At 64.3% G+C, this 54442-nt stretch carries 55 protein-coding genes and 1 pseudogene (1 of these 56 cut by a window edge); 25 read left to right on the forward strand and 31 right to left on the reverse strand.

All coding sequences use genetic code 11. From position 1 onward, the window contains the following. Positions 1 to 132 (forward strand): annotated as a pseudogene (locus AC4FWB_RS24260) (IS481 family transposase); the annotation flags it as partial. Between the two features lie 87 nt (positions 133 to 219). Here the strand turns inward: AC4FWB_RS24260 and AC4FWB_RS24265 are convergent. From AC4FWB_RS24265 to AC4FWB_RS24275, 3 genes are all read right to left on the reverse strand, one after another. Further along, positions 220 to 834, reverse strand: coding sequence for a TetR/AcrR family transcriptional regulator (locus AC4FWB_RS24265; protein ID WP_491028765.1), 615 nt, complete (start codon positions 832 to 834; stop codon positions 220 to 222). 3 nt (positions 835 to 837) lie between these two features. Continuing rightward, positions 838 to 1257: an ester cyclase gene (locus AC4FWB_RS24270; protein WP_491028766.1), complete on the reverse strand. Its 420-nt coding sequence runs from the start codon at positions 1255 to 1257 to the stop codon at positions 838 to 840. 78 nt (positions 1258 to 1335) lie between these two features. After that, positions 1336 to 1746, reverse strand: coding sequence for a hypothetical protein (locus tag AC4FWB_RS24275; protein WP_491028767.1), 411 nt, complete (start codon positions 1744 to 1746; stop codon positions 1336 to 1338). Positions 1747 to 1855: 109 nt separating this feature from the next. Here AC4FWB_RS24275 and AC4FWB_RS24280 point away from each other — a divergent pair, with 109 nt between their 5' ends. Both AC4FWB_RS24280 and AC4FWB_RS24285 read left to right on the forward strand, forming a co-directional pair. Then, positions 1856 to 1987: a hypothetical protein gene (locus tag AC4FWB_RS24280; RefSeq protein WP_491028768.1), complete on the forward strand. Its 132-nt coding sequence runs from the start codon at positions 1856 to 1858 to the stop codon at positions 1985 to 1987. Positions 1988 to 2142: 155 nt separating this feature from the next. Next, positions 2143 to 3672 carry a YifB family Mg chelatase-like AAA ATPase gene (locus AC4FWB_RS24285; protein WP_491028769.1) on the forward strand — a complete coding sequence of 510 codons (1530 nt, stop codon included), beginning with the start codon at positions 2143 to 2145 and terminating at the stop codon, positions 3670 to 3672. Between the two features lie 70 nt (positions 3673 to 3742). On the opposite strand, the gene AC4FWB_RS24290 is transcribed toward AC4FWB_RS24285, so the two are convergent. After that, complete coding sequence (locus AC4FWB_RS24290; RefSeq protein ID WP_491028770.1) at positions 3743 to 4330, reverse strand: TetR/AcrR family transcriptional regulator; 588 nt, start codon at positions 4328 to 4330, stop codon at positions 3743 to 3745. A 32-nt stretch (positions 4331 to 4362) separates the two neighbouring features. Then, complete coding sequence (locus AC4FWB_RS24295; RefSeq protein ID WP_491028870.1) at positions 4363 to 4941, reverse strand: DUF308 domain-containing protein; 579 nt, start codon at positions 4939 to 4941, stop codon at positions 4363 to 4365. A 200-nt stretch (positions 4942 to 5141) separates the two neighbouring features. On the opposite strand from AC4FWB_RS24295, the gene AC4FWB_RS24300 reads away from it, so the two are divergent. Then, on the forward strand, positions 5142 to 5657 hold the full coding sequence (locus AC4FWB_RS24300) for a GNAT family N-acetyltransferase (RefSeq protein ID WP_491028771.1): 516 nt from the start codon (positions 5142 to 5144) through the stop codon (positions 5655 to 5657). 79 nt (positions 5658 to 5736) lie between these two features. On the opposite strand, the gene AC4FWB_RS24305 is transcribed toward AC4FWB_RS24300, so the two are convergent. From AC4FWB_RS24305 to AC4FWB_RS24340, 8 genes are all read right to left on the reverse strand, one after another. Continuing rightward, positions 5737 to 7902, reverse strand: coding sequence for a malate synthase G (locus tag AC4FWB_RS24305; protein ID WP_491028772.1), 2166 nt, complete (start codon positions 7900 to 7902; stop codon positions 5737 to 5739). A 255-nt stretch (positions 7903 to 8157) separates the two neighbouring features. Next, on the reverse strand, positions 8158 to 10194 hold the full coding sequence (locus tag AC4FWB_RS24310; RefSeq protein ID WP_491028773.1) for a hydantoinase/oxoprolinase N-terminal domain-containing protein: 2037 nt from the start codon (positions 10192 to 10194) through the stop codon (positions 8158 to 8160). Between the two features lie 402 nt (positions 10195 to 10596). Then, the gene (locus AC4FWB_RS24315; protein ID WP_491028774.1) at positions 10597 to 11223 is read right to left on the reverse strand and encodes a CDGSH iron-sulfur domain-containing protein; all 627 of its coding nucleotides are present in this window, start codon (positions 11221 to 11223) and stop codon (positions 10597 to 10599) included. 162 nt (positions 11224 to 11385) lie between these two features. Further along, the gene (locus AC4FWB_RS24320; protein ID WP_491028775.1) at positions 11386 to 11757 is read right to left on the reverse strand and encodes an endonuclease domain-containing protein; all 372 of its coding nucleotides are present in this window, start codon (positions 11755 to 11757) and stop codon (positions 11386 to 11388) included. A 129-nt stretch (positions 11758 to 11886) separates the two neighbouring features. Further along, positions 11887 to 12258: a hypothetical protein gene (locus AC4FWB_RS24325; RefSeq protein WP_491028776.1), complete on the reverse strand. Its 372-nt coding sequence runs from the start codon at positions 12256 to 12258 to the stop codon at positions 11887 to 11889. A gap of 157 nt (positions 12259 to 12415) precedes the next feature. After that, on the reverse strand, positions 12416 to 12763 hold the full coding sequence (locus AC4FWB_RS24330; RefSeq protein WP_491028777.1) for a hypothetical protein: 348 nt from the start codon (positions 12761 to 12763) through the stop codon (positions 12416 to 12418). A gap of 248 nt (positions 12764 to 13011) precedes the next feature. Next, a complete protein-coding gene (locus AC4FWB_RS24335) occupies positions 13012 to 13518 on the reverse strand; it encodes a hypothetical protein (protein WP_491028778.1) in 507 nt (168 codons plus the stop codon). Positions 13519 to 13522: 4 nt separating this feature from the next. After that, complete coding sequence (locus tag AC4FWB_RS24340) at positions 13523 to 14035, reverse strand: hypothetical protein (protein ID WP_491028779.1); 513 nt, start codon at positions 14033 to 14035, stop codon at positions 13523 to 13525. A 304-nt stretch (positions 14036 to 14339) separates the two neighbouring features. Here AC4FWB_RS24340 and AC4FWB_RS24345 point away from each other — a divergent pair, with 304 nt between their 5' ends. Continuing rightward, positions 14340 to 16247, forward strand: a complete 1908-nt coding sequence (locus AC4FWB_RS24345) for an NACHT domain-containing protein (RefSeq protein ID WP_491028780.1) — start codon at positions 14340 to 14342, stop codon at positions 16245 to 16247. 31 nt (positions 16248 to 16278) lie between these two features. Here the strand turns inward: AC4FWB_RS24345 and lepA are convergent, their stop codons facing one another. Next, on the reverse strand, positions 16279 to 18084 hold the full coding sequence (gene lepA, locus AC4FWB_RS24350) for a translation elongation factor 4 (protein WP_491028781.1): 1806 nt from the start codon (positions 18082 to 18084) through the stop codon (positions 16279 to 16281). A gap of 357 nt (positions 18085 to 18441) precedes the next feature. On the opposite strand from lepA, the gene AC4FWB_RS24355 reads away from it, so the two are divergent. The 5 genes from AC4FWB_RS24355 (at position 18442) to msrA (ending at position 22316) form a co-directional block, all read left to right on the forward strand. Next, entirely contained in the window at positions 18442 to 19533 is a 1092-nt protein-coding gene (locus AC4FWB_RS24355; RefSeq protein WP_491028782.1) for a TadE/TadG family type IV pilus assembly protein, read from the forward strand. A 107-nt stretch (positions 19534 to 19640) separates the two neighbouring features. Continuing rightward, positions 19641 to 20012 carry an endonuclease domain-containing protein gene (locus tag AC4FWB_RS24360; protein WP_491028783.1) on the forward strand — a complete coding sequence of 124 codons (372 nt, stop codon included), beginning with the start codon at positions 19641 to 19643 and terminating at the stop codon, positions 20010 to 20012. A gap of 181 nt (positions 20013 to 20193) precedes the next feature. Further along, the gene (locus AC4FWB_RS24365; RefSeq protein WP_491028784.1) at positions 20194 to 20892 is read left to right on the forward strand and encodes a DUF1223 domain-containing protein; all 699 of its coding nucleotides are present in this window, start codon (positions 20194 to 20196) and stop codon (positions 20890 to 20892) included. 85 nt (positions 20893 to 20977) lie between these two features. Beyond that, a complete protein-coding gene (locus AC4FWB_RS24370; RefSeq protein ID WP_491028785.1) occupies positions 20978 to 21301 on the forward strand; it encodes a hypothetical protein in 324 nt (107 codons plus the stop codon). 280 nt (positions 21302 to 21581) lie between these two features. Then, complete coding sequence (gene msrA, locus AC4FWB_RS24375; protein ID WP_491028786.1) at positions 21582 to 22316, forward strand: peptide-methionine (S)-S-oxide reductase MsrA; 735 nt, start codon at positions 21582 to 21584, stop codon at positions 22314 to 22316. Between the two features lie 239 nt (positions 22317 to 22555). Here msrA and AC4FWB_RS24380 read toward each other — a convergent pair whose 3' ends face one another. Both AC4FWB_RS24380 and AC4FWB_RS24385 read right to left on the reverse strand, forming a co-directional pair. Beyond that, positions 22556 to 23560 carry a cytochrome d ubiquinol oxidase subunit II gene (locus AC4FWB_RS24380; RefSeq protein WP_491028787.1) on the reverse strand — a complete coding sequence of 335 codons (1005 nt, stop codon included), beginning with the start codon at positions 23558 to 23560 and terminating at the stop codon, positions 22556 to 22558. 325 nt (positions 23561 to 23885) lie between these two features. After that, positions 23886 to 25247: a cytochrome ubiquinol oxidase subunit I gene (locus AC4FWB_RS24385; protein WP_491028788.1), complete on the reverse strand. Its 1362-nt coding sequence runs from the start codon at positions 25245 to 25247 to the stop codon at positions 23886 to 23888. Between the two features lie 344 nt (positions 25248 to 25591). On the opposite strand from AC4FWB_RS24385, the gene AC4FWB_RS24390 reads away from it, so the two are divergent. Then, complete coding sequence (locus tag AC4FWB_RS24390) at positions 25592 to 26518, forward strand: ABC transporter ATP-binding protein (RefSeq protein ID WP_491028789.1); 927 nt, start codon at positions 25592 to 25594, stop codon at positions 26516 to 26518. A 14-nt stretch (positions 26519 to 26532) separates the two neighbouring features. Continuing rightward, positions 26533 to 27294 (forward strand): ABC transporter permease, encoded by a 762-nt coding sequence (locus AC4FWB_RS24395; protein ID WP_491028871.1) that lies wholly within the window; start codon positions 26533 to 26535, stop codon positions 27292 to 27294. Positions 27295 to 27461: 167 nt separating this feature from the next. On the opposite strand, the gene AC4FWB_RS24400 is transcribed toward AC4FWB_RS24395, so the two are convergent. Next, positions 27462 to 28499 carry a phosphatidylglycerol lysyltransferase domain-containing protein gene (locus AC4FWB_RS24400; RefSeq protein WP_491028790.1) on the reverse strand — a complete coding sequence of 346 codons (1038 nt, stop codon included), beginning with the start codon at positions 28497 to 28499 and terminating at the stop codon, positions 27462 to 27464. Between the two features lie 248 nt (positions 28500 to 28747). On the opposite strand from AC4FWB_RS24400, the gene AC4FWB_RS24405 reads away from it, so the two are divergent. After that, positions 28748 to 29239 carry a MarR family winged helix-turn-helix transcriptional regulator gene (locus tag AC4FWB_RS24405; RefSeq protein ID WP_491028791.1) on the forward strand — a complete coding sequence of 164 codons (492 nt, stop codon included), beginning with the start codon at positions 28748 to 28750 and terminating at the stop codon, positions 29237 to 29239. Next, positions 29236 to 29910: a GNAT family N-acetyltransferase gene (locus AC4FWB_RS24410; RefSeq protein WP_491028792.1), complete on the forward strand. Its 675-nt coding sequence runs from the start codon at positions 29236 to 29238 to the stop codon at positions 29908 to 29910. Before AC4FWB_RS24405 ends, AC4FWB_RS24410 begins: the two co-directional genes overlap by 4 nt. 51 nt (positions 29911 to 29961) lie before the next feature. Here the strand turns inward: AC4FWB_RS24410 and AC4FWB_RS24415 are convergent, their stop codons facing one another. Further along, positions 29962 to 31959, reverse strand: coding sequence for a PhoX family protein (locus tag AC4FWB_RS24415; RefSeq protein ID WP_491028793.1), 1998 nt, complete (start codon positions 31957 to 31959; stop codon positions 29962 to 29964). A gap of 253 nt (positions 31960 to 32212) precedes the next feature. Here AC4FWB_RS24415 and AC4FWB_RS24420 point away from each other — a divergent pair, with 253 nt between their 5' ends. After that, positions 32213 to 32551 carry a hypothetical protein gene (locus AC4FWB_RS24420; protein ID WP_491028794.1) on the forward strand — a complete coding sequence of 113 codons (339 nt, stop codon included), beginning with the start codon at positions 32213 to 32215 and terminating at the stop codon, positions 32549 to 32551. A gap of 18 nt (positions 32552 to 32569) precedes the next feature. Further along, the gene (locus AC4FWB_RS24425; protein WP_491028795.1) at positions 32570 to 33271 is read left to right on the forward strand and encodes a phosphatase PAP2 family protein; all 702 of its coding nucleotides are present in this window, start codon (positions 32570 to 32572) and stop codon (positions 33269 to 33271) included. A 10-nt stretch (positions 33272 to 33281) separates the two neighbouring features. On the opposite strand, the gene AC4FWB_RS24430 is transcribed toward AC4FWB_RS24425, so the two are convergent. Together AC4FWB_RS24430 and AC4FWB_RS24435 are read right to left on the reverse strand one after the other, a co-directional pair. Beyond that, a complete protein-coding gene (locus tag AC4FWB_RS24430) occupies positions 33282 to 34208 on the reverse strand; it encodes a DMT family transporter (RefSeq protein WP_491028796.1) in 927 nt (308 codons plus the stop codon). 102 nt (positions 34209 to 34310) lie between these two features. After that, on the reverse strand, positions 34311 to 35171 hold the full coding sequence (locus AC4FWB_RS24435; protein WP_491028797.1) for an SMP-30/gluconolactonase/LRE family protein: 861 nt from the start codon (positions 35169 to 35171) through the stop codon (positions 34311 to 34313). Between the two features lie 113 nt (positions 35172 to 35284). Here AC4FWB_RS24435 and AC4FWB_RS24440 point away from each other — a divergent pair, with 113 nt between their 5' ends. Next, positions 35285 to 36079 (forward strand): helix-turn-helix domain-containing protein, encoded by a 795-nt coding sequence (locus AC4FWB_RS24440; protein ID WP_491028798.1) that lies wholly within the window; start codon positions 35285 to 35287, stop codon positions 36077 to 36079. Between the two features lie 188 nt (positions 36080 to 36267). On the opposite strand, the gene AC4FWB_RS24445 is transcribed toward AC4FWB_RS24440, so the two are convergent. Both AC4FWB_RS24445 and AC4FWB_RS24450 read right to left on the reverse strand, forming a co-directional pair. Continuing rightward, a complete protein-coding gene (locus AC4FWB_RS24445; RefSeq protein ID WP_491028799.1) occupies positions 36268 to 37206 on the reverse strand; it encodes a CHAD domain-containing protein in 939 nt (312 codons plus the stop codon). Continuing rightward, positions 37203 to 37676 (reverse strand): CYTH domain-containing protein, encoded by a 474-nt coding sequence (locus tag AC4FWB_RS24450; protein WP_491028800.1) that lies wholly within the window; start codon positions 37674 to 37676, stop codon positions 37203 to 37205. The genes AC4FWB_RS24445 and AC4FWB_RS24450 overlap by 4 nt, the downstream gene beginning before the upstream one ends. A gap of 90 nt (positions 37677 to 37766) precedes the next feature. On the opposite strand from AC4FWB_RS24450, the gene AC4FWB_RS24455 reads away from it, so the two are divergent. The 4 genes from AC4FWB_RS24455 to AC4FWB_RS24470 are packed head-to-tail and all read left to right on the forward strand — an operon-like array spanning position 37767 to position 41483. Next, a complete protein-coding gene (locus tag AC4FWB_RS24455) occupies positions 37767 to 38471 on the forward strand; it encodes a CerR family C-terminal domain-containing protein (RefSeq protein ID WP_491028801.1) in 705 nt (234 codons plus the stop codon). After that, positions 38468 to 39421 (forward strand): HlyD family secretion protein, encoded by a 954-nt coding sequence (locus AC4FWB_RS24460; RefSeq protein WP_491028802.1) that lies wholly within the window; start codon positions 38468 to 38470, stop codon positions 39419 to 39421. The genes AC4FWB_RS24455 and AC4FWB_RS24460 overlap by 4 nt, the downstream gene beginning before the upstream one ends. Continuing rightward, a complete protein-coding gene (locus tag AC4FWB_RS24465; protein WP_491028803.1) occupies positions 39418 to 40338 on the forward strand; it encodes an ABC transporter ATP-binding protein in 921 nt (306 codons plus the stop codon). The genes AC4FWB_RS24460 and AC4FWB_RS24465 overlap by 4 nt, the downstream gene beginning before the upstream one ends. An 8-nt stretch (positions 40339 to 40346) precedes the next feature. Beyond that, positions 40347 to 41483 carry an ABC transporter permease gene (locus AC4FWB_RS24470; protein ID WP_491028872.1) on the forward strand — a complete coding sequence of 379 codons (1137 nt, stop codon included), beginning with the start codon at positions 40347 to 40349 and terminating at the stop codon, positions 41481 to 41483. A 252-nt stretch (positions 41484 to 41735) separates the two neighbouring features. Here AC4FWB_RS24470 and AC4FWB_RS24475 read toward each other — a convergent pair whose 3' ends face one another. Further along, on the reverse strand, positions 41736 to 42713 hold the full coding sequence (locus AC4FWB_RS24475; RefSeq protein ID WP_491028804.1) for a threonine/serine dehydratase family protein: 978 nt from the start codon (positions 42711 to 42713) through the stop codon (positions 41736 to 41738). A gap of 317 nt (positions 42714 to 43030) precedes the next feature. Next, on the reverse strand, positions 43031 to 43354 hold the full coding sequence (locus AC4FWB_RS24480; protein WP_491028805.1) for a hypothetical protein: 324 nt from the start codon (positions 43352 to 43354) through the stop codon (positions 43031 to 43033). A gap of 168 nt (positions 43355 to 43522) precedes the next feature. Between AC4FWB_RS24480 and mbfA the strand changes: the two genes are divergently transcribed. After that, entirely contained in the window at positions 43523 to 44506 is a 984-nt protein-coding gene (mbfA, locus tag AC4FWB_RS24485) for an iron exporter MbfA (RefSeq protein ID WP_491028806.1), read from the forward strand. A 163-nt stretch (positions 44507 to 44669) separates the two neighbouring features. Here the strand turns inward: mbfA and AC4FWB_RS24490 are convergent, their stop codons facing one another. Both AC4FWB_RS24490 and AC4FWB_RS24495 read right to left on the reverse strand, forming a co-directional pair. Next, positions 44670 to 45014, reverse strand: a complete 345-nt coding sequence (locus tag AC4FWB_RS24490; RefSeq protein WP_491028807.1) for an antibiotic biosynthesis monooxygenase family protein — start codon at positions 45012 to 45014, stop codon at positions 44670 to 44672. Beyond that, a complete protein-coding gene (locus AC4FWB_RS24495; protein WP_491028808.1) occupies positions 45011 to 45379 on the reverse strand; it encodes an NIPSNAP family protein in 369 nt (122 codons plus the stop codon). The genes AC4FWB_RS24490 and AC4FWB_RS24495 overlap by 4 nt, the downstream gene beginning before the upstream one ends. Before the next feature lie 169 nt (positions 45380 to 45548). Between AC4FWB_RS24495 and AC4FWB_RS24500 the strand changes: the two genes are divergently transcribed. Continuing rightward, entirely contained in the window at positions 45549 to 46223 is a 675-nt protein-coding gene (locus AC4FWB_RS24500; protein ID WP_491028809.1) for an ArsR/SmtB family transcription factor, read from the forward strand. A 236-nt stretch (positions 46224 to 46459) separates the two neighbouring features. Here AC4FWB_RS24500 and ligD read toward each other — a convergent pair whose 3' ends face one another. After that, complete coding sequence (gene ligD, locus AC4FWB_RS24505) at positions 46460 to 48982, reverse strand: DNA ligase D (RefSeq protein ID WP_491028810.1); 2523 nt, start codon at positions 48980 to 48982, stop codon at positions 46460 to 46462. Between the two features lie 12 nt (positions 48983 to 48994). Continuing rightward, entirely contained in the window at positions 48995 to 49876 is an 882-nt protein-coding gene (ku, locus tag AC4FWB_RS24510) for a non-homologous end joining protein Ku (protein WP_491028811.1), read from the reverse strand. 344 nt (positions 49877 to 50220) lie between these two features. On the opposite strand from ku, the gene AC4FWB_RS24515 reads away from it, so the two are divergent. Further along, on the forward strand, positions 50221 to 50367 hold the full coding sequence (locus AC4FWB_RS24515; protein ID WP_292303380.1) for a hypothetical protein: 147 nt from the start codon (positions 50221 to 50223) through the stop codon (positions 50365 to 50367). Between the two features lie 179 nt (positions 50368 to 50546). Beyond that, positions 50547 to 50996, forward strand: a complete 450-nt coding sequence (locus AC4FWB_RS24520) for a thiol-disulfide oxidoreductase DCC family protein (RefSeq protein WP_491028812.1) — start codon at positions 50547 to 50549, stop codon at positions 50994 to 50996. A gap of 24 nt (positions 50997 to 51020) precedes the next feature. Here AC4FWB_RS24520 and AC4FWB_RS24525 read toward each other — a convergent pair whose 3' ends face one another. From AC4FWB_RS24525 to AC4FWB_RS24535, 3 genes are all read right to left on the reverse strand, one after another. Then, positions 51021 to 51383 carry a DUF1850 domain-containing protein gene (locus AC4FWB_RS24525; protein ID WP_491028813.1) on the reverse strand — a complete coding sequence of 121 codons (363 nt, stop codon included), beginning with the start codon at positions 51381 to 51383 and terminating at the stop codon, positions 51021 to 51023. Further along, entirely contained in the window at positions 51380 to 53476 is a 2097-nt protein-coding gene (locus tag AC4FWB_RS24530; RefSeq protein ID WP_491028814.1) for a TRAP transporter permease, read from the reverse strand. Before AC4FWB_RS24530 ends, AC4FWB_RS24525 begins: the two co-directional genes overlap by 4 nt. A 166-nt stretch (positions 53477 to 53642) precedes the next feature. Next, positions 53643 to 54442, reverse strand: the 3' portion of a protein-coding gene (locus AC4FWB_RS24535; RefSeq protein WP_491028815.1) for a TAXI family TRAP transporter solute-binding subunit. The gene runs 160 nt beyond the window's last position; only the last 800 of its 960 coding nucleotides appear in the window; the start codon falls outside the window, past its right edge — the gene reads right to left on this strand; the stop codon is at positions 53643 to 53645.

Raw genomic sequence — 54442 nt, forward strand, 5'->3', positions numbered from 1 at the left:
CACCGAGCTGCCGAGTTGCCCGTTTGGATGCATCGCTACAATTGGCATCGCCCGCATGGCGGCCTAAAATCCAAAACACCCATCAGTCGCCTCGCATTGTCCGAGGACAACCTGTTGAGGCTCCACATCTAGGTGTGCAGTCCTGGACTGTAATGGTGTATCAACTCGGCCCCAAGATCGTCGCCAGGCGGCGCCCCTGTGTTCCCGCAATGCAGCCGGTCAGTCATGTTGTTTCCGCGCTGCCGTGACCAGCGTCCTGATGGCCCAGCGTTTTACTTCACGAGCTTCGGCATCATCGAGCTGCAAAACATCCTTGCACACCACCATGGCCTCGGGCCCCAGGATGAGGGCAAGCGCCTTCGCGAGCCTGTCAAGGTCTTCCGGATCGTACCAATCACGTGCCGGCTCGAGCGCCGCTTCGATCAGCGGTGAGCGTCGGTTCTGGCGTGCCGGGAGATCACTATCCTCGACAGCTCTGGCCCGCCGCTCGATTGACTGCGCCAGCATTGCGCGGAGCGGGGCCTCATTTGCGAGGATCATGTCATGCAGCGCCCGGTCGGCGCGCTCAACGCGCGCCACCGGGTCGGTCGAGGATTCATTCTCGAACAGTTCTTCCGGCCCGGGCACGGCAATGTCGATGGAGGCCTCCAGGAGCAGCGCATCGATGCTCGGGAAATAGCGGTAGGCGGTGGCCCGTGAGACCAGCGCTTCTGCCGCGACATCTTCCAGCACCGGCTGGCGGCCCTGTTTCATCAGCCGCGTCGCGGCCTCAAGCAGGTCCTTGCGGGTCCGCCGTCGCTGGTTCGGCCGTCCAGCCTTACCCACTTCGCTCATTGGTCAGTCCTGTGGCAGTTGCCGGATGATTGCTGCAAGGTCGAGCCAGACGTTTTCTCGCTTGATGTTGCCCTGGTCACTGAACTCGATGACATGAAGCAGTCGGAACTCCAAAGGGCGATCGCGGCCCTCAAGGCCAAACGGCCGGCCTGGCGCGCGGCCCCGCCACAACGACTCATCCACGAGGAAATTATCGCCGTAAAGCCTCCGGACGCATTTGACCGAGCTGTCCGCGAGATCAGAGAACGTCGCCTCGTAGAAGTCGCGGGCCGCGTCGCGCCCGTGGGAGGGCCCGAAAGGCCAGCCGACGACGTCATGCTCGACGTCATCCGTCAGCGTTTGCAGCACGCCTTCGATATTGTCGCTGGCCTCAAAGCCGAAATGCTCGTCAATCTTCCGATCCATGTCCTTAGGGGTAAGCATCTTTCTGATAACCATTATTTGAGTTGAGAATGATGAGGGATGCCCGCGGCTTGGCGCCGCGGCGGCGGAAATGCGGCCTCACTTCATGGCGAGCTTGTCGGCCGCCTGACGGGCTTCCGGCGACAGGAAGTACATGTGAATGTCATAGTGCGGAATTTCATAGCCATGATGGCCGTTGGGTTCGAACCCGATGTCGATGTGATCGACGGCAGGCTGCCGCTTGCCGTCAAACCAGGGCACCAGCTTGTTGTGCGAGACGCCTTCGGCGAAGTCCTTCTGCGAGATCATGTATTCCATGCAGGTGATGTGGCCGTCGACCACACAGTAGATGGGTCCGAAGGGCAGATTGGCTGGGTTGGCCCAATGTTCGCCCATGCCGGGCACATATGGCGAAACCTGCACCACGCCGGCCGGCAAGGCCTCGGTTCTCGGTAGTCGGCCAAGCTCGGCCTTCAAAGATCCGGCGGACGCGGCGTTCGCGATGCCCACGGCAAGCCCAAGCGGCAGCGCAGCGGCAAGGATTTTCCGAGCGACCCGCGGTGAGCGTGTCCGGCGATGACGCTCAGGGCCAAGGGATTGGGAGAAACGGGAAGGGAACATGGTGTGGTCCTTTGAAACGGTTGAACGCGTTCTTCATAATGAGACAAAAATCTCACTACAAGAAAAATCTTATAAAGAGAGTTCTTTTTTAGCATTGGGCTTTAATCCAGCATTGGCCGCAGCGGCTTGACAGCGATCCGCCGCCAAGGCCTCGCAGACTCGTTCCCTTATCGATGTTCTCGTAATGTTCTTGCCCAAAGCGAAAATCTGTGGTTGTCTAGCCTGACCTCGCTCGCGGCCTGATCGCAAAGCCGCGCGCGAGCCGATATCCGGGGGCTTGAGACAATGGTGGCGCGGGTTCGCACGGTGGCTTTCCAGGGCATCGAGGCCGTGCCGGTCGATGTCCAGGTGATGATCGCGCCGGGGAAAGTGGGCATGCAGATCGTCGGCCTGCCGGACAAGGCGGTGGCCGAAAGCCGCGAACGCGTGCAGGCCGCGCTCCATGCGTCCGGCCTGTCGATGCCGTCGAAGAAAGTCACGGTCAATCTTGCGCCGGCGGATCTGCCCAAGGAAGGCAGCCACTACGACCTGCCGATCGCGCTTGGGCTGATGGCGGCGCTTGGCGCCATTCCGGGCGACATGCTGGCCGGCTATGTCGTGCTCGGCGAGTTGTCGCTCGACGGCACCATAGCGGCGGTGGCCGGCGCGCTGCCGGCCGCGATCGGCGCCAATGCCGAGGGCAAGGGCCTGATCTGCCCCTTCGCCTGCGGGCCGGAGGCGGCCTGGGCCGGCAAGGATTTCGACATATTGGCGCCGCGCAGCCTGATCGCGGTCGCCAACCATTTTCGCGGCACGCAGGTGCTGTCGCGGCCGGAGGCCGGCATCCAGCTTGCGGCGCGCGACCTGCCGGACCTCGCCGACATCAAGGGCCAGGAAAGCGCCAAGCGGGCGCTGGAGGTGGCGGCGGCCGGCGGCCACAACCTGCTGATGGTCGGGCCGCCTGGCTCCGGCAAGTCGATGCTGGCGCAGCGGCTGCCCTCGGTCCTGCCGCCGCTGGCGCCAAAGGAGCTTCTGGAAGTCTCGATGATCGCTTCCGTGGCCGGCGAACTCGGCGAAGGCAAGCTCACCGACCGGCGGCCGTTCCGCGCCCCGCACCATTCGGCCTCGATGGCGGCGATGGTGGGCGGCGGCTTGCGCGTGCGGCCGGGCGAAGTGTCGCTCGCCCATCACGGCGTGCTCTTCCTCGACGAGTTGCCGGAATTCACGCCGCAGACGCTCGATGCGCTGCGCCAGCCGCTGGAGACCGGCGACTGCGTGATCGCGCGCGCCAACCACCGCGTCACCTATCCGGCGCGCATCCAGCTGGTGGCGGCGATGAATCCGTGCCGGTGCGGCATGTCGGGCGAGCCCGGCTATCGCTGCCTGCGCGGCGAGCGCTGCCGCACCGAATACCAGGCCCGCATTTCCGGCCCGCTGCTCGACCGCATCGACCTCAGGATCGAAGTGCCGGCGGTCTCGGCCGCCGACCTGATCCGGCCGGACCGCGCCGAGAAGAGCGCGGCCGTAGCGCAGCGCGTGGCCCGCGCCCGCGCCATCCAGCGCGAACGGCTGGAGAAGCTGGGCGCCTCCGCCACAACCAACGCGCATTGCCCACCGGCGATCATCGAGGAGATCGCGAAGCCCGACGCCGCCGGGCTGACGCTGCTCAAGGACGCCAGCGAGAAGCTCGCCTTTTCGGCGCGGGCCTATCACCGCGTGCTGAAGGTCGCGCGCACGCTGGCCGATCTCGACGCCAGCGAAACGGTCGGCCGCATCCATCTCGCCGAAGCGATTTCGTATCGGATGAGCGCCGAGCGGATGGCGCAGGCAGCGTAATCATAAGGGGGATTTGCAAGAACGCGGCGCCCGTTTCCCCAAACAACTCCTGGCCGGCCCTTCTCCGACGTCAATCGGCCGCGGGGATCAACTTCTGCAACGTCGGCGCCAGGATCACGGCGAAGGTCGAAGCATCACCGTAGGCTCGCGCAGAAAGCATTGCCCCGTGCACGGTCGCCATGAAGGCTTCCGCCTCGACACGCGGCGCGGCCGATATTGTCAGCGTCCCTTGCCCGGCGCCCCGCTCAATGACACCGGTCAGCCAACTTGAGAGAAATTGAAAATACGCCCGGACCTCCACGACCACCTCGGGCGGAAGGGCCGGAAGCTCGCTGGCGAGCAAGGCGCAGACGCAGAACGGCCTGCTCGCATCCTCAATGCAGCGAGCCCAGAAGCCGGCGTAGGTTCGAAGCAACTCGGGCGGCTCGGGGACATTGCGCTCAAGTTCCGCCATGCCTGTCACAGCGTTCTCGAGGTAACGCCTGACCAGGGTTTGCACCAGGTCGACCTTGCTGCGGAAATGGTGGTGGATGCTGGCTTTACGGATACCGATCACCTCGGCGATATCCGCGTAGCTGAACCCGTTGTAACCGCCAGCCACGATGAAGGTTCGCGCGGCAGCCAGGATATCATCGGCAGTGTTCGAAGGCTTGTCCATAACATGCTTCCACCAAGGAACCGGCAGGCATCTTAATTTGCGGCCTGCGGCGATTTCCGAAGGACATCGCCGACCGAAAGCCACACGGCAGACACGAGGAAGTAAAAGGCGCCGAAAGCGGCATAAGGCGCAACGTTGACGATGCCAATAGCCTCCGTGCCACCCGCCGTCTTTACGAAGAAGAGGCCGGCCAGAGCCGACTGGGCGCCGCTCAGGATCATCGCCCACTGGGCGCCGTTGGTTTTCCAGCGACGCAGCGCTGTCAGAAGCTGAAACACGCCGGAGACGGCGGCCCAGACGCCATAGACCGCGAGCACCGTGTTCATGCTGCGGCCAAGCGCGATGGCGACAGCAATCGTGGCAATGATGCTGACGGCGAAATTGAGCAGCTGCGACTTGTTGCGACTGAGCCCACCTGTGCGCTGCGCGTCGACATAGTTCGCGACCGCGTCCCAGGCCGGGTAGGCGATCAGCATAACGGCGGCGAGCGGTGGAATGTTTCTCGCGACGGCGACGGCCACCGCGACCCAGGCAGCCGATACGGCAAACCGCAGATAATAATAGTTTTTGAGCCAGCTATTGGGAGACTGAGCACGGTTTTGACCATTCATTTTTGCAGACATGACAACGATCTCTCTGTGGGCCTTTATTTGCGAAATTCGCCTACCTACTAGAAGGTAGATTGCGGCTCGTCAAGCCATTTATGCGGGACCTCATAAGATGTCCGCTCCTGCAAATGCTCTCGACGATGCACCTTCGCGCCCACGGATCGCGCGTGGTATGGTGACGCGGATCCGCGCGGGGGCGAGGGATGATTTCAGTTTTGCCGACGCGCAGCGCCGAGGACTTCGAGACCCTGGCAGGGCTCTGCCGCAAGCTCGCGCAATGGGATGTCGACGCGTCCGCGCCGCATGGCGTCTCGGCGGAGGATGTGAGGGCGCTCTTCCATCCGGAAACAAGCGGCCATCTGCTGGCGACGCAGTTCGGCGCGCCGGATGCAGTGGCCTTCATTGCGCGATCTGAGGGCCTGCCGGCGGGCTGCCTCGCTTTCGATCCATTCGGCGACGGCGCGATGGAACTTCACAGGTTCTTCGTCGACGCAGCCTTCCGTGGACAAGGCATAGGCCGGGCGCTGATGAGCGCCACACTGGCGGAGATCGAGAAGGGTCCGGCCCGCACGGTGCTGATCCATACGACCTTCTACATGGAAAATGCTATTGCCGTGTACGAGGCATTCGGCTTCAAGCCTTGCGCGCCTTTCCGCGAAACCCCGCCGCATGTCAGGCACACGGACGTCTTCCTGTCGCGCACGATGCGAAGCGTGTGAGGCCGCCGTAACCGGCGACCGCAGCGAATCCAGGTGCGGAGCGACCTAGGAACCAGCCGTCGCCGCGGGGCAACCTGCTTCAACCCCTCGCCTTCAGCTCCAACCTTCGCGCATGCAGCACCGGTTCGGTGTAGCCGTTGGGCTGAACCGTGCCCTTGAACACCAGGTCGCAGGCGGCCTGGAAGGCGATTGAAGCGGCGAAGTCCGGCGCCATCGGCCGGTAGAGCGGGTCGCCGACATTCTGGCGGTCGACGATCGCCGCCATGCGCTGCAGCGAATCCCTGACCTGGATTTCCGAGCAGACCTTGTGGCGCAGCCAGTTGGCGATGTGCTGCGAGGAGATGCGCAGCGTTGCGCGGTCCTCCATCAGGCCGACATCGGTGATGTCGGGCACTTTCGAGCAGCCGACGCCCTGGTCGATCCAGCGCACCACGTAACCCAGGATGCCTTGCGCGTTGTTGTCGAGCTCGCGCTGGATCTCGTCCGGCGTCCAGTTCGGCCGCACTGCGACCGGCACGGACAGGATGTCGTCGAGCCTGGCCTTCGGCCGGCTCTTCAGCGCCGCCTGCACGGCGTGCACATCGACCTTGTGATAATGCGTGGCGTGCAGCGTCGCCGCCGTCGGCGACGGCACCCAGGCAGTGTTGGCGCCGGCCTTGGGATGCGCGATCTTTTGTTCGAGCATCGCCGCCATCAGGTCCGGCATCGCCCACATGCCCTTGCCGATCTGGGCATGACCGGCGAGCCCGCATTCGAGCCCCGTGTCGACGTTCCACGCCTCATAGGCGGAAATCCAGGCGGCCTGCTTCATGTCGCCTTTGCGGATCATCGGGCCGGCTTCCATCGAGGTGTGGATCTCGTCGCCGGTGCGATCGAGGAAGCCGGTGTTGATGAACACCACGCGTTCCTTGGCGGCGCGGATCGCTTCCTTGAGGTTGACGGTGGTGCGCCGCTCCTCGTCCATGATGCCCATCTTGATAGTGTTTTTGGCCATGCCGAGCAGGGCCTCGACGCGGCCAAAAATCTCGACGGCGAAGGCGACCTCCTCAGGCCCGTGCATCTTGGGTTTTACGACGTACATCGAGCCCGCGCGGGAGTTCGCACGCCGCCCGTTGGCGCCGACATCGTGCAGCGCGATCAGCGCGGTCAGCGCGGCATCCATGATGCCTTCCGGCACCTCATGGCCGTCGCGGTCGATAATCGCCGGATTGGTCATCAGGTGGCCGACGTTGCGCACCAGCATCAGCGAGCGGCCGGGCAAGAGCAACTGGCCGCCATTCGGCGCGGTGTAGCGGCGGTCCGGGTTGAGCTTGCGGACAAAACTCTTGCCGCCCTTGGTGATCTCCTCCGCCAGGTCGCCCTTCATCAGGCCGAGCCAGTTGCGGTAGACGACGACCTTGTCCTCGGCATCCACGGCGGCAACCGAATCCTCGCAGTCCTGGATGGTGGTCAGAGCGGCCTCAAGCATGACGTCGGCGATGCCGGCCGGATCGGTCTTGCCGATCCCGCTGGCGCGATCGATTACGATCTCGATATGCAGACCGTTCCTGACCAGCAGCACGGCTTCCGGCGTGGCGGCATCGCCGCGATAGCCGGCGAACTGTTTTGGATCGGCAAGCGTGGTGGCGCCGGCGCCCTCGCCGACCTTCAGCGCGCCGTTCGCCACCGAGAGCCCGTTGATGCCGGCCCATTTGCCGGTGGTCAGCGGCACGGACTGGTCGAGGAAATCCCTGGCCCAGGCGATCACCTTGGCGCCGCGCGTGGGATTGAAACCCTTGCCCTTCTCGGCGCCGCCCGCCTCGGGAATGGCGTCGGTGCCGTAGAGCGCGTCATAGAGCGAGCCCCAGCGCGCATTGGCGGCGTTCAGCGCATAGCGCGCATTCATCACCGGCACGACGAGCTGCGGCCCGGCGACGACGGCGATCTCGGGGTCGACATTTTCGGTGCCGACGCTGAAGGTCGGACCTTCCGGCACGAGATAGCCGATTTCCTTCAGGAAGGTTTTGTAACCCTCCATGTCGACCGGCGCGCCGTTCTGGCGATACCAGTCGTCGAGCTTTTCCTGCATGGCATCGCGTTTGGCGAGCAGGGCGCGGTTCTTCGGCGCGAGATCATGGACGATCGCCGAGAAGCCCTCCCAGAATTTTTCCGGTTCGATGCCGGTGCCGACTGCTGCCTCCTCGGCCACGAAGTCATGGAGCTCCCGGGCAATCCGCAACCCGGCGATCTCGATGCGGTCGATCATCAGCACGTCTCCAGATGGGTGGCTTTGCCGGGCCTTTGGCATGTTTGGGGGATATGGGTCAATTCGGCTTAGGGTTAAGGGGCGGCGGCGCGGCCTTTCCTTCTCCCCTTGTGGGAGAAGGTGGATCGGCGCGCAAGCGCCGAGACGGATGAGGGGTGTTCCAGCGGAGTGAGGCGCTGGCGTTCCCTGGAGCACCCCTCATCCGTCGCCTTCGGCGACACCTTCTCCCACAAGGGGAGAAGGGGAGGCTCTCCTTCACACCGCAATCCGCGGCCTTCCCGAGGCCACCGCCACGACATGCGCTTCGATGAACATGCGCTGTCCCTCGATGGTCGAGACCTTGAACTCGGTGGAAACGTCGATCTCGGCGCTGTCGGTGCCGGCATTCTTCGCGCGCTCGGCGGCGATCGCGCGCACATCGGCTTCGGCCGCGGCGATCGCCTTCGCCTCGTCGGTGAAGTCGCGCACCGTCTGGCCCGACGCGAGCCGGAAGAGACCTTCCTTAGGCTGGCTGACGCGGGCTTCTGCCGCAACGCGCACCTGGCCGACCACGGCGCCCAGCGCGTTGGCGACGTCGGTGTCCTCCGGCACGATGCAGCCATTGCCGACCAGCGGAGGCAGGCCGGCATAATGCAGCGGCGCCGAGGCGCCGAGGCCGATCACCGGGCGGTCGAGCGCGACGCTGAAGCGGGCGATGCCGGGATGCGCGTCGACCGCGCGCTGCACCAGCGCATGCGCGACGGTTGCAGCGCCGTCCAGTCCGTCCTCGGCGAAGGCGGTTTCGAGGATATATTCGGCCGACCAGCGTGTCAGCGTGACGAGCACGCGCTCGGCGAGCGCTTCCGGCGTCGCCGCGATCGTCTGGCCGCGGCCGTCGCGGCGGCGGGAGAAGAGCTCGGCGCCGAGGCGCGCGGCGGCGGGATCCCAATTGGCCTGCTTGCCCAGCACATGGGCGGCGTCGGAGGGCGTGAAGCCGCAAATGTGCACGAGCCCCCGCGCGACCAGCCGGTTGAGCGTGGCATTCTGGGCGTTGGAGGTGAGCAGCCTGTCGAGCGCCAGCGGCACAGCGCCGATCGCCTCGTAGAGTTTTGCCTCCGGCGCGGTGAGGCCGGCGGCAAGGCGATCCGGCACGCCGGTGCGCACGGCGAAGCGCCCGTCCATGCGGCCGGGATTCGGCGCGCGCAGCTGCCGTTCCAGCTCGGCGGTGACCGCTTCGCCATGCGCCATGCCTGCCAGCGCCAGCGGCACCAGGCGTCGTGGCCCCAGCAGGATTTTCGGGGTCAGCGCGCCGTCTTCCAGCGCGACTTCGGAGTCGCCGCCGAGGCCGAAGGTGCGCATGGCGACCGCTTCCACCATGGTGCGGAAGCCGCCGACGGTGGCGCCTTCCGGATCGAGCCGCGGCCGGCCTTGATCGAGCACGGCGACATCCGTCGTGGTGCCGCCGATGTCCGACACCATGGCGTCGTCGAGGCCGGTCATGTGGCGCGCGCCGACCAGGCTGGCGGCCGGACCGGACAAAATGGTCTCGATCGGCCGCTGGCGGGCGAAAGCCGCCGACACCAGCGCGCCGTCGCCGCGCACCACCATCAGCGGGGCCGCGATGCCGCGCCTGGCCAGAAAACCTTCGGTCGCCGCGACCAGCCGGTCGATCATCGAGATCAGCCGGGCGTTGAGCAGCGTGGTAAGCGCGCGGCGCGGGCCGCCGAGCTTGGCCGAGAGTTCATGGCTGGCGGTGACGGGAAGGCCGGTCCTCTCGCGGATCAGGTCGCGAGCGGCGAGCTCATGCGCCGGGTTGCGGGTGGCGAAATAGGCGCAGACGGCAAAGCCCGACACCGAGCCGCCAAGTTCGGGGAGCGCCGCCTCGAGACCGGAAAGGTCGAGTTTTGCGGCGTTGCCATGCACGTCATGGCCGCCCGGGCAGAACACCACCGGATCGGTGCCCAGCGCCGTCTTCAGCCCGTCGCGGGCAAGGTCGGCCTCGGAAAAGCCGATCATGACCAGCGCCACGCGGCCTCCCTGGCCCTCGACCAGCGCGTTGGTGGCAAGGGTGGTCGACATCGACACCAGCTTGATCGCGGCCGGATTGGTGCCGGATTTCTCCAGCACCGCGTCGACCGCGCCGGAAATGCCGACGGCGAGATCGTGGCGCGTGGTGAGCGCCTTGGCCTTGGCCAGCACCTTGCCTTTGTTTGGCTGATCCAGGGGGCCGCCGTCCTCCGACCACAGCACGGCATCGGTGTAGGTGCCGCCGGTGTCGATGCCGAGGAAGAGAGGGTGAGGTTTGGCGATCATTTTGGGCTGGCAAGTCCGGGGAAACGGGTTTGGTGCCTGCCCATAGCCGATACGGGCGAATGGATAAAGGCAAGAGAGGTGGGCCAGCGGAGGTTAGCCAATCTCCCCCCTCGTGGGGGAGATGTCGCCGAAGGCGACAGAGGGGGTCGCTGCGCGTCGAGCGCGACGTCATTTGAGCCAACTGCCTTTGGATTGAAAGAGGCGTCGGCGCCCCACGCGAGACGACCCCCTCTGCCCTGCCGGCCATCTCCCCCTCAAGGGGGGAGATCAGATGTTCCCGCCGGCTTTCGCTAATTTTCAGGAGGAGAAATCGCGATCGGCCGAGCTGCCAATCTCCCCCCTTGAGGGGGAGATGCCCGGCAGGGCAGAGGGGGGGTGCCTCGCGCCAGCCTCCGCGATTGGCTACCCCACAAACCCCACCCTCTTATGGCTCCCATCGCAAAACGGCTTGTTCGCCGAGTGTCCGCAGCGGCACAGGAAGACCTTTGTGGTGCGGGCGATGGTGTGGCCGGTGCCGGTGACGATCTCGGCATTGCCTTCGAGCTTCAGCGGGCCGTTGACGGTGGGCGTGACGTTGAGCGGCCCGTCCCGCGCTTCCAGCACCTGCGCCTCCTTCAGCGGCGGCTCGCCGGTGGCGGAAAAGCCCGCCTTGATATGGCTGTTGTCGCAGAACGGCTTGTTCTGCGACAGGCCGCAGCGGCAGAGCGTGGCGCGATAGAAGGTCTCGTCGCCCAGCGCAATCTCGGCGCTGACCGCCAGCGGGCCGTTCTCGCGCACGCGCACCGTGTTGACCACCGGCGGCTTTTCTTGCGGCCCGCCGTCCTTGCGGGCATAGGTGATCGCGCCCGACGGGCAGTTCTCCGCCAGCGCCACCACCTTCTCGACGCTTGCGGCGTCCGGGTGGATCCACTCGCCCGGCGCGTTGGGCACGAAGACATGCGGGTTGCCGAGCACGCAATTGCGCGAATGGATGCAGCGCTTGCCGCTGAAGGAAACGTCGATCTTCTCGCCTTCGACCGTGCCTGCCATGGGTGGGGTCTCCTGTTGGGGGATGGAGACGAGGCTAGGGCGCCGGGGCGAAGGGCGTCAAGCACAAGCTCCCCCTTCTCCCCTTGTGGGAGAAGGTGGATCGGCGCGCAGCGCCGAGACGGATGAGGGGTGTTCCAGCTTGGCAAAGACGCCCGATCAGGCTCACCGCCAAGGCTGCAAACTCTCATCGCGCACATAAGCGATGATGGTGTCGCAGACCGAATTCATGTCCCTCAGGACATCATCATTCCAGAACCGGAGCACGCGAAAGCCTCTGGCCTTCAATTCAGCGTCGCGCCCCTGGTCGTGGCGGGACTCCGCGTGCTGGCTGCCGTCGATTTCGACGATGAGCCGCGCTTCGGCGCAGACGAAATCGGCTACGAACCTGCCAACCGGCACCTGCCGCCGAAACTTGATGTTGTCGAGGCGGCGGCCGCGCAGTTCCCGCCAAAGCCGGACTTCCGCCTCTGTTGGCTCACGGCGCATCGACCTAGCGAAATTTCGTTTAGCCGAGGTTACGGGTTGATGCGGCATGGCGGGAGACTAGCCAATGTTGGTGACGGCTCAATGTCCAGCGTCGCACTCCGTCGCGCACCCCTCATCCGTCTCGGCGCTGCGCGCCGAGCCACCTTCTCCCACAAGGGGAGAAGGGGAAAGCTGACGTTACTCCGCCAGCTCGATCTCCTCGGTCTGGCCGCCGCTGCAGGTGTAGCAGCAGTCCTCGCAGGTTTCCTTGTTGTTGGGGCCGACGCCCCAATAAGTTTCCTCGTCGCCGTCGACCCAGGCGCCGTAGCAGATCTTTTCGCCCTCCTCGCAGGAGATCGGCAGCTCCTTGGTCTCGCCGTCGTCGAGATAGAAATCCTTGCCATTGCCCGGCCAGACATAGTCGCGGTCCTGGCTGTAGAGCTCGAGCCGCATGGCGTTGGGATGGCTGTTCTTGATCTGGAAGGTGACGTCGCCGGCATGGGCGGCCGACGAGAACAGAACGGCAAGCGAGAACGCGGCGGCGGCGCGGCGCGCGACGGTGAAAGACATGAAAACCCCCGAGATAGAATCGGCCCCCACGGCCGATGGCGGATGATGGCATGGTGCGGGCCAATGCCAAGGGGATGATGACGATATTTCTGACTGAATTTGGGGCGATTGGGGCGCTCCTTCCCTTCTCCCCTTTTGGGAGAAGGGGGAGGCGCCCTCACTCCGCCAGATCCACCGTCTCGGTCGAATGCTCCACGCAGATGAAGCAGCAGGTGTCGCAGGGGCGGTCGTTGTCGGGGCCGACGCCGGCGGTGACGGAATCGTTGCCGTTCACCCAGGCGCCCCAGCAGATATGCTCGCCGGGCTCGCAGGAGATTGGCACGGACTTCCGTGCCCCCGGCCGGATGAGAAAGACCTTGTCGCCGCCCGGCCAGACTTTTTCGCTGTCGCGGCTGAACAGCTCCAGCGCCACGCCGTCCGGCCGCTGGTTGCGCACGAAGACGGACATGTCGCCGGCGACGGCCGGGGTGGTGAGGAGGAGGAAGGCGAGCGAAGCGCGAATCATGGTGAGGGTTCCCGGGTCGGGAGAGTAGAGCACGGGCGAGGGAGCGGCGCGACCTCCCCTTCTCCCCTTGTGGGAGAAGGTGGATCGGCGCGCAGCGCCGAGACGGATGAGGGGTGTTCCAGCTTGGCGGCGGCGCTCGTCGCCAAGTGCGCAACGTTCCAAATCGCCAGCGCCTCGTTTCTTCCAACACCCCTCATCCGTCGCCTTCGGCGACACCTTCTCCCACAGGGGGAGAAGGGGAGGTCGCCCTACTTTCTCACCTCCACATGCGGCGCGAATTTCTTCACCGCATCCACCATCTCCTCGCCGCTGACGTCGAGCGAGGACACCTCCATGTGCACGGTGGTCTTGCCGAAGGACAGCAGGCCGAAGGCGTTGGCGGCGGCGTATCTGATCTCGTCGGGCGGCACCTCGGTGAGCTCGAAATTGAGCATCGCCGCGCCCCTGCCGGAGGCAAGCCACACGCTCCTCACCTTCTGCCACGGCACCAGCACGTCGCCGGCGCGAGCATCGCGGAAGCCGCGCTGATCAAGGGTGACCTGCACCCGCGTGTCGAAGGCGCCGCGCGCGATGTAGGCGCCGAGCCCGGCAAAGCCGAGCGCCAGCAGCGCCACCATGAACACGCCGCCGCCCGGCGCGCCCATCGACAGCCCCTTGAGCATGTAGAAGCCGAAGATCGCCGCCATCAGGAACGACCCGAGCGCCGGAAGGATCTTTCCCGAAGCGCTGTTGCGGATCTCGAGCGGCGCGGCCATCGCCTCACCGTTCGGATTTCACGAGCGTCCAGATCCAGCCGACAAAGGTGAGGACCAGGAACGGATAGCCGAGCGCCGGCAGCGGCGACGAGGTGGGCAGCAAGGGCGTGCCCCAGAGTGCGGCAAACACCGAGGCGGTAAACAGCGCGGCGGCGATGAAGCCGGCGAGCCGCACCCACAACGCAAAGGTTTTCGGCGCGCTGATCAGCACAAGCGCCGCCGCCCAGAGCGAGATGCCGCCGAGATAGGAGGGAACGCTGGCCTGCAAGCCCGCCGCATTGCCGGCCAGCAGCAGGCTTTCGCCGGCGACGAAGGTGAGGAAGCCGGCAGCGACGCAATCATTGCCGAGCCGCTGGTATTTTAGGGTGAGCAGCGCCGCGGCCACGACGAGTGCGGTGCCATCGATCGCCCAGACCGTCTCGCGCAGCGCATCGCTCGCAACGAAGGTGCCGGCCAGCCCAAAAGCGCCGCCGATGGCGAGGCCGATCGCGGCGACGGTGTCCAGAGTGGAGCGCATGTGATGTCTCCCCAAGCCGGGAGAGGATACAACGAGGTGAGGGGATGGTGAAGTCCGGCCTAGGGACGTAAGCGAGTGCCTTGATGGTGCCTGAACTTGGCCCGGCCGCTGCAAGGCCGGGTTGCAGCGGCAAGCCTCCGTCGGCCGAGCCAAGAATTGCTGCCGTCCGACCGTTGGCGCTTAGCGCGTGGTCCTTGCGCTTTGCAGCAGTTTCCCCAGCTTCCTGAGATCCCGGGATCTTTACGCATGACTCAAACTATCTAAAATACTTCCTGGGCTAACTAAATTGGGCGTGGGAAATATCATGTCATCTGTTGATCCGAGTTCGGTCACGGCGTCTGTAGTCGCGGACCTCGTCAAAGCGTCATTTCAAGCCACGGTCAAAGGAGCATCTGCGGCCGCTCGAAATGCATGGAATAAAATATTCGAAGACTTCGCGCCCTATATGGAGGACACGTATAAGCGAAACAGAAACGTTCGCATATTGTGCAAGAAAGACAGCGACGTTGACCTATATGATGTCTATGTACATTCTAGTTTTGCAACTAGCGAAGGAAAAATATCGGACCGCGAACTCATCGAGACGTTTGTTTCTGGAAAAAATATTGTCGTTAACGGGAATGGCGGCGCTGGCAAAACCTTCTTCATGCGTCACTTGTGGTTAACGATATTCGCGAACCCCGGATCTCTTACCCCTATCTTCATCGAGCTACGGCAACTGAGCGACCTTTCCAAGCTCGACCTAAAGACGTTTATCAGGCGAACGATATCCAACCATCGCGAGCTAACCGAAGACCTGTTCGATCATTTCTGTGGTCAAGGGCGCTTCTGTTTTCTTCTCGATGGGTTTGACGAGGTTGCTCAAGAGCAAAGAGAGGAGTTACAGAGACAAATTCTTCTCCTTTCCTCCATGTACAGTAAATGCTCGTTTGCGGTTTCGAGCCGCTTTGAGAAGCGGTTCGCTGGCTGGCAAAACTTTGACGTTTTTGAGTCTTCACCGTTCGACCTTAATCAGGTGAGGTCGCTGATAAAGAAGGTTCCATTCGATGAAGCTTCCAAGGCGATTTTTTTGAAAAAATTGACGCCTGAGTTTTTCAGTCAGAACAAGAGCTTTCTGTCCAATCCATTGCTCTCTATAATGATGATGATGACATTTCGAGAGAATATGGATATTCCAAGAAGGATGAGTATATTTTATGATCAGGCGTTCAATACCCTCTATCAGTGGCACGATGCTACCAAAGCCTACAGCAGGCCCAAGACTCTTGACATTGAGGACTTTCAAAAATCATTTGGTGTTTTTTGTTTGCTATCTTATTACAAACAGATCTTCGAATTTACGCGATCTGAGATAATTAACTACATTTCTATGAGCAGTCGGTTCTGCTCTTTTTCTCAGGCTCCCGAGGATATCCTTGAAGACTACGAGGAATCCGTCAACCTTATAAAGCAGGATGGGTTAAAATACACATTCATACACCGATCGTTTCAGGAATACTTTGCCGCCTACGCTCTTGTCCGGATTGTTCCTGACAAATTTGGAGAGTTCATCAACGAAATAAGTAAGAGGACCAGCGACAACATTATCGCAATGTGCTTCGAAATGAACCCGCGCTTGGTTGTGCAATACTATATTCGTCCAGAGATGGACCAGCTCGATAAAAACAAAGTCTTCATCGTTAAGCGATCTGAGCCATTCTATTTTTTGAACCGGACCCAATCCGAATACACATATATGATTTCCTACCCGAAGGAAAGCGCGCGGCGGCGACCAAAGTCGGTGACCGTGGGCATATCAATGAACATGTCGGAGCGATTCTCGTACTTCATCGAGAATATCGTTAGGATAATGGGTAAAAAACCTTCGACTCCTATGAAGAATTATTCGCGTGATTTGCTTTTCGAGAGAGATATGTTCAATATTTTCGGGCCAATTAAAGATATTGGCACTTCCCAAAGCGTGACTGTACAAGTTACCTTCGGTCCGAGTCGGATGGATTCATCGGTCGAGTTTGATGATCCCCCACCGGCTAACGCTTTGGAGATCAAGGATCAAGTCGCCCGGGAGGTTGACGCCTCGCGCGATTGCTTTTCTAAAGTTGAGGCTCGCATCCGAAGCGAAATGAAAGCGATGGAGGCGTGGTGCCGGAATGAAATTGCAAAAGCTGAAAAAGGGGGGCGCTCGCTAGATGAGATACTCGGATTGAATTAGCCGAGTCTTTCTTCGAAGGCGGCCCTGCCCCTCAATCGCCCATCTTCAGCGCCTGGATAAACGCCTCCTGCGGAATATCGACCTTCCCGAATTGCCGCATCCGCTTCTTGCCCTCTTTCTGCTTGTCGAGCAGCTTGCGCTTGCGGGTCACGTCGCCGCCGTAGCACTTGGCGGTGACGTCCTTCCTGAGCGCCGAGACGGTTTCGCGGGCGATGATGCGGCCGCCGATGGCCGCCTGGATCGGGATCTTGAACAAATGCTGCGGGATCAGCTCCTTCAGCTTCTCGCACATGGCGCGGCCGCGCTTTTCGGCGGCCGAGCGGTGCACCAGCATGGATAGCGCGTCGACCGGCTCGTCATTGACCAGGATCGACATCTTGACCAGGTCGCCCTCGCGATAGTTGGTCAGGTGATAGTCGAAGGAGGCGTAGCCCTTGGAGATCGACTTCAGGCGATCGTAGAAATCGAAGACGACCTCGTTGAGCGGCAGGTCGTAGGTGAGCATGGCGCGCTTGCCGACATAGGAGAGATCGGCCTGGATGCCGCGCCTGTCCTGGCAGAGTTTCAGGATGCCGCCGAGATAGTCGTCGGGGGTGAGGATGGTGGCGCGGATCCACGGCTCCTCGATCGAGTCGATCTTGACCACGTCGGGCATGTCAGCCGGGTTGTGCAGTTCCTTGGTCGTGCCGTCGATGAGGTTCATGCGGTAGACGACGCTGGGTGCCGTGGCGATGAGGTCGAGGTTGAACTCGCGCTCCAGCCGCTCCTGGATGATCTCCAGATGCAGCAGGCCGAGGAAGCCGCAGCGGAAGCCGAAGCCGAGCGCGGCGGAAGTCTCCATTTCATAAGAGAACGACGCGTCGTTGAGGCGCAGCTTGCCGACGGCGGCGCGCAGGTCCTCGAAATCGGCGGCGTCGACCGGGAACAGCCCGCAGAACACCACCGGCTGCGCCGGCTTGAAGCCGGGCAGGGCCTTTTGCGTCGGGCGGCGGTCCTCGGTGATGGTGTCGCCGACGCGGGTGTCGGCCACTTCCTTGATCGAGCCGGTGAAGAAGCCGAACTCGCCGGGGCCGAGCTCGTCGACATTGACGCGGGCCGGCTTGAAGACGCCGGTGCGCTCGACGAGATACTTCGCGCCGGTGCCCATCATGCGGATGGTCTGGCCCTTCTTCATCACGCCGTCGATGATGCGCACCAGCACGATGACACCGAGATAGGCGTCGTACCAGCTGTCGACCAGCATCGCTTTCAGCGGGGCGTTGATGTCGCCCTCGCGCGGCGGCGGCAATTGGTGGACGATCGCCTCCAGCACGTCCGGCACGCCAAGCCCGGTCTTGGCCGAGATCAGCACCGCGTTAGAGGCGTCGAGGCCGATCACCTCCTCCACCTGTTCGCGGATGCGCTCGGGCTCGGCCGCCGGCAGGTCGACCTTGTTCAGCACCACGACGATCTCGTGGTTGTTGTCGATGGCCTGGTAGACATTGGCCAGCGTCTGCGCCTCGACGCCTTGAGAAGCGTCCACCACCAGCAGCGAGCCCTCGCAGGCGGCGAGCGAACGCGACACCTCGTAGGCGAAGTCGACATGGCCAGGGGTGTCGATGAGGTTCAGCACATAATCCTCGCCGTTCCTGGCGCGATAGTTCAGCCGAACGGTCTGGGCCTTGATGGTGATGCCGCGCTCGCGCTCGATGTCCATCGAGTCCAGCACCTGCTCCTTCATGTCGCGCTCCTCCAGCGCGCCGGTGAGCTGGATCAGCCGGTCGGCAAGCGTGGATTTGCCATGGTCGATATGGGCGACGATGGAGAAATTGCGGATGTGGTCTAGGGGCGTCGTCATGCGGCGCGCTTTAGCAGGGGCGGGTTTAAGGGGCAAGCGGTGGGGCTTTTTCCCTTCTCCCCTTGTGGGAGAAGGTGGATCGGCGCGTAGCGCCGAGACGGATGAGGGGTGTTCCAGCGGAGTGAGACGCTGGTGTTCCCTGGAACACCCCTCATCCGGCCGCTTCGCGGCCACCTTCTCCCACAAGGGGAGAAGGGGAGGCCCGCCGCGAAACATTCAAATCCGCTTAAACTTTCATGCACGCCTTTAGGGCATAATTCTACCGTTGGGTGGTGGGCAGGCTGTGCTGCCGACGATGCTGGGGGTCAAGGAATGTTTTCGTCCGCAAGAGATTTCGTCCGCTCTGAAGGCGGCTCGATGATGCCGCTCATGGTCCTTCTATCGATCCCGCTGCTGCTCGCGGTCGGCTTTTCCGTCGACTACACCTCGGCGGTGACGACCAGGAGCAACATGCAGAACGCGCTGGACGCCGCGGTGCTGTCGATCACCACGATGGATACGACGACCTCGAAGGCCGACCGCCAGATCGCGCTGCAGCAGGCCTATGTCGCCAATAGCGGACAGGGCACGGCGACGCTCACCGCCGTCGACGTCGCCGCCGACGGCACGGCGAGCTTCAAAGCCACGGCGGCCTATCCGATGCCGACCGATTTCATGTCGATCGCCAGGATCAACACGGTGAATGTCGGCGTCGGCTCCTCGGTGCGCAAGACGCCGGCACTGGTGGGGGCCGATTTCAAGGTGACGAAAGTGTCGGGCTACTGGAACAAGAAGATGACGCTCTACGGCACCAAGTTCGCCCAGACGAACGCCCAGAGCCTCATGACGATCGACTACAACTACGTCCCCTATAAATACACCTATAAAGTGGGCAAAAACAGCTACTCCGTGTACGAGCCGAAGGGCTACGGAACCTCCACCATCTACACGATGAATGGAACCACGCCGACGAAGGTCCAGCAGCAGACCTGCACCACGACGGGCTCGACCAGCCCCTTCAGCAATCCGCCGGCCGACTCGATCCCCAGCAGCACCAAGGACTCCAATAGCGGCAAGACGATCTACTTCAACACCACCTGCGCGACCACCACCTACCCGGCCAACGGCGCCGGCGCCTCCATCGACGTCAGCCAGATGAACCAGCTCAACCTGCAGATGGATGTGCCCTCGGGCAACCCGAAGACGCTGCAGTCGAACGATGCCACCACCTCGAACCGGCTCTATATCGGCGTCAGCGAAACCAATATGCCCGAGGTCGCGACCGGGCAGACGGTCGACATCTTCAGCGCTGTGCCCTGCGGTCAGACCAGCTACCAAGCCTGGGAAGACGGCGGATCGGCCGTGCCGACTGCCCCGTCCGTGGGCACTACCCAGGCCGACTTCTTCTACACCGTGACCGGCAAGTGCGCCTTCAACCAGCGGCCGTCGGACACGGTGCTGACGCAGTGATAGCTGATCTCCCCCTTCTCCCCTTGTGGGAGAAGGTGGCTCGGCGCGCAGCGCCGAGACGGATGAGGGGTGTTGGACGGATCGCGGCGGCTGGCTAATCTCACACCATGCCACATCAGCCGATCACCAAAGCCAAGCGCAGTTTCGCCCGCACGCTCCGCCGTGAAATGACGGAGTCCGAGCATAAGCTTTGGCAAGAACTGCGCGACCGCAGGCTCAATCGGATCAAATTTCGACGCCAGGCTCCTATCGGAAAATACATTGCCGATTTCGTTTGCCTTGAGGCACGTCTGATTGTCGAGATCGACGGCAGCCAGCATGCCGACTCGGAATCCGACCAAGCTCGCGGTGCCGAGTTGAAGGCGAGAGGCTTTCGCGTGTTGCGGTTTTGGAATGACGACGTCCTGAGAGATTTAGATGGCGTTTGCGACACGATCATCGCTTATGTGAAGGATACCGGGCTGCAGCCTTGGCGGTGAACTGGATGCACGCGGTTGCCAAGCTGGAGCACCCCTCATCCGTCTCGGCGCTGCGCGCCGAGCCACCTTCTCCCACAAGGGGAGAAGGGAAAGAGCGCCTCAATCACAAACCGGTGAAGCTGTAACGAAGTCTTCCGCGGCGGCGAAATGAGGAGCATCGCCGCAACGGAGACTGCTTCCCATGACCGTACCAAAGACAACGCTCGGCAAGGTTTTACTCGTCGGCGCGGCGCTTGCCGCCACCCTCGGCGCTGCTTCCGCGCAGCCGCTCACCGTGGTCGAGCTGTTCACCAGCCAGGGCTGCTCGTCCTGCCCGCCGGCCAATGCCAATCTGATCAAGGTCAAGGACCAGCCGGGCGTTTTGGCGCTGTCGTTCAACGTCACCTATTGGGACTATCTCGGCTGGAAGGACACGTTCGGCCGGCAGGAATTCACTGAGCGCCAGGTCAATTACGAGCCGCCGCTCGGCCATGACGGGCCGTTCACGCCGCAGGTGGTTGTGAACGGCAGCGCCGATGTGGTTGGGGCAAAGCCCGGCGAGATCGAGCGGCTGATTTCGGCAAGCCCGCGCGCCGATGGCCCGGCGCTTTCGCTCGGCAACGGCAAGGTCAGCATCGGCGCCGGCACGGCGCCGGGCGGCGCGGCCGATGTCTGGCTGGTGCGCTACACGAAGGGCGTCATCGAAGTGCCGGTGGCGCGCGGCGAAAACACCGGACGCACGCTGCCGCATGCCAATGTCGTGCGTTCGCTGCAGAGGCTCGGCCGCTGGAGCGGCAAGGCGACGACGCTGCCGCTGCCCAATGCCACGAATGGCCTCAGCACGGCGGTGCTGGTGCAGACCCCGGGCGGCGGGCCGATCCTGGCCGCGGCCGCGAACTGATCGATCATCCCTTTCGCGCGATGCCGCATGAGGCGGCAGCGCATCATCCGGCCCGCATCGCGCGCCGCAACCCAAGGAGACGACCATGACCAAATTCCTGACGGCGCTCGCGCTTGCGCTCGCAACCACGGCCTTCGCCGCCGGCGCCCGCGCCGACGACGCGACGAATGCGATGAAGCCAGCCAATGCGATGGCGACCGACGCCATGAAGCCGGCGACGGATGCGATGAAACCGGCGACGGACGCCATGAAACCGGCCGATGCCATGAAAACCGACGCGATGACAACGGATGCGATGAAACCCGCCGACGCCATGAAACCCGCGACGGACGCAATGAAGCCGGCGGATGCGATGAAGCCGGCGACGGATGCCATGAAGCCCGCCGACGCGATGGCTCCGGCTCAATGAGTTCAGCGACCTAGGCTCCGGACAATCGCACAGGGCGCTCCCCCTCTCCGTCTCGGCGCTGCGCGCCGAGCCACCTCTCCCCCATTTCATGGGGGCGAGGAAACGCCAACCACCAAGGGCGCGGCCTTCGCAAGCCTGAGTTCCTCGCCCCCGCCAAAGGCGGGGGAGAGGTGGCTCGGCGAAGCCGAGACTGAGAGGGGGCGGCGCCGGCCGCACGGCAAATGAGAACCCGGCGGCGGCTTCTTTCGTATATGATGGACAGTAACAAGGGAGATTGAACATGACCGGCATCGAGAAAAAACCCGCGCGGCGATCACCATACCTCGCCCCGCTTGCGGCGCTGGTGTTGACGGCGGCGGCCGCCGCCTTCTGGCAGACGCCTGCGCGTTCGGCCGAGGACGCGGTGGTGATCCCGCCGCCGGCCGTGGATGAAAAGGCTGCCGGCGGCACCGAGAAAGCAATCTTTGCCGGCGGCTGCTTCTGGGGCGTGCAGGGCGTGTTCCAGCACGTCAAGGGCGTCAGCAAGGCGGTTTCCGGCTACACCGGCGGCAGCGCCGAGAACGCCGTCTACGAGACCGTCGGCACCGGCCGCACCGGCCACGCGGAATCGGTCGAGATCACCTATGACCCGTCGAAGGTCACCTATGGCCAGCTCCTGCAGGTCTATTTCTCGGTCGCGCATAATCCGACGCAGCTCAACTACCAGGGGCCGGACCAGGGCACGCAGTACCGCTCGACGATCTTCGCCGAGAACGACGAGCAGAAGAAGGTCGCCGAGAGCTACATCGCCCAGCTCGACAAGGCCAAGGTGTTTGCGAAGCCGATCGTCACCACGCTGGAGACCGGCAAGACCTTCTATCCGGCCGAGGACTACCATCAGGATTTCCTGACGTTGAACCCGACCTACCCCTATATCGTCTACAACGACCTGCCGAAGATCGAGAACCTGAAGTCGCTGTTCCCGCAGCTCTACAGCGAGAAGCCGGTGCTGGTGCTGGCTAGCAGCAAGAGCTGAGGTTTTTGAGGCGGTGTTCGCTTGGAGACGTCGGCGGGACAGCGCCCCCCTCTGTCCTGCCGGACATCTCCCCCACAAGGGGGGAGATCAGCCGTCACGCCGTCGTTCGCCAATCTCCAACGTTGCAGGAAAGGCGCCAGCGACGAAACCACCAATCTCCCCCCTTGTGGGGGAGATGCCCGGCAGGGCAGAGGGGGGCGCGAAGGATCACGGCGTCTTCGTGGCAGCCCCCAACCCCCTCAATCATACGTCAAATCCGTCGCCTTCCCCCCAAACACGCGGTAGGCGTAGAAGGAATAGAAGATGATGATCGGCAGCACGACGACGGTGCCGATCAGGATGAAGGCCAGGCTCTCGGGCGCCGAGGCGGCCTGCCAGATCGTCAGCCTGTCGGGCACGACATAGGGGTAGAACGACCAGGCAAGCCCGGCGAAGCCGAGCGCGAAGATGGCGGCCAGGGTCAGGAATGGCCGCAAGGCATGCCGGTCGTCGGGCTTCGGCAGATGGAAGGTCTGCCGCCAGAGCCACAGGAACAGCAGCGCCGACAGGATCGGCAGCGGCGAGAGATAGAGCATCTGCGGCCAAAGGAACCATTTGGCGAAGATGCGCGGGCTGGCGAAGGGCGTGGCCAAAGACACCGCGACCATGCCGAGCGCGGTCAGCACCAGCGTGGTGCGCAGCCAGCGCACGGCTTTGACCTGCAGGTCACCCTCGGTCTTGTAGATCAGCCAGGCGGAGCCCATGGCGGCATAGGCCGCCGACAGGCAGAGCGCGACCAGCGCGCCGAAGGCCATGCCGCCGAGGCCGACATCGAGGCCGAGCACATAGACACCCAGCATATAGCCCTGCGCCAGCGAGGCGGTCGCGGAGCCCAAAAAGAAGATGCGGTTCCAGCGGTGCTTCCTGCCGGCCGGCACCTTGGCGCGGAAATCGAAGGCGACGCCGCGCAGGATCAAGCCCACCAAGAGCACGAAGACCGGCAGATAGAGCGCGGTGAGGATGGTGCCATGCGCCATCGGGAAGGCGACCAGCAAAAGCCCGACCGCCAGCACCAGCCAGGTCTCGTTGGCGTCCCAGAAGGGGCCGATCGCGGCGATCATCGTATCCTGCTCGGAGCTTTCAGCGGCCGCGAACAGGATGCCGATGCCGAGGTCGAAGCCGTCGAGGATGACGTAGATCAGGATGGCTAGGCCCATCAGGCCGGCGAAGATCAGCGGCAGCGCGGTTGGCCAGTCGAAGGTCATCTTTTTTTCCTCGAACCGCGATAGGTCCGACGTGCGGCCATACCGCTTGAAGCAACCGTTTCAGATCGATTGTGGAGGTTGGCGCCGCCCCTCATCGCCCTGCCGGGCACTTCTCCCCGTATAGTGACGGGGAGAAGGGGGCTGGCCGCAACGCCGACGCCCTTCCTGCTACCACGATGGCGATTGGTGAAAACGGCGATGACAGCGCCCCTCTCCCCGTCACTATACGGGGAGAGGATGCCGGCAGGCAGGTGAGGGGCGGCGCCAGGCTTTGAAGAAAGCCGCCGATCGAACCAGCCGGACCTTGCGCCTCGTAGCTGCATGATCACTCCCCGGCAGCTTGCTGTGAAAGGGCCGCGTTCATGGCGCCCGGCAGCGGCGAGGTGTCGCCATCCTTGGCCGCCTTCAGCGCCAGGTGCACCAGCACGCTCAGATAAGCGATCAAGAGCAGCACATAGAGGATGAGATAGACGGCCAAGGTCAGCGCGACATGGCTGCCGGCGACCGGGCCGACGGCGTCCGCCGTCTTCAGCACGCCGGTGACCAGCCAGGGCTGGCGGCCGATCTCGGTGGTGTACCAGCCGGCCAGCGTCGCCAGCCAGCCGGAGAGCGCCATCGGCACCATGATGAGGGCCAGCGGCTTCGGCAGGCTGTGGCGGCGCTTGAGGAAATAAGCCGCCGACCAGGAGACGATCAGCATCAATATGCCGGTGCCGACCATGATGCGGAAACCCCAGAACACCGGGAAGACCGGCGGGTGGTTGCCGGGATAGTCGTTGAGGCCGGGCACGACGCCGCTGGTCGAGTGGCGCAGCACGACGCTAGCGCCGTCCGGAATGGCGAGCTCGAACCTGTTTTCCTTGGCCGCCTCGTCGGGCAGCGCGAACAGAACCAGCGGCACGTTGGGGCCGGTGTTCCAGTTGGCCTCCATGGCGGCGATCTTCTGCGGCTGGTGCTCGAGCGTGTTCAGGCCGTGCTGGTCGCCGGCAAAGATCTGGATCGGGATCAGGATGGCAGCGGTGAAGACGCCGGTGCGCAGCGCCTTCCACATCGATTCCGAGCGGTCGCCGTAAAGGTAGCGCAGCGCCGACAGGCCGGCGATCAGGAAGGAGACCGTGAGCCCTGACGCGAGCAGCATATGCACCAGCCGGTAAGGCATGGACGGATTGAAGATGACCGCCCACCAGTCGAGCGCATGCGCCTTGCCGTCGCGCATCTCGAAGCCGGCCGGCGTCTGCATCCAGGAGTTCAGCGCGATGATCCAGAAGGCCGAGACCGTGGTGCCGCCCGCCACCAGCACGGTCGCCAGCGTGTGGATGCGGTTGGAGACGCGGCGGAAGCCGAACAGCATGATGCCGAGGAAGGCCGCTTCGAGGAAGAAGGCGGTAAGCACCTCATAGGCGAGCAGCGGCCCGGCGATGTTGCCGACCGTTTCCATATAGCCCGGCCAGTTGGTGCCGAACTGGAAGCTCATGGTGACGCCCGAAACCACGCCCATGGCGAAGGAGAGCGCGAAAACCTTCACCCAGGTGAAATAAGCGCGCATCCAGGCGGAGTCGCCGGTGGCGTTGTAGCGGAGCTTGAAGAAGAGAAGCATCCAGCCAAGTGCAATGGTGATCGCCGGAAACAGGATATGGAACGAAATATTCGCGCCGAACTGAATGCGCGACAGAACGAGCGGGTCCATGCTGGGCTCCGGCTGCAATTTATGCTTGAAGGATAGGCCTCAAGCACGCCCCGGTCAAAGCGGCGCGGCGTCACGCGAGGCGCGTTGTCGCAGCAGTTCGACAGGAACCGTCACAAGTGCCGGGAGGCCTGACGGAGAACGACTGTCTAAAGCGCGTCGCGCTGAAACGGATTCGGGCGACGCGCTTTAAGCCTTGTTTTGATGCATGTCGTTGTCCCAAAACCGCTGCGCACTTTTGGGCGACATGCATTGAATTGTCAGGAGCGGCATTGACTTCCTGCCTCGCGCACCGACATTCAGCGCAATAAAAATCCAAAGCACCCTTTCAGCAGCCGTTTTCAGCCATGCCATCCATCATTTCGATATCCGGTGTCACCAAGACCTATGCCACCGGCTTCAAGGCGCTGAAGGAAATCAACCTCGATATCGAGCGCGGCGAGATTTTTGCGCTGCTCGGGCCGAACGGCGCCGGCAAGACGACGCTGATCTCGATCGTCTGCGGCATCGTCAACCGCTCGTCGGGCAGCGTCACCGTCGACGGCCATGATATCGGCAAGAACTACCGCGCCGCGCGCAGCCTGATCGGGCTGGTGCCGCAGGAGCTTACCATCGACGCCTTCGAGACGGTGTGGGCGACGGTGAATTACAGCCGCGGCCTGTTCGGCAAGGCGCCGAACAAGGAGTTCGTCGAGAAGGTGCTGCGCGATCTCTCCCTGTGGGACAAGAAGGACGCCAAGGCGATCACGCTTTCCGGCGGCATGAAGCGCCGGCTGATGATCGCCAAGGCGCTGTCGCACGAGCCGCGCGTTCTGTTCCTCGACGAGCCGACGGCCGGCGTCGATGTCGAGTTGCGCCAGGACATGTGGGCGATGGTGCGGCGGCTGCGCGAGGATGGCGTCACCATCATCCTCACCACGCATTACATCGAAGAGGCCGAGGCGATGGCCGACCGCGTCGGCGTCATCAATCGCGGCGAGATCATCCTGGTCGAAGGCAAGGCCGAGCTGATGCGCAAGCTCGGCCGCAAACAGATGACGATAGAGCTGCGGGCGCCGCTCGGTGCCATACCCGACGGCCTGTCGCGCTATGCGCTGGAGCTGTCGGGCGACGGCGGGCAGCTCACCTACACCTATGACAACCAGAGCGACCGGCCTGGCGTCGCCTCGCTGATCCGCGACCTCGAGGCTGCCGGCGTCCAGTTCCGCGATCTCGACACCAAGAACAGCTCGCTCGAAGAGATCTTCGTCAATCTTCTGAGGCAAGAGCCATGAACCTGCGCGCGACCGTGAATCTTCGTGCAGTCTGGGCGATCTACCGGGTGGAGATGGCGCGCGCGTTCCGCACGGTGCTCCAGAGCATCATCTCGCCGGTCATCTCGACGTCGCTCTATTTCGTCGTCTTCGGCTCGGCCATCGGCTCGCGCATCACCGAGATCGACGGCATCAGCTACGGCGCCTTCATCGTGCCGGGGCTGATGATGCTTTCGCTTTTGACGCAGTCGATCTCGAACGCGTCCTTCGCCATCTACTTCCCGAAATTCGTCGGTTCGATCTACGAGCTTCTGTCGGCGCCGGTCTCCTATCTCGAGATCATCATCGCCTATGTCGGGGGTGCGGCGACCAAATCGATCATCCTCGGGCTGATCATCCTGGCGACGGCGGCGCTGTTCGTGCCGCTCAGGATCGAGCATCCGTTCTGGATGATCGCCTTCCTGGTGCTGACGGCGGTGACCTTCAGCCTGTTCGGCTTCATCATCGGCATCTGGGCGAGGACTTTCGAGCAGCTGCAGCTGGTGCCGCTCCTGATCGTCACGCCGCTCACCTTCCTCGGCGGCAGCTTCTATTCGATCCATATGCTGCCCGGCATCTGGAAGACGGTCACGCTGTTCAACCCGGTCGTCTACCTGATCAGCGGCTTCCGCTGGAGCTTTTACGGCAAGGCGGACGTCTCGGTCGGCGTCAGCCTCGGCATGACGCTGGTGTTTTTGGCCATCTGCATCGTGATCGTGGCGTGGATCTTCAGGACGGGCTATCGGCTGCGGAATTGAACGGAGACGTTGCCTTTGAGCCGCGGCTAGGTCTGTTGAGATTCAGGTTAGGCCGAGTCGAAAATGGTGGTCTCCGAGAACCGGAGCGGAGCGTACTTAAGTACGTGAGCACCGGAAGCGCAGGAGACCGCCATTTGCAGGCCGGCATCACCTGAATATCGACGGACCTAGATCGCCTTGATCAGCCGCAACAGCCCCAGCATCTCCATCAGCGTGCCTTTGCGGAAGGCGATGTAGGTCGGCTCCTCCAGCCCGTGGAAGCGGCGCTTGAAGGCGGCCTGGCCCTGCAGGTTGAAGCGCGAGCGGTTGACCCAGGGCGACTGGTAGGCGCGCTGGAAGGCGCCGCGCCAGAAGCTCGATTCGGCAAAGCCGCTCGGCTCGACATCGAGCAGCGGCGACAGACCCAGCGTGACGACCGAAATGCCTTCCTGGCGAAAACGGTCGACGGCGAATTTGGTCAGGCCGATCTCGGAATGCGGCGTGGCGTCGACATGCTTGCGCTTGAAGGCTGTGGTGTAGCCGATGAGCTTGCCGTCGCTGAACAGCGGATCGAAATCGAGGATGGCGACGAGTTGACCCTCCGGATCGTGCAGGACGAAGCGGCGCATGTCGGCGCCGAGATGGTCGGCGAAGGGGCGGTTGAGGAAGCCCATCTCCCAGCGCTTGACGATGCGCTCGCCGCGCCAGTTCTCGGACAGCCGCGAAACCTCGTCGAGGAGCATGTTTTTCCTGTCCTCGGCGAAGGTGAAGCCCTTCTTCGCCAGCCAGCGCTCGGAATAACGCACGGTTTCGTTGCGCTTGCCGGAAAAATCATGCGCCGGCAGCTGCAGCCTGGTGTCGATACCCAGCCGGTTGACCTGGTAGCCGAGCCCGGCCAGCACCTTTGCGGTGGCGGCGCCGATCTGCACGAACCAGGGGCCGCCGGCGGCCTCGACGAAGCGCTTGACGTAGCCGGGCCGCTCCGACGGATCGACCACCGGATCGCCAAGCGCGAAATGGTGCTTCATCTTGCTGCCGAAGGCGATGTAGCCGTCGCCGTCGCTGAAATAGGACAGTTTTTGCTGCACGGCGGTGGAATAGGCGAGCGAGAAGTCGCCGTGGCGCCGAACCATCGCCAGGCGCTCAAGATGGGTCAGCTCGCGCCGCGGCACCTTGGGCGCCGCGCCTTCAAGCAACCTGTCGATATGTTTCCGCAGGGAGGGCATGAGCTTCCGCGTGCCGATGAACAGAGACCCGCAAGCCGGTGGGCCTCGAATCAGTCGCCTTGGCGCGACCGATTGTCGGTCATGTCGCGCCAGCGCCATATAGGATGCTATCGGCCGTGAATGAAGAGGAAATGTCTGCCGTCCGATGTAGCTGCCGGCACTGATAGACCTGCGTCAGGCGATACATATTGCCATTTTCCATGCAATGTTATATATCAAGTTATAGTTTTCGCTTAGGTGGCTCGGCCATGGAAGACGTCCTACGATCCCTCGGCTTTCTCTGCCTCGGCAGCCGGCTGAAGCGCATTGGCGAGCAGTTGCAGGCCGACACGCAGCGCGTGCTCGATCGCCTGGATGTGCGGATCCAGTCGAGCCAATACCCCCTGCTCGCCGCGCTCGACAGGCTGGGGCCGCTGCCGGTCGGCGAGCTGGCGCAGTCGCTCGGCATCGCACAGCCGGGCGTGACGCGCAGCGTGTCGCTTCTGACCGAACTGGGCCTGGTCGAGGTCACGCAATCGAACGACGACCAGCGGCGCAGGATCGTCTCCCTGTCGCGGAACGGCCAGCGCCTGGTCGATACCGCGAAGCGTGACGTCTGGCCGCGCATCGAGGACGCGGTCGCGGAATTATGCGCGGACCTCTCCGGGCCGCTGCTTGGTCAGCTCGCCGCCATCGAGGACCGGCTGGCCGCAACCCCGCTCGACCGCCGTGCGGAAAAGGCCAATGCCGTCGCGTCATGAAACACGTTCTCGACCGTCCCATCTGGAGCGCGCTCGCGACTCGCCATCAGGCCTTCGCGGAAGGCGACAGCCTTGCCCGGCGGTACCGGCCATCGATCGTTCCCTTCGCCGCCACAGCGGCGGACGATGCGGAAAGCCTGCAGGCCCTGGGCAAGCTGCCGCTTGAAAGCGCGATCCTGGTTCAGACGGATAAGATCGTCCTGCCTGCAGAACTTGCAGCGGTTTCGACGGCATCGCTGGTGCAGATGGTCGCCGAAGAGCCGGTCGAAACCGTGTTCGATGAGCGCGTGCAGCGGCTGACGCAGGACGATGCAGCCGAGATGCTGGCTCTGGCGTCGCTCACCAAGCCAGGCCCGTTCACGCTGGAGGCCATGAGCCTCGGCGAGTTCTGGGGCGTGAAGATCGGCGGCAGGCTTGCGGCGATGGCCGGCGAGCGCATGAAGCAGCCCGGCTACACCGAACTCAGCGGCGTGTGCTCGCATCCGGATTTCCGCGGCGTGGGCCTCGGCCGGCTGCTGTCGCTCTTCGTGGCGAACCGGATCATGGCGCGTGGCGAGGTTCCGTATCTCCACGCCTACGACAGCAACGCTCCCGCCATCAGGCTCTACGAGTCCATCGGCTTCCGATTGAGAACCACCCTGAACATGGCCGTGGTTCAGCGCGCCGACTAGCGGGAGTAGGGAAGGGCTCCGGATCGCCGAAGCCCTCCCCTTCAGATCAGATCAAACCCCGATCTTGCCGCCGCCCTGCTTGGTGATGGCGACGACCGAAGGCCGCACCGGCATGTCCGGCTTAAAGTCCGGCCAGCGGGTCGACGGGTCCTCGTAGTAGGACGGGCGGCCGAAAGCTTCCCAGTCCTCGCCGCCGTCGCCCGGATGCTGGACGGCGACGAAAGCGGTCTGGTCATCCGGCGCGAACAGCGGGCCGCACATCTCGGCGCCGACCGGCACGCGGAAGAACAGTTTTGACGTCGCTCGCGCAGCGCCTTCCGTGTCGACAGCCCACAGGCCATCGGTGCGGCCGGTGGCCTTCGGACCCTGGCCATCGGTGGCGACCCAGAGCCGGCCCGCGGAATCGACGGCGCAATTGTCCGGCATGCCGAACCAGCCATTGGCGGTGGTGGCGGTCGAGAAGGTGGCGCCGACATCGGCCACGGAAGGATCGCCGCATTTCAGGAGCACTTCCCACTTGCCCTTGGTGGCGGCAAAATCGCCGCCGTCCTCGACGATCTCGATGATGTGGCCGAAGGCGTTTTCGGCGCGCGGGTTGGCGGCGTCGACCTGATCAGTCTTGCGCTTGGAATTGTTGGTCAGCATGACATAGACCTTACCGTTGCCGGCGTTGGGCTGGATGTCTTCCGGCCGGTCCATCTTGGTGGCGCCGAGCAGGTCGGCGGCGCGGCGCGTCTCGATCAAAACGTCGGCCTGGCCGGCAAAGCCGTTCTCCGCCGTCAGCGGGCCCTGACCGAACACGATCGGCATCCATTCCACCGAGCCATCCTCGGCGAACTTCGCCACATGCAACGTGCCGTCGTCGAGCAGGTTCATGTTGGCGGCGCGGTCGTTCGGGTTGAACGCGCCCTTGGTGACGAATTTGTAGACATAGTCGAAGCGCTCGTCGTCACCGAGATAGAAGACGACGCGGCCGTCCTTGGCGACGATCGATTCGGCGCCTTCATGCTTGAAGCGGCCCATGGCGGTGCGCTTCCTCGGCACCGAATTCGGATCGTTGACGTCGACCTCGACGATCCAGCCAAAACGATTGGGCTCGTTCGGCTCCTTGGCGAGGTTGAAGCGGTCGTAATGCGCGCCCCATTCATACGCGCCTTCCGGAATGCCGAGCCGCTTGTAGTTCGCCGCCTCCTTGTGGCCTTCCGGCAGCTCGCCCGAGAAATAGCCGTGGATGTTCTCCTCGGCCATCACATAGGTGCCCCAGGGCGTGACGCCGCCGGCGCAGTTGTTGAACGTGCCGATGACCTTGGCGCCGGACGGATCGGCATTGGTCTTGACGCGATCGTGGCCGGCGACCGGGCCGGAGAGCGCCATTTCGGTGTTGGAGGTGATGCGGCGGTTGAGCTTGCCGTCGCGCACCACCTGCCATTTGCCGGCCTCCTTGCGGATCTCGACGATGGTGCCGCCATGCGCCGCCATCTCGACATCGACCTGCTCCTTGCTGAGCGGCGCTGTCTCGGCGGCCTTCTCGCCTTCCTTCTCGACGATCTTGACGATGCCCGGGAACATCAGATGCGGGTTGGTGTATTCGTGGTTGACGACCAGCAGGCCATGCTCGGCCGAGCCGTCGATCGGGATATAGCCGACATAGTCGTTGTTGTAGCCGAACTGTTTTGCCTGGGCCTCGGCCGACTGCTTCACCGGGTCGAAATCCGGCGAATCGGCAAACAGCGGATCGCCCCAGCGCAAGAGCACGTCGGCATCGTAGCCCGGCGCGACATGGTGCTTGTCGTCGATGCCGGCCTCGAGCTCGTCGAATTTGAAGGCCGATGCCTCGGTGGCGCGCGCCTCGTCGGCAGCGACGAGCGCCAGCGGACTGACGGTGGCGGCGATGGCCGAGACGGCCAGCGAACCCTTCAGGAAGCCGCGGCGCGAGAAGCGCGCGGCGATGATCTCGCCCATGGTGCGGTTGTCGGTGGGATTGACGGGCGGGCCGTCATTCTCCTCGAGCTGGCTGGTGCGGAAGCGGGTTGCAGGGGAGTCGGTCATGGGCTGTCCTCTGGCTTCTTGAGGTGGCTGGAACGTGTGACCTTTCGACCCCTATAAGCGGCCGATCACATTTTCGTGACATCGGCGTGATTAAACAAGGCTGGTTTGCCGGCTGTCGATTGTTTCGGCTCAGGCCGCGCGCGATCCCGTAGCAGCGCTCCTTGCCCGCCGGATCAGCTTGACGGCTTGTCACGCTTCGGAAACAACAGCGGCGACGGGCGCGGCGAAAGCCGCTTCAGGAGGGGATGAAAACGTGGGTTTCTTGGGCTTGGCGCAGCTTGGCGTTTCGACGGTGATCTTCCTTTTTGCGGCGATGGCGGCCAAGCAATGGGGGCTGGCGCCGAGCCTGGCCAAGATCCTGCTGACCCTCGCGCTCTATTCCGCCGGCAATCTGATCATGCTCAGGCTGATCCGAGAATTCGGCATGTCGGTGTCGTTCAGCCTGTCAGCGGTGATCCAGCTGGTATCGGTGAACGTCGTGGCCCTGGTCTTCTTCGGCGAGCGCTTGAATGCATTGCAGGCCACCGGCGTGGTGCTGGCGATCGCAGCCGTCGCGCTGATCACGCTCGGGCCCTATATGCAAAGGCTGTAGCTGGACCCAAGGCCCCTGATGAAATCGACCGCCAACGCGCTGCTCAACAGAATAGAATTTCCGGTGCTGCTGGCCGGGCTGGTGATCGCCGGCGGGCTGTGGGGCCTGGTGGAGCTCATGGAGGTGGCGCGCGCCACCACCCCGCACGCCTTCGACACGGAAATCCTGCTCGCCTTCCGCCATGCCGGGCAGCCGGACAGCCCGATCGGCCCCCCCTGGCTGGAAGGCGCGGTGCGCGACGTCACCGCGCTCGGCAGCACCAGCGTGCTGGTGCTGATCACCACCGCGACGATCATCTACCTGCTTCTGATCCGCAGGCCGGCGACGGCGTTGTTCGTGTTCGCGGCTGTGGCCGGCGGACAGGTGCTTTCCAGCCTGCTCAAGTTCGAGGTCTACCGGCCGCGGCCCGATCTCGTCTCGCATCTCGTCAACGAGACGTCGCTCTCCTTCCCCAGCGGCCATGCGATGCTGTCGGCGGTGACCTATCTTACCCTCGGCTCGCTGGCGGCCCGCTTCCTGCCGGACCGCAGGACCAAGATCTTCGTGCTCGCGCTCGCCGTGCTCGTCACGGTGATGGTCGGGACCAGCCGCGTCTATCTCGGCGTGCATTGGCCGTCGGACGTGCTAGCCGGCTGGTGCGCCGGCTTCGCCTGGGCCATGTTATGCTGGCTTGCGGCGCACCTGCTGCAGCGGCGCAAAGTGGTGGCGGACGGCGAGTGATCCGCGCTTCTCAAACCGCCGCTTCGATCGGCTCGGCAAGTTTCGGGTTTGCGCGCGCGGCGATCAGGCAACCGGCGACGATCAGGCACGCCCCTGCCAGCGTGGTCCAGGCCACCTCCTCGCCGAAGAAGAACCAGCCAAGCGCGATCGCCCAGATGAAGGCCGAGTATTCGGTCGGGATCAGATATTGCGCTTCGGCGCGGGCGTAGGCCCAACTCATCAGGAACTGGCCGGACAGCGACAGCAACGCCACCCCGACCAGGGGAAGCCAGAGGTCTCCCGGCAGCGCGACGGCGAGCCACGGCGCGGCGAGGCTAAGGATGATTGCGAGGCAGAGATTCTGGAACAGCATGATCTCGACCGGCTTGGCCAACAGCGCCTGTTGCCGGGAGAGGATCAGATTGTAGGCATAGAACACCGTCGAAACGAGCACCGCTCCCGTGCCAAGCAGGGCATCCCGCGAATGGCCGGCTTGCCCGAACTGGCCGGCCAATATGATCGCGACGCCCGCGATACCGGCGAGCGATGCCCACACGGCCTGCCGCCTTATGCGTTCGCCCAGCAACAGCGCGGCGAGGAAAAGCGCGAACAGGGGCGCGATGAAGCTGAGCCCGATCGCCTCGGCAAGCGGCAGCCTGGCGAGACCCCAGAAGAATGAGAGCAGGACGATGCCGACAATCGCGGCGCGCAGCGCATGCAGCCCCAGCACCGGAAGGGTTGGCTTCGAGCGCGGCCCTGCCGACCAGGCCGCGCCCGCGACCAGGGTCGCGACCATGCTGCGCCACAGCACCGTGTTGTAGACGCCCACCGCAATGACCAGGGACTTCATCGCCGCGTCCATCCCGGACAGCAGGAAGATCGCCAGCGCGCATACGAGCACTGGGATCGTCGGGGAAACGGCGCCGGTCAGGCTGGATGTCTTCACGGCTTCGCTCATGAAATGGGATCGCAGCCCGATATCCCGGAGCGGACGGCGTGGCCAGATGGCAGCGCCGTCGATATGGCGGTCCAATCCCGATCGGCGTGTTCCCGCCCGCTCTCAGTCGATCTTCAGAGCCGCCACCTCGCCTTCGTTCATCAGCGGGACATAGATGGTCGAGTTGCCGTCGGTGCCGATATCGGCGCTGCCCGGCTTGAAGGTGGCGATCGCCTCCGGCACGCCACCGGCTTGGTAACGGTAGAGCGTGCCGGTCATGTAGGCGGTGGCGTAGATGTCGCCGCCGATGGCGACGACGCCGTCGAGGTCGGCGAATTCTTGGGCGCCGGGCAGCGGCGTCACCTTCTTGCTGGCGAGATCGACCGCGAGCAGGCCGCCGGGCTCCGCCGTGCCGAAATCGGGCTTGATGCCTTTGCCCCAGGAGGCGACGATCAGCCTGTCGCCGTCGGCGAAAACGCCGTTGGGCGAGGCGAGCAGCGCATCCTTCACGAACAGCTCCGGCTGGTCGCCGTCGATGCGGTAGATCGTGTCGGCCAGCATGTCGGTGACATAGACCTTTCCGGAAGCATCGGCGGTCATGTCGTTGAGGAAGACCGCGCCCGGCACGTCGATGGTCGAGACCAGCTTGCCGCCGGCGAGGTCGACGACACGGACCTTGGTGATGTCGGCGGCATAGAGCTTGCCGCCGGCGATCGCCATGCCCTTGGGCGCGTCCATGCCCTCCACCCAGTGGCGCGTGATGACCTTGCCGTCCAGCGACAGCAGCGACAGGTAGCCGTTGCCGTCGGCCTCGCCGGGATTGCCGACGATGTTGGAGACGACGATGCGCTTGTTGGCGGTATCGACAAGCGCCGATTCCGGCTGTTCGAAGCCGCCGGCGCGCCAGATTTCACCGGCCTGGACGGCGGGAGCGATGGCGATGCTGGCGACGGCGAAAAAGGTCGAAGCGATGAGGGTTTTCATGAGTGCTCTCCTGTGATGACGGCGGAGAGCTAGGTTTTTCGATACTTTCCTGGAAGGCGGTTCGAGCCTAGTATCGAATATCGATACGAATTCGTGCAAACGGGGTGCATTCCATGAACGGTCCGATCTTCGAGGCGCTGAAACGGACACTCAAGGCCAAGGGCCTGACCTACCGGACGCTGGCCGAGCGCATGGGCGTTTCCGAGCCGACGGTGAAGCGCATCTTCCATGAGCGGAACTGCAAGCTCGACCGGCTGATGGAGATCTGCGCCGCGGCGGAAGTGGAACTGGAGAATGTGCTGGGCTCGATGAACCGGGGACCGGGGCCGGCCAACCGCGTCGCGCCGGAGATCGAGCGCAAGCTGGTGGCGCGGCCGGCGCTGCTTTTCGTCTTCATCATGCTGTCGGAAAAATTCACGCCCGAAGGCATCATGCGCTCGCAGGGCCTGAGCGAAGCCTCGATGTTCCTCTATCTGCGCGATCTGGAAGAGCTTGGCCTGGTGGCGCTCGGGCGCGGCCTGTCGGCGAGGCTGCTGGTCGAGACGCCGATCCAGTGGGATTTCGAGGGACCGCTGAAGCCGCATTTCGAGACGACCAACAAGAACTTCATCGGCTGGGCGATCGGCCATATGGAACGACAAGCAACCTTCGTCAGCTTCTCGCGGCGTATGCGGCCGGAGACGGCGGAGATGGTGCGGCGCGAGGCGGAAGACCTGGCGGAACGCGCAAGGCTGCTTGCCCATCACGACCAGCACACCACGCCGGAAGATCAGCTCATCGGCTACAAATGGACCTTTGCCTTCGGCGCGACCCCATTTCCGGCGATCATGCCGATCGGGCCGCATCCGCGGGATGCCGGCGCGCGAACGGATAGCGGGGCGAAAGGTCGGCGGCCGCTGCCGGCGTAGCTACCCCTTCTCCCCTTGTGGGAGAAGGTGGATCGGCGCGCAGCGCCGAGACGGATGAGGGGTGTTGGAAGAAATGAGGCGGTGGTGAGCGGTGTACCCCTTGGCCCGGCAAGCGGCCTTGTCAAGCTGGAGCACCCCTCATCCGGCCGCTTCGCGGCCACCTTCTCCCACAAGGGGAGAAGGGAGGCTCAGGCCGCGGCCGCCTTCGCTTCCTCGTGGGGAGCCGCGAGATCGTCGCGCGCCTTGCGCGCGAGTTTTTTGGCCGAGCGCTTGGGGCTGTCGCCGAACAGGTCGGCGGCCTCAGTGAGGCAGGCCTTGCTGAGGCTCTTCTCCGAACGCTTCAGGAGCTTGCGCAGAAGCTTGGTCTCGTCGGCGGGGCCGAGCGGCTCGCCATCGGCGGCGAGCAGCGCGCGCATGACGAAGACGTCATGCAGTTCGCCCAGCAACTCGCCAAGCTTGTCGACCGCCTTGCGGCGCGCCTTGATCGGCGTCGGCCATAGGCGGCCGAGCAACGACAGATGCATCGAGTGCGTCTTGGCTGCCTTGCGCAGATCGTGAAAATCATTGGGCTCGCCGCGCGAGCCGGCCTTGTCCAGCGCCTTTTTCGCCCGCCGCAAGGTAGCGCGGGCACCTTCAGCCAGGATGTCGGCCGCCTGCTCGGGCTGGTCGGGCAGGGCCAGCCTGTCGATACGCTCCAGCCCTTCCTGGCAGGCGGCGACCGCCGCGTTTACGGCGCCGTCGAGGCCGGGGCCGGCGTGAAGCTCATGCTGGCGCAGCACCAGCCGGTCGCGGACGGGGTCAAGGCCGCCGCCGGCGCTCTGTTCCGGGAAGGCGTCCGCCAGGCGGTCGATCGTCTCGATGAGAGCGGTCGCCTCGCGTGGGCCGGCAAGCAGCGCCGAGACCTGCTTATAACATTCGTTTTCAGTCTGGCAGAACGGTTCGTCTCCGGAACGAACCAGGCGCAGCAAGGCACGGATGCTCTTCAACCGCTTGCGGCATTTGTGCAGCCCCTGCTCCGGCTTGTCGCGCGCCGTCTCAAGATGGCCGAGCGCCTTGCCGATCTCGTCGGCCAATATGCGCCTGACCTCGCCGGTCAGCGGCAAGCGCGGATCGATGCGAAAGCTCATGCGGCGATCTCCGGAATCCCCCCGAGGGCCAGCGACGCGTTGTAGAATTTCGACTCGCTGGTGACCTCGCGACCGAGCCAGTCGGGCAGCATTTCGTCAGGTACGTCCTCCGGAGTCTCCAGCTCCGCGACCACGAGCCCCGCGAGCACTCCGCCGAATACATCGACTTCATAGAGATAGCCGCAGTGTCTAACATGGTGGCGTGTCTTCTCGATGACACGCCCAATGGCAAACGCCATCAATTCCTCGGCCTCGGCGAGAGGAATGGAATATTCGAATTCGTCGCGCTCGCGCGCCCTGTCGCCGAACTTCAGCGTCAGCTCGGCGGAACGCCCGTCGCTGATGCGCACGCGCACCGTGCGGCCGGGCTGCGCGGCGACGTAGAACTGGCGAATGCGGATATCCGCCTCGGCCAGCCGACGCCAGGCGGGATCAGAGACCAGGAACTTGCGCTCGACTTCCTTGCCCATGGCCGCGCACTAAAGCGTGCGGGGACGGACATGGCAAGCCGAGTCGGGAATCAATTTGACTTTAATCAATCGATTGATTAAATGAATGCCATGGGCAAGCAAACGAATGTGAAAAGGCCGCAACGCGAAGCCTCTCCCGCCGATCAAACGCGCATGGCGCTTGTCCATGCGGCGCTCAAGCTGTTCGGGCGGCAAGGTTTCGACGGCACCTCGACGCGCGAGATCGCGGCCGAGGCCAAGGCCAATATCGGCTCCATCGCCTATCATTTCGGCGGCAAGGAAGGTCTGCGCGCCGCCGCCGCCGACTTCATCGTCGAGACCATCCAGGGGATCGCCGGCCAAGCGCTCGGCGCGCCCCAGGCGGCCGCCCCCTCAAACCCGGAAGCCGCGCGGGCGCAGCTCTTTGCCGCGCTGGAGCGGATGGTCGGTTTTGTCGTGGCAAGTCCCCAGGCCGGCGAGATCGTACAATTCGTACTCCGCGAGCTGTCGCACCCGACGGCGGCGCTCGACCGCATCTATGCCGGCGTTTTCGAGCCGACGCATCGCCGGCTTTGCCAGATCTGGGAGCAGGCGACGGGCGAGCCGGCAGAGAGCGAGGCAACCAAACTTACCGTCTTCACCGTTATCGGACAGGTCATCTATTTCCGCATCGGCCGCGAGGCGGTGATGCGCAGGATGGGCTGGAGCGAGATCGGCGACAAAGAGGCCGCCAAGGTGGTGGCGGTCGCGACCGACAACCTCAGGGCAATGCTGGCGGCGCGTGTGCCGGCCGCCGGCAGGAAGGGCAAATCATGAGTTTTCTCTGCTCCCTGCCGCTCGCCGCGCAATTGTTCGGCGCCTGCGCGCCGGCGGCGCCGCTTGCCGTTGGCTATGTCGAAGGCGAATATGTGCTGCTCGCGCCGATCGAGGTGGCGCAAGTCGAGACGGTCGCCGTCAAGCGAGGCGACCGCGTCGAGCCCGGTGCCCCGGTGGTGACGCTGGAGAGCGCCGACGCCAAGATCGCCGTGGCGCAGGCTGAAGCCGCGCTCGCACAGGCTGAGGCCCAGCTTGCCGACCTGCAGGTGGGCAAGCGGCCGGAAGAGATCGCGGTGCTGAAGGCCGAGGTCGACATGGCAAAGGCGCAGGCCGCCGATGCCAAGCGCAAATATGACCGCGCCAGCGACCTCTACAAGCGCGGCACCGGCACGCAGGCCGACTACGACACCGCTTCGGCTACGCTGGAGACGGCCAACGCGCAGGTCGGCCAGGCGGAGGCCAATCTCGCCGTCGGCGGCCTGCCGGCGCGGGCCGAGACGATCAAGGCGGCCGAAAACCAGGTCAAGCAGGCGCAATCGGAACTGGGGCAGGCCGAGTGGCGCCTGTCGAAGCGCGTGCTGACGGCGCCTTCGCCAGGCCGCGTCAACGACGTCATCCGCAATCCGGGCGACACCGCCGGGCCGACCGCGCCGGTGCTCTCGATGCTGCCCGACGGCGCGGTGAAGCTCAGCGTCTATGTGCCGGAGGCCGCCTTCTCCTCGGTCAAGGTCGGCACGTTGCTCAGCGTCCATTGCGACGGCTGCGGGCCGGATCTGAAGGCGCGCGTCAGCTATGTGTCGCCCGATCCGGAATTCACCCCGCCGGTGATCTACTCGCTGGAGAACCGGCAGAAGCTGGTCTTTCTTGTCGAGGCGCGGCCGGAGGGCGATGCCGGGCCGCTGCAGCCCGGCCAGATCGTCGATGTCGACCTCGCGGATCTCCGAAAATGAGCGTCATCGACGTCCGCGGGCTGGTCAAGCGCTTCGGCGACAAGACCGTCGTCGACCATGTGACGATGACGGTCGCCGAGGGCGAGATCGTCGGCTTCCTCGGGCCGAACGGCTCGGGCAAGACGACGACCATCCGCATCATGTGCGGGCTTTTGACGCCGGACGAAGGCGAGGGCACGGTGCTGGGGTTCGACATCCTTACCGATGCGCTCAAGATCAAGCGCGAAGTCGGCTACATGACGCAGAAATTCTCGTTCTACGAGGATCTGACGATCGGCGAAAATCTCGAATTCGTGGCCCGGCTCTACCGGCTGAAGCCGGTCGAGGACTATGTGGCCCGCACGCTGCAGGATCTCGGCCTGGCGACACGCCGCAACCAGCTGGCCGGCACGCTTTCCGGCGGCTGGAAGCAGCGGCTGGCTTTAGCCGCTTGCATCATGCACGAGCCGAAGCTGCTTCTGCTCGACGAGCCGACGGCCGGCGTCGATCCCAAGGCGCGGCGCGAGTTCTGGGACGAGATCCACAGGCTGGCGAGCGGCGGGCTGACGGTGCTGGTCTCCACCCATTACATGGACGAGGCCGAGCGCTGCCACCGCATCAGCTACATCTCCTACGGCAAGATGCTCGCCACCGGCACGGTGGACGAGGTGGTGAAGAATGCCGGGCTGACCACCTTCGTGCTGCAGGGGCCGAAGCTCGACCAGGTGGCCGAGGCGCTGCAGGGCCGCCCCGGCGTCGATCAGGTGGCGCCGTTCGGCGCGACGCTGCATGTCGTCGGCTCCGACAAGGCGGCGCTCGAAAAGGCGCTTGCCGATGTCGAGAAGAAGCATAAGGGCGTGACGGTGACGCCGGGCGAGACCAGCCTTGAAGACGTGTTCATCCAGTTCATGTCCGGCTCGAAGGACAATATGGGATGAAAAATGGGATAAACAGCGTCCTTTCCTTCGCCAGGCTCGGTGCGCTGCTGATCAAGGAATTCATCCAGATGCGGCGCGACCGCATCACCTTCGCCATGATGCTGGGCGTGCCGCTGATACAGCTGGTGCTGTTCGGCTACGCCATCAACAACGACCCGAAGAGCCTGCCGGCAGCACTCGTCGCGACCAGCAGCGACCCTTATACGCGGGCGATGGTCTCGGCGCTGCAGACGACCGGCTACTACCGTTTCGATCATGTGGCGCAAAGCGCTGAAGAAGCCGAGTTCCTGATGGCGCGCGGCGACGTCGCCTTCGTCGTCACCATTCCCGCCGATTTCGGGCGGCGGGTGGAGCGCGGCGACAACCCGCAGATCCTGATCGAGGCCGATGCCACCGACCCGGCGGTTGCCAGCGGCGCCATCTCGACGCTGAGCACCGTCGCCGGCCAGGCGCTGCTGAGGGCGCAAGGCATGCAGGAAGCGGCCAAGGAGGCGGCGCGCGGCCAGCTCGATGTCGTCGTGCACCGGCGCTACAACCCGGAAGGCATCTCGCAATACAACATCGTTCCCGGCCTGCTCGGCGTCATCCTGCAGATGACGATGGTGATGATGACCTCGATCGCGCTGACGCGCGAGACCGAGCGCGGCACGATGGAAAACCTTCTGGCCATGCCCTCCAGTCCGCTCGAGATCATGCTGGGCAAGGTGCTGCCCTACCTGGTCGTCGGCGCGGTGCAGGTGGTGGTGGTGCTGGCGGCGGCGAAGCTTTTGTTTTCGATACCCTTCATGGGGTCGCTGTCGCTGCTGCTTTCGACCGTGCTGGTGTTCGTGCTGGCGCTGGTGCTGCTCGGCTACACGATCTCGACGATCGCGCGCACGCAAATGCAGGCGCTGCAGCTCACCTTCTTCTTCTTCCTGCCCTCGATCATGCTGTCGGGCTTCATGTTCCCCTATCGCGGCATGCCGGGCTGGGCGCAGATCTTCGGCGAGATCTTTCCGCTGACGCATTTCCTGCGCATCACCCGCGCCGTCATGCTGAAGGGCGCCGAGCTGCCGGCGGTGGCGACCGAGATCGGCTGGCTTGTCGTCTTCGTGGCGTTGTTTGCCGGCGTGGCGCTGGTGCGGTTCAGGCGGACGCTGGACTGAGCGTTCGGGGTGGGGAACCTTCAATGCTGGCGGGACAGCGCCCCCCTCTGGCCTGCCGGCCATCTCCCCCACTTGGGGGGAGATCGGACTTCACGCCGGCTTTCGCCAATCGCCAATGTTGGAGGAGATGCGCCGGCGACGGAGCTGCCAATCTCCCCCCTTGTGGGGGAGATGCCCGGCAGGGCAGAGGGGGGCGTGAAGGATCGCGGCGGAACCAGTTTGATTCTGCGCGGCGACGCGTCAGGCAACCCCCTAAGCCGCCGCCATAATCTCCGCGTAAGTACCGAAATCGACATTGCCGCCGGAGAGCACCACCGCCACGCATTTGCCGGCAAGGTCGATCTCGCCGGAGGCAAGCGCCGCGAGCGCGACACAGCCGCCGGGCTCGACCACCAGCTTCAGATGGGCCATGGCGTCGCGCATCGCTTGCGCGGCGGCCCTGTCGGAGACGGCGATGGCGCCGGCGAGATTTTTGCGGTTGATCTCGAAGGTGATGGCGCCGGGTTCGGCGGTCAGCAGCGCATCGCAGATCGAGGTGTGGCCGGGCTCGTTCGAGACCCTTTCGCCCTTGGCGAGCGAGCGGCGCGTGTCGTCGAAATGCTCCGGCTCGACCGCCCAGACGGCAGTGCCCGGCGAGGCGTCCTTGACGGCGACGGAAATGCCGCTCGACAGACCGCCGCCGCCGCAAGGCACGACGACGGCGTCGAGGCTGACGCCCAGGGCCTTCGCCTGCCTCGTCAGCTCCAGCCCGATCGTGCCCTGGCCGGCAATGATGGCCGGATCGTCGAAAGGCGGCACCAGCACCATGCCCTTCTCGATATAGGGACGAACGACCGTCATGCGGTCGTCCTTATAGCGGTCGAACGGCACCACCTCGGCGCCCATCTTGCGGACATTGCCCACTTTAAGCGCCGGCGCGTCGACCGGCATGGCGATAACCGCCCTGACGCCGAACATTGCCGCCGAAGCGGCGACGCCCTGCGCGTGATTGCCCGAGGAAAAAGCGACGACGCCGCGGCGACGTTCTTCATCGGTGAGCGACGACAATTTGTTGTAGGCGCCGCGGATCTTGAAGGAGCCGGTGCGCTGCAGCGTCTCCGGCTTGAACAGGATGCGGCCTCCATAGCGCTTGTTGAGCTCCGGCGATTCGACGAGCGGCGTTTCGACGATGAGACCGGAAAGCCGCGCGGCGGCAGCGCGGATGTCGGAAATGCCGGGTGGGGTGGTCATGGGCGTGGGCCTCGTGAAAGATCGATCGAGCCATGCTGCACGGAAATCATGCCGGCGCGCCAACGAAAAAATGTGATGGTTACAAGGTTGCTCGGCAGTCTTGGCGAGTTGGCGTTCCTTCGCGCCCCCCTCTGTCCTACCGGACATCTCCCCCACAAGGGGGGAGATCAGCCGTCACCTCGGCTTTCGCCAATCTCGAAGCCGGAAATTGAAGCGGGACGGCGACGCTGCCAATCTCCCCCCTTGTGGGGGAGATGGCCGGCAGGCCAGAGGGGGGCGCTGTCCCGCCGGCATTGCGCAAGTTGCAGCCAACCGCCTCACCCCAGCAGCGCCCGCGTCCTCTTCTTGCCGCCGAGCTTGCGCCAGCTGTTGAAGCGGTGCGTGGCGGCGGCAAACGAGATCTTCATCTGCTGGGCCACCGTATAGCGCGACTTGCCCTCGTCGAACATGCGGTAGCAGCACTCGACGCCCTCATCGGTCAGCTTGCCGTCCGGCGTCTTGTTGTGCGGATTGGCCGGATCGAATTTCTCGGCCTGCTGCTCGACCAGGCCCTTGAGACGCTGCAGGTCGGCCTCGATGCCGGCGATGAGATCGAGAACGGGTTTCACGTCGAATGCGTGCAGAGGCTTCTTTTCCGTCATCCCTTGCTTCCTTCGATTTTGGCTGATGCGCTCATATAGGTGAACATTCGGCAATAATGAAGGGTGCGACGCGGATCAACGAATTCCGCCCGCCCCGAGGCGTTCGCGATTGACCCCCGTTGTCCAAGCTCCTAGTTTAGAACCATTCTAAACTAGGGTGATTTCCTCATGCTTTCCCGTGTTTTCGGCTTTGGCCGCCGCTCCTTCGATTCGCTGTCGGAGCAGGAGATCCTGGCGCTGGCGATCTCTTCCGAAGAGGACGACGGTCGCATCTACCGCGCCTATGCCGACGGGCTGGCGGAAGATTTTCCGCAATCGGCCAAAGTGTTCGAGGCGATGGCCGAGGAAGAGGACGGCCATCGCGATTCCCTCATCGAGCTCCACCGCAAGCGCTTCGGCGAGCGCATTCCCCTGATCCGGCGCGAGCATGTGAGGGGTTATTACGAGCGCAAGCCGGACTGGCTGGTGCGGCCGCTCGGCATCGAGCATGTGCGCCGGCAGGCCGAGGATATGGAGCGGCAGGCCTACCGCTTCTATGTCGAGGCGGCCAAGCGCACCACCGACGCCTCGACACGGAAACTGCTCGACGATCTCGCCTTGGCCGAACAAGGCCATGAGAGCTCAGCGCACGAGCTGGAGCAGGAGCATGTGCCGGGCGCGGTGAAGGAGGAGGAAGCGAGCGCCGAGCAGCGCCAGTTCATCCTCACCTATGTGCAGCCGGGTCTGGCCGGCCTGATGGACGGCTCGGTGTCGACGCTGGCGCCGATCTTCGCCGCTGCCTTCGCCACGCACCAGACGTTCCAGACCTTCCTCGTCGGCCTCGCCGCCTCGATCGGCGCCGGCATCTCGATGGGTTTCACCGAGGTGGCCTCCGACGACGGCAAGCTTTCGGGACGCGGCTCGCCGGTGAAACGCGGCTTGACGGTCGGCGTCATGACGACGCTGGGCGGGCTCGGCCACGCGCTGCCCTACCTCATCCCCTATTTCTGGACGGCCACGATCGTCGCCGCGATCGTGGTGTTCTTCGAGCTGTGGGCGATCGCCTTCATCCAGAACCGCTACATGCAGACGCCGTTCTGGCGCGCCGCCTTCCAGGTGGTGCTGGGCGGCGCGCTGGTGTTCGGGGCGGGCGTGCTGATCGGGAATGCGTAGTGCCATCTTCCCCTTCTCCCCTTGTGGGAGAAGGTGTCGCCGAAGGCGACGGATGAGGGGTGTTCCAGGGAACCCCGACGTCTCACTCCGCTGGAGCACCCCTCATCCGTCTCGGCGCTATCGCGCCGATCCACCTTCTCCCACAAGGGGAGAAGGGGGAGCTTCACCCGTTCACCGCGCGGCTATCTTCCGGCGCCTCGGCCCGTTCGGTCAGCCCATAGTCGCGCACGACATGGGCGATGCGCAGACGATAGCCGGCAAAGATGCCGCCGCGGCCGGCCCGCTGTGCCTGGCGGTGCTCCTCGGTGTTGCGCCAGGCTTTCACCGCCTCCTCGTCGCGCCAGAAGGACAGCGAGAGCACGCGTTTCGGATCGGCAAGGCTCTGGAAGCGCTCGACCGAGATGAAGCCGTCGATGCTCTCGAGCAGGGGCTTAAGCTCCGCAGCGATGCCGAGATAGGCATCGCGCTTTCCCTCCGCCGGCTCGACCTCGAAGATGACAGCGATCATGCTTCTATCCCTTCCCTAATCGTTACGTCGGTTTGAAAAAGCTGTCTTGGGCCGTGCGGGCCAGAGACCAGTTTCAGGAAGACGCGATCCTCCTTGAGGATGAATTTTTCGCGCCGCGCGAATTCGTAGTTTGCCTTGCCGGCCGGGTCGGCGGCAAGCCGCGCGCGGTAAGCTTCGTAGGCCGCGAGGCTTTCGATGTTGTAGGCAGCGTAAGCCGTGGTCGCCGAACCCTCATGCGGCGCGAAATAGCCGATCAGGTCAGCGCCGCAACGCGGAATGGCCTGGCCCCAGGCGCGCGCATATTGCTCGAAGGGCGGCTTCCCGAACGGGTCGATCTGGTAGCGGATGAAACAGGTGATGGTCATTTCGGTCTCCTCGTCGGTTGGCTTTGCGGCGATGATGGTTCGACCGCGATCGAAACATCGCTTCGGTCACTGTGCTAGGCATCTTCCTGTCAGGAGCGTTCGCCGCGCTCCTTGAGCTCGCCCGAGAATAGTGCTCCCATCACAAGAATGCTTCGATGAGGATCGAACTATGCGTGAAGGACCTGATATCGCCCGCATCGCCAGCCTGGTCGGCGACCCGGCCCGCGCCAACATGCTGAACGCGCTGATGGGCGGAACGGCGCTGACCGCTTCGGAATTGGCGCTGGAAGCCGGCGTGTCGCTGCCCACCGCATCCTCGCATCTGTCGAAGCTGATGGACGGCGGGCTGCTGACGCTCGCGAGCCAGGGCCGGCACCGCTATTACGGCCTCGCCAGCCCGCAGGTGGCGGGCATGATCGAGGCGATCACCGGCGTCGCCGAGGCGGTCGGCCCCAAGCGCGTGCGGCCCGGACCGCGCGATGCGGCCATGCGCGTGGCCCGCGTTTGCTACGATCATCTCGCCGGCGAGCAAGCGGTGGCCATGCTTGACCACTTCGTCGACAGGAAGCTGCTGCTGCGCGAGGACAACGAGATCAGGCTCGCACCTTCCGGCGCCTCGCATTTTTCCGCGCTCGGCATCGAGATCGACGGCAAGGCCAGACGACCCGTATGCCGCGCCTGCCTCGATTGGAGCGTGCGGCGCTCGCACCTCGCCGGTGCGCTGGGCGCCGCCATCCTCGACAAGGTCATCGCCGAGAAATGGGCGCGGCGCGAGAAGGACAGCCGCGCCGTGGTGTTTTCGCCGAAGGGGAGGCAAGCGTTTGAGAGGGTGTTTCTGGCGTGACTTTTCGCCTGCGATAGGTTCGCAATGTCGGCGGGACAGCGCCCCCCTCTGGCCTGCCGGCCATCTCCCCCACTTGGGGGGAGATCGATGTCACGCCGGCTTTCGCCAATCTCCAACGTTGCAAGATGGGCGGGGCGCCAAAACCGCCAATCTCCCCCCTTGTGGGGGAGATGTCCGGCAGGACAGAGGGGGCGCGAAGGAACGCGGCGTAGCCGATTTACCTTCTGCGCGCAGGATCACCCCCGCTTCAGCACCTTCCCCAGCTTGAAGAAATCGCCCCATGGGTCCGCCGTCTTCAGCTGCTTCAGCGTCGTGGCGTCGCCGAGCGGGAAGGCGTTGGGGGCAAGACCGTTTTCGAGCTCCGCCCATGTCACCGGCATCGATACCGTCGCGCCCTTCTTGGCGCGCGACGAGTAGGGCGCCACCGTGGTCGAACCGCGGCCGTTGCGCAGATAGTCGACGAAGATTTTTCCTGTCCGCGCCTTCTTCGACAGCGTCGCCGTGTAGCGATCGGGCGCGGCCTGCTCGAGCGCAAGGGCGAAGTCATGGGCGAAATCCTTGACCTCGTCCCAATGCGCCGAGGGTTTCAGCGGCACCAGCACGTGATAGCCCTTGCCGCCTGAGGTCTTGACCAGGTTCGGCAGCGACAGCTCGTCGAGCTGCTTATGGATGTCGAGCGCCGCCTGGCGCACTCGCTTCACGTCGACGCCTTCGTCAGGGTCGAGGTCGAAGATGATCTGGTCGGGCTTTTCCAGTTGGTCGATGGTGGAGCCCCAGATATGGACCTCGACCACGCCGTACTGGACGAGCGCCGCAAGCCCGTCGAAATCCTTGATGAACAGGATCTCCTCGCCGTCCGTCGGATCCTTCATCCTGGCGATCTTGTCGCTCATGCCGGGCGAGGCATGTTTCTGGAAGAAGCGCTGGCCGTGGATGCCGTCGGGCGCCCGCACCAGGCTCAGCGGCCGGTTGACGACGAATTGCTCCATGCGCGGCCAGACCAGGGCGTAGTGGTCGAGCAGGTCCTGCTTGGAGACCTTTTCGTCGGGCCACAGCAGCTTGTCGGGATGCGAGAGCTTTATCGAGGTCATCGCGGTTCCGGCCGACGCCTTGGTTGCTACCTTGCCGCTGCTCGACTTTGCTTCGCTTCCGGCCTTGCCGTCGGCGTGTTTCGGCTTCTCCTGCACGACTTCCTCCGCCGGCTTGTCCTCGCGCAACCCCTGGAACGAGGCGTGGCGAACTATACGATCGGATGTCCAGCTGCGGAACTCCACTTCGCCGACGAGCTCGGGCTTGACCCAGGTGAGGCCCTTGCCCTTCGGCACGGTCGCCGAGAAGGGCGAGTCCTTCGCCTTCAGGCCGTCGAGCTTCTTCTTCAGATCCGTCAGCACCTTGCCGGAAAAGCCGGTGCCGACGCGGCCGGCATAGTTGAGCTTGCCGCCCTCGAAATAACCGACCAAGAGCGAGCGCAGGCCGCGCCCTGTCTTGTCCGAGGGCAGGTAGCCGCCGATGACGAACTCCTGGCGCAGCGTGCATTTCGACTTGATCCAGGTGAGGCCGCGGCCGCTGCGGTAGGGGGCGTCGGCGCGTTTCGAGACCACGCCTTCGAGGCCCATGCGGCAGACATGCTGCAGTATGACCTTGCCGGGCTCGGAGAAATGGTCGCTGAAGCGCAGCGCCGAATTCTCCGGCTGCTCGCCGAGCAGTTCTGCCAGCGCCTGCTTGCGCTCGACCAGCGGCTCGCGGCGCAGGTCCTTACCGTCGAGCCGCATCAGATCGAAGACGTAGTAGATGAAGCGGCCGGTGCGGCGGGCGGAAAGATCCGCCTGCAGCATGGGAAAGGACGACACGCCGCTGTCGGCCAGCACGACGACCTCGCCGTCGATGACGGCGTCGCGGCATTTCAAGCCGGCAAGCGCCGCGGTGACCGGGCCTTCGAATTTCTCCGTCCAGTCGAGGCCGGCGCGCGTCAGCAGCCTGACCTCGCTGCCGGCGATCTGAGCCTGCATGCGGTAGCCGTCGAACTTCACCTCGTGCAGCCAATCGTCGCCGGAGGGCGCATTCTTTTCCAGTGTCGCCAACTGCGGCTCGATGACCTCCAGGCGCCTGGCGTGCCCGGCCTTTGCCTTGCGGGCGGCCGGTTTGTTGGAGTGCCAGACCTTCGGCTTCGCGCCCCTGGCCGCCTTGCCTTCGCCAACCTCCTCGACGGTGAGGCCGGACTTCACCGATTGCGGCTGGTCCTTGAGGATGTCCTCGCCGGGACGGGCGGCGGCATCGTCGGACTTGATCAGCAGCCAGTTGTCGCGCTTTTCGCCGGGACGGGGTTTCAGCCTGACCAGGTGCCAGCGGCCATGCAGCTTGTAGCCCTCGAGCTCGAAGTTGATATGGCCTTTCTTCATGCCTTCGGCCGGATCACCGTCCGGAATCCATCTGCCGTCGTCCCAGACGACGACCGAGCCGCCGCCATACTCGCCCTTCGGGATGGTTCCCTCGAAGGACGCGTAGTCGATCGGGTGGTCCTCGACATGCACGGCCAAACGCTTTTCATGCGGATCGAGGCTCGGGCCGCGCGTCACCGCCCAGCTCCACAGCACACCTTCGTGTTCGAGCCGAAAATCGTAGTGGAGCCGAGTGGCGGCGTGCTTCTGGATGACGTAGATGCCGCCCGCCTCGCTCTTCTTGCGCCGAGGCACCTTGCCGGCGGGCTCGGCGGTTTTCCGGAAATCGCGCTTGGCATGATATTGCTCGAGGCCGGCCATGGCATCCTGCTCCTATGCGGATTTGCGGCTTCTGTGTCGACGGTGACCGGGCGCGGCGGCCTTGGCCTTCGTCCGCGCCGGCGCTTTCGATGACGATTTGCCGGCTTTGCCGCCGCCTTCCGCGTTCAGGCTCTTCTTCAGCGCGTCGAAGAGGTTGACGACGTTGGACGGCTTAGGCGGCGCCTTGGCCTTGGGCGCCTTCTTGCCGGCCTTCTTGGCGCGGATCAGCTCGAGCAGCGCGTCCTCATAGCGGTCGTCGAATTTCGAGGCGTCGAACTTCGTCTTCTTGCTGTCGATGATGTGCTCCGCCAGATCGATCATCTCGTCATCGGTCCTGGTGGCCTTGATCTCGTCGAAGACCGTGCCTGGCTGGCGCACGGTGTCGTCGTAGCGCAGCGTCGTCAGCACCATGCCCTTGCCGAGCGGCTCGATCACCACGGGGCGCTCTCGGTTGTAGAGCACGATGCGCGCGAGGCCGGCCATCTTCTTCGCCGCCATCGCGTCGCGGATGACGGCGAAAGCCTCTTGCGACACCTCGTCCGCCGGCGAGACATAATAAGGCGTGTCGAGGCAGATCTGCTCGATCGAGGATTTCTCGACGAAGCCGTCGAGGCCCAGCGTGTGCGAAGACTCGATCTCAGCCGCCTCGATCTCGTCTTCCTCGATATGGACGAAGTCGCCGTCGCTCACCTCGTAGCCCTTGATCTCGTCGCCCTCCTCCAACGGTTTGCCGGTCTCGGCGTCGACATAGATGCGTTTGACGGTGTTGCCGGTCTTGCGGTTGAGGATGCGGAACGAAACCTTCTCGGCATGGGTGACGACGTTGGTCAGTTCGATGGCGCAGGTGACCAGCGACAGTTTGAGGTAGCCCTTCCAGGCGGGGCGCGGTGCCATGGCGAACTCCATCCTCGAACACGACGTCCAACCGGAACGGGCCGAGGGCGGGGCAGGTTCCTGGGCTTCTCTCCCGCGAGCAAGGAAATTTCCCGATGCTCCTCGAACGTGAAACAGAAGCGCGCCCAAGCGACATCGAGACGAAACATATGTGATGCAAAAGTCACACGGCCCGAAATCACGACAAAAGGCGTCGAAAGACCGCGAATCAGCCGCATTCCGGCCACGAAGCAACGGGTTTCGGACCAGAAATTAACATCGCGTTCACCGACTATTCACGCCTCGACGCTATGCTCTCGGACAATTCGGAAGGGACATCCGAAAGCGGGACAGGGACAGGTAAAATGAACTTCTGGAATCACATCGCCGGCTATGCCGCCGCCATTCGCGAATTCGTCGCGCCGACCTATCGGCCCGAGCGCTACTATATGCGCGGCCCGGGTCCGGCCTGCGCACGCCGCGGCACCTCGCTCGGCATCGGCACGCACTGACCACCATGCCCGACAGCCGCCACAACAGCCGGATCTGCAAGCCGGCCGCCGACAACCGCGCCACGACCTATCGTGACGAGCGCCCCGCCGTCGCCGACGGCAGGCGTGCGACAACGCCGCGACTTTGACGCCGCCGCCGGCTGGCTTAGTGTCTTGAGGCACAAGCAGCCGGGGCCGACATGACCGACCTGCCCGAACAGAACCGTCCGCTACTCCCAGGCCAAGCTCTCGATACCGATCCCCTGATCGTCTTCGACGGTGTCTGTGTGTTCTGCTCGGGCTTTATCCAGTTGATCATCAAGCTCGACCGCGGCAATCGCTTCCGCTTCGCCACGGCGCAATCGCCGTTCGGCGAGGCGTTGTTCCGCAAACACGGCCTGGCAACCGACAATTACGAGACCAATCTCGCCATCATCGACGGCGCGACCTTCACGAAGCTCGACAGTTTCATCGCCGTCATGGCCGCGCTCGGCTGGCCGTGGCGCACCGCAAGGCTGCTGCTCGTCCTGCCGCGGCCGCTGCGCGACTGGCTCTACGACCGCGTCGCCAGGAACCGCTACGCGCTGTTCGGCAGGAAGGACAGCTGCGAAATCCCGTCCGCCGAACTGCGGCAACGGCTGATCGGCTAGGTTGTCGTCAGCTATCGCGGCCAGTCATGGTTCACAAGGTTTGAGCACCGTCGTCTCTCCCGCTGCCTTGCCCAGCACGCGGCAGCCTTTGGCCGTGCAGAGCGTCCAGCCTTCCCCGGTTGCGCCGGACGCCGCGAGCACCAGGCGCGGCTGGGGTCCGATCCGGGGCGAATAGACCCACCAGCCGTTGCGCAGCACCGAGCCCTCGGGCGGTTCCATGCCAGCGCCGGAGCCCTTGACCCGCGCCGCGATGACCTGCAGCCCGGCAGGCGTGACTTTCCAGTCTTCCTGCCATCGCGTCCGTTCCACCGAGTGCGTCCAGGACAGCGTGAAGGCGGCGACGACGAGCGTCACCGTCTTGCCGGCGGCGAGGACGCACAGGCTCATACAGGGCCGGCCGTGGATGCCCGCCGTGCGCGCCAGCAGTGCCAGCCGATCCAGACCAACGCCAGCACCCAGCCTGTCTCGTCGGTCAGCGGCAAAGCTGCGACGAGGAGCACGCCGGCAACGAAGGCGACGATGCGTTCCCACCAGGCCATGCGGCGGGCGAGGAACCCGACGGCGGCGGCGCCCCAGAGCACGATGCCCATGCAGGCCTTGACGACGATGTAGGCGACCTCGACCGGGTAGCCGAACGAGGCGGCGATCGGGCCGGCGTCCTGTAGCATCAGCGCCGGCGTATAGACGGCCATGAACGGCACGACGAAGCCGGCGATGGCGAGCTTGGTTGCCTGAATGCCGATCTTGAGGCCGCTTTCCTTCGCCATCGGCGCCGCGGCGAAGGCGGCAAGCGCCACCGGCGGCGTGAGGTCGGCCATGATGCCGAAATAGAAGACGAACATGTGGCTGACGATCAGCGGCACGCCGAGCGACAGAAGCGCCGGGCCGGCGAGCGAGGAGGTGATGATGTAGTTCGGGATGGTCGGGATGCCCATGCCGAGCACCAGGCAGGTTAGCATGGTGAGCACCAGCGACAGGAACAGATTGTTCTCGCCGATGGAGATGATCCAGCCGATGAAGGTCGAGGCGATGCCGGTCAGCGTCAGCGTGCCAATGACGATGCCGACGATGGCGCAGGCGATGCCGACCGGCAGCGCGTTCTTGGCGCCCTCGGCAGCAGAGTCGACACAGATGCGCAGCGTCTCGCGCCCGCCCTTGAAGGTGAAGCAGGCGACGATGAGCGCCGCGATGACGAGGCTCAAGACGTTGACGCCGAAACGCATGAAGGAAGCGGCGGCAAGCCCGAGCGCCAGCCAGAACACGACGCGGAACGCAAATGGCCCGATCGATGCCGCCAGCGGCGTGCCGAGGATCAGCACGATGGTCAGCGCCAGGCCCATGGTGCCGGCGAAGATCGGCGTGTAGCCGGCGAACAGGAGATAGACGAGCACGGCGAGCGGCAGCACCAGCGGCCAGTGTTGCCGCACCGCCTCCCAGGGATTGGGAAGCTCCGCCTTGGCCATGCCGTGCAGGCCGGCCTTGCCGGCCTCCAGATGCACCTGCCAGAAACAGGCGCCGAAATAGAGCAGCGCCGGAATGATCGCCGCCTTCACCACCTCGGCATAGGCAATGTTCAGCGTCTCGGCCATGATGAAGGCGACCGCGCCCATCACCGGCGGCATGATCTGGCCGCCCATCGAGGAGGTCGCCTCGACGGCGCCGGCGAAGGCCGAGCGGAAGCCGAAGCGCTTCATCAGCGGGATGGTGAACTGGCCGCTCGCCACCACATTGGCGACGCCGGAACCGGAAATGGTGCCCATCAGCGCCGAGGAGAGCACGCAGACCTGGGCCGGGCCGCCGCGCCAGGAACCGACCAGGCCAAGCGCGAAATCGTTGAACAGCGCGATCATGCCGGCGCGTTCGAGGAAAGCGGCGAAAACGACGAAGATGAAGATGTAAGCCGCCGAAACATAGACCGGCGTGCCGTAGATGCCTTCGGTGCCAAAGGCGAAGGTGTCGACGAGCTGCGCGAAATCATAGCCGCGATGGATGAAGGGCGGCGGCAGGTGGTTGCCGACGAAGCAATAGGCGAGGAAGAGGAAGGCGATGACGGCGAGCGGCAGCCCCATCAGCCGCCTGGCGGCTTCGAAGACGAGCATCACCAGCAGCGCGCCGACGATCAGGTCCGGCGTGGTGAGGAAGCCGGAGCGGCGGATGAGGTCGGCGTAGAAGACCCAGTTGTAGAGGCCGGTGGCGAAGCCCAGCACGCCAAGCGTCCAGAAAGCTGCCTTCGCCGCCATGCCAGTGGCGCGCAGATTGGCGATCAGGCCGAAGCCGAGCAGCAGCAGGAAGCCGACATGCATGGCGCGCACCACCTGGCTCGGCAGGCTGCCATAGGCGGCGATGTAGATCTGGAAGACGGAAAAGGCGACGGCAATCAGGAAGGCCGCCTTGCCGGCGATACCTTCGCCGAAGCCAGGCGGCAGTCCTTCGAGAGGCTCTTCGGCGGTTGGTGAAATAACGGTCGGGGTTTCGGTCATTGGCGGTTCCTGGCGGGCGGTAACCCTCCCCCTTGAGGGGAGGGTGCCGAGCGAAGCGAGGCGGGAGGGGTCGCCTCAACCGCCCCGACCTTTCACCTAAGAAGTTGGAGCGCTCGCCGAGGACCCCTCCCGGCCCTGCGGGCCACCCTCCCCTCAAGGGGGAGGGTTACTTAACGAGCCCTTTTTCCTTGTAATATTTCTCCGCGCCGGGATGCAGCGGCACCGGCATGCCGTCCAGCGCCTTGGCCGGATCGATCGCCTTGGCGGCGGCGTGGGCGGCGGCGAGCTGGTCGAGATGCTCGAACATCAGCTTGGTCATCTGATAGGCGGTCTCGTCGGAAACGTCGGCGCGGGTGACGAGGAAATTGCCGACCGCGGCGGTCGCGACATCCTCCGTCTGGCCCTCATAGGTTCCCTTGGGAATGACCACCGACAGATAGGGCGATCCGATCTTGGCGACGTCCTCGGCCGGCACGGCGACGACGTTGATCGGCACCGAGGTGGCGAGGTCGCGGATCGAGGCGACGCCGAGGCCCGCCGATTGCAGCGTGGCGTCGAGCTGCCGGTTCTTGATCAGCTCGACCGATTCGGCGAATGGCAGGTATTCGACCCGTCCGAGATCCTCATATTTCAACCCGGCGGCGGCGAAGATGGCGCGGGCGTTGAGCTCGGTGCCCGAAGCCGGCGCGCCGACCGACAGGCTCTTGCCCTTGAGGTCGGCGAGTGTCTTGATGCCGGACTCCTTGCTGGCGACGATCTGGATGTAGTTGGGATAGATGGCGGCAATGCCGCGCAATTTGTCGAGCTTGCCGGGGAAGCCGGCCTCGGTGTTGCCTTCGGCGGCGAGCTTGACGGAATCGCCGAGCGCAAAGGCGATCTCGCCCTTGCCCTGCTGCAAAAGGTTGAGGTTCTCGACCGAGGCCTTGGTCGCCTGCACTTGGGTGCGGGCGCCTTCAATGCCCTTGC

The organism is Mesorhizobium sp. LEGMi-168a, from assembly GCF_058312955.1.

Coding starts and splice junctions, on each gene's coding strand:
- AC4FWB_RS24265 (WP_491028765.1), bottom strand. CDS start 834: ATGAGCGAAGTGGGTAAGGCTGGACGGCCGAACCAGCGACGGCGGACC.
- AC4FWB_RS24270 (WP_491028766.1), bottom strand. CDS start 1,257: ATGCTTACCCCTAAGGACATGGATCGGAAGATTGACGAGCATTTCGGC.
- AC4FWB_RS24280 (WP_491028768.1), top strand. CDS start 1,856: ATGGTGTGGTCCTTTGAAACGGTTGAACGCGTTCTTCATAATGAGACA.
- AC4FWB_RS24285 (WP_491028769.1), top strand. CDS start 2,143: ATGGTGGCGCGGGTTCGCACGGTGGCTTTCCAGGGCATCGAGGCCGTG.
- AC4FWB_RS24290 (WP_491028770.1), bottom strand. CDS start 4,330: ATGGACAAGCCTTCGAACACTGCCGATGATATCCTGGCTGCCGCGCGA.
- AC4FWB_RS24295 (WP_491028870.1), bottom strand. CDS start 4,941: ATGAATGGTCAAAACCGTGCTCAGTCTCCCAATAGCTGGCTCAAAAAC.
- AC4FWB_RS24300 (WP_491028771.1), top strand. CDS start 5,142: ATGATTTCAGTTTTGCCGACGCGCAGCGCCGAGGACTTCGAGACCCTG.
- AC4FWB_RS24305 (WP_491028772.1), bottom strand. CDS start 7,902: ATGATCGACCGCATCGAGATCGCCGGGTTGCGGATTGCCCGGGAGCTC.
- AC4FWB_RS24310 (WP_491028773.1), bottom strand. CDS start 10,194: ATGATCGCCAAACCTCACCCTCTCTTCCTCGGCATCGACACCGGCGGC.
- AC4FWB_RS24315 (WP_491028774.1), bottom strand. CDS start 11,223: ATGGCAGGCACGGTCGAAGGCGAGAAGATCGACGTTTCCTTCAGCGGC.
- AC4FWB_RS24320 (WP_491028775.1), bottom strand. CDS start 11,757: ATGCCGCATCAACCCGTAACCTCGGCTAAACGAAATTTCGCTAGGTCG.
- AC4FWB_RS24325 (WP_491028776.1), bottom strand. CDS start 12,258: ATGTCTTTCACCGTCGCGCGCCGCGCCGCCGCCGCGTTCTCGCTTGCC.
- AC4FWB_RS24330 (WP_491028777.1), bottom strand. CDS start 12,763: ATGATTCGCGCTTCGCTCGCCTTCCTCCTCCTCACCACCCCGGCCGTC.
- AC4FWB_RS24335 (WP_491028778.1), bottom strand. CDS start 13,518: ATGGCCGCGCCGCTCGAGATCCGCAACAGCGCTTCGGGAAAGATCCTT.
- AC4FWB_RS24340 (WP_491028779.1), bottom strand. CDS start 14,035: ATGCGCTCCACTCTGGACACCGTCGCCGCGATCGGCCTCGCCATCGGC.
- AC4FWB_RS24345 (WP_491028780.1), top strand. CDS start 14,340: ATGTCATCTGTTGATCCGAGTTCGGTCACGGCGTCTGTAGTCGCGGAC.
- lepA (WP_491028781.1), bottom strand. CDS start 18,084: ATGACGACGCCCCTAGACCACATCCGCAATTTCTCCATCGTCGCCCAT.
- AC4FWB_RS24355 (WP_491028782.1), top strand. CDS start 18,442: ATGATGCCGCTCATGGTCCTTCTATCGATCCCGCTGCTGCTCGCGGTC.
- AC4FWB_RS24360 (WP_491028783.1), top strand. CDS start 19,641: ATGCCACATCAGCCGATCACCAAAGCCAAGCGCAGTTTCGCCCGCACG.
- AC4FWB_RS24365 (WP_491028784.1), top strand. CDS start 20,194: ATGACCGTACCAAAGACAACGCTCGGCAAGGTTTTACTCGTCGGCGCG.
- AC4FWB_RS24370 (WP_491028785.1), top strand. CDS start 20,978: ATGACCAAATTCCTGACGGCGCTCGCGCTTGCGCTCGCAACCACGGCC.
- msrA (WP_491028786.1), top strand. CDS start 21,582: ATGACCGGCATCGAGAAAAAACCCGCGCGGCGATCACCATACCTCGCC.
- AC4FWB_RS24380 (WP_491028787.1), bottom strand. CDS start 23,560: ATGACCTTCGACTGGCCAACCGCGCTGCCGCTGATCTTCGCCGGCCTG.
- AC4FWB_RS24385 (WP_491028788.1), bottom strand. CDS start 25,247: ATGGACCCGCTCGTTCTGTCGCGCATTCAGTTCGGCGCGAATATTTCG.
- AC4FWB_RS24390 (WP_491028789.1), top strand. CDS start 25,592: ATGCCATCCATCATTTCGATATCCGGTGTCACCAAGACCTATGCCACC.
- AC4FWB_RS24400 (WP_491028790.1), bottom strand. CDS start 28,499: ATGCCCTCCCTGCGGAAACATATCGACAGGTTGCTTGAAGGCGCGGCG.
- AC4FWB_RS24405 (WP_491028791.1), top strand. CDS start 28,748: ATGGAAGACGTCCTACGATCCCTCGGCTTTCTCTGCCTCGGCAGCCGG.
- AC4FWB_RS24410 (WP_491028792.1), top strand. CDS start 29,236: ATGAAACACGTTCTCGACCGTCCCATCTGGAGCGCGCTCGCGACTCGC.
- AC4FWB_RS24415 (WP_491028793.1), bottom strand. CDS start 31,959: ATGACCGACTCCCCTGCAACCCGCTTCCGCACCAGCCAGCTCGAGGAG.
- AC4FWB_RS24425 (WP_491028795.1), top strand. CDS start 32,570: ATGAAATCGACCGCCAACGCGCTGCTCAACAGAATAGAATTTCCGGTG.
- AC4FWB_RS24430 (WP_491028796.1), bottom strand. CDS start 34,208: ATGAGCGAAGCCGTGAAGACATCCAGCCTGACCGGCGCCGTTTCCCCG.
- AC4FWB_RS24435 (WP_491028797.1), bottom strand. CDS start 35,171: ATGAAAACCCTCATCGCTTCGACCTTTTTCGCCGTCGCCAGCATCGCC.
- AC4FWB_RS24440 (WP_491028798.1), top strand. CDS start 35,285: ATGAACGGTCCGATCTTCGAGGCGCTGAAACGGACACTCAAGGCCAAG.
- AC4FWB_RS24445 (WP_491028799.1), bottom strand. CDS start 37,206: ATGAGCTTTCGCATCGATCCGCGCTTGCCGCTGACCGGCGAGGTCAGG.
- AC4FWB_RS24450 (WP_491028800.1), bottom strand. CDS start 37,676: ATGGGCAAGGAAGTCGAGCGCAAGTTCCTGGTCTCTGATCCCGCCTGG.
- AC4FWB_RS24455 (WP_491028801.1), top strand. CDS start 37,767: ATGGGCAAGCAAACGAATGTGAAAAGGCCGCAACGCGAAGCCTCTCCC.
- AC4FWB_RS24460 (WP_491028802.1), top strand. CDS start 38,468: ATGAGTTTTCTCTGCTCCCTGCCGCTCGCCGCGCAATTGTTCGGCGCC.
- AC4FWB_RS24465 (WP_491028803.1), top strand. CDS start 39,418: ATGAGCGTCATCGACGTCCGCGGGCTGGTCAAGCGCTTCGGCGACAAG.
- AC4FWB_RS24475 (WP_491028804.1), bottom strand. CDS start 42,713: ATGACCACCCCACCCGGCATTTCCGACATCCGCGCTGCCGCCGCGCGG.
- AC4FWB_RS24480 (WP_491028805.1), bottom strand. CDS start 43,354: ATGACGGAAAAGAAGCCTCTGCACGCATTCGACGTGAAACCCGTTCTC.
- mbfA (WP_491028806.1), top strand. CDS start 43,523: ATGCTTTCCCGTGTTTTCGGCTTTGGCCGCCGCTCCTTCGATTCGCTG.
- AC4FWB_RS24490 (WP_491028807.1), bottom strand. CDS start 45,014: ATGATCGCTGTCATCTTCGAGGTCGAGCCGGCGGAGGGAAAGCGCGAT.
- AC4FWB_RS24495 (WP_491028808.1), bottom strand. CDS start 45,379: ATGACCATCACCTGTTTCATCCGCTACCAGATCGACCCGTTCGGGAAG.
- AC4FWB_RS24500 (WP_491028809.1), top strand. CDS start 45,549: ATGCGTGAAGGACCTGATATCGCCCGCATCGCCAGCCTGGTCGGCGAC.
- ligD (WP_491028810.1), bottom strand. CDS start 48,982: ATGGCCGGCCTCGAGCAATATCATGCCAAGCGCGATTTCCGGAAAACC.
- ku (WP_491028811.1), bottom strand. CDS start 49,876: ATGGCACCGCGCCCCGCCTGGAAGGGCTACCTCAAACTGTCGCTGGTC.
- AC4FWB_RS24515 (WP_292303380.1), top strand. CDS start 50,221: ATGAACTTCTGGAATCACATCGCCGGCTATGCCGCCGCCATTCGCGAA.
- AC4FWB_RS24520 (WP_491028812.1), top strand. CDS start 50,547: ATGACCGACCTGCCCGAACAGAACCGTCCGCTACTCCCAGGCCAAGCT.
- AC4FWB_RS24525 (WP_491028813.1), bottom strand. CDS start 51,383: ATGAGCCTGTGCGTCCTCGCCGCCGGCAAGACGGTGACGCTCGTCGTC.
- AC4FWB_RS24530 (WP_491028814.1), bottom strand. CDS start 53,476: ATGACCGAAACCCCGACCGTTATTTCACCAACCGCCGAAGAGCCTCTC.